General features: G+C 56.6%; 50 protein-coding genes and 5 pseudogenes. 15 read left to right on the forward strand and 40 right to left on the reverse strand.

The features are described 5' to 3' along the window. The 3 genes from E0501_RS20500 to E0501_RS20510 form a co-directional block, all read right to left on the reverse strand. On the reverse strand, window positions 1-939 hold a 939-nt coding region (locus tag E0501_RS20500; protein WP_137703282.1), incomplete at its 3' end, for a glutathione S-transferase family protein. Window positions 940-950: 11 nt separating this feature from the next. Beyond that, complete coding sequence (gene ygiD, locus E0501_RS20505; protein WP_137703283.1) at window positions 951-1,781, reverse strand: 4,5-DOPA-extradiol-dioxygenase; 831 nt, start codon at window positions 1,779-1,781, stop codon at window positions 951-953. A 76-nt stretch (window positions 1,782-1,857) separates the two neighbouring features. Next, window positions 1,858-2,436, reverse strand: a complete 579-nt coding sequence (locus E0501_RS20510) for an NADPH-dependent F420 reductase (RefSeq protein ID WP_137703284.1) — start codon at window positions 2,434-2,436, stop codon at window positions 1,858-1,860. Window positions 2,437-2,567: 131 nt separating this feature from the next. On the opposite strand from E0501_RS20510, the gene E0501_RS20515 reads away from it, so the two are divergent. Continuing rightward, window positions 2,568-3,464 carry a LysR family transcriptional regulator gene (locus tag E0501_RS20515; protein ID WP_137703285.1) on the forward strand — a complete coding sequence of 299 codons (897 nt, stop codon included), beginning with the start codon at window positions 2,568-2,570 and terminating at the stop codon, window positions 3,462-3,464. Window positions 3,465-3,656: 192 nt separating this feature from the next. Here the strand turns inward: E0501_RS20515 and E0501_RS20520 are convergent, their stop codons facing one another. After that, window positions 3,657-4,364: an IS6 family transposase gene (locus E0501_RS20520; RefSeq protein WP_137703286.1), complete on the reverse strand. Its 708-nt coding sequence runs from the start codon at window positions 4,362-4,364 to the stop codon at window positions 3,657-3,659. A 361-nt stretch (window positions 4,365-4,725) separates the two neighbouring features. Here E0501_RS20520 and E0501_RS20525 point away from each other — a divergent pair, with 361 nt between their 5' ends. Next, window positions 4,726-5,649, forward strand: a complete 924-nt coding sequence (locus E0501_RS20525; protein ID WP_137703287.1) for a ketopantoate reductase family protein — start codon at window positions 4,726-4,728, stop codon at window positions 5,647-5,649. Between the two features lie 611 nt (window positions 5,650-6,260). Here the strand turns inward: E0501_RS20525 and E0501_RS20530 are convergent. Next, entirely contained in the window at window positions 6,261-6,605 is a 345-nt protein-coding gene (locus tag E0501_RS20530; protein ID WP_205123531.1) for a hypothetical protein, read from the reverse strand. A gap of 131 nt (window positions 6,606-6,736) precedes the next feature. Next, window positions 6,737-7,621: a hypothetical protein gene (locus E0501_RS20535; protein WP_205123532.1), complete on the reverse strand. Its 885-nt coding sequence runs from the start codon at window positions 7,619-7,621 to the stop codon at window positions 6,737-6,739. Between the two features lie 362 nt (window positions 7,622-7,983). Between E0501_RS20535 and E0501_RS20540 the strand changes: the two genes are divergently transcribed. Then, the gene (locus E0501_RS20540) at window positions 7,984-8,706 is read left to right on the forward strand and encodes a hypothetical protein (RefSeq protein ID WP_137703289.1); all 723 of its coding nucleotides are present in this window, start codon (window positions 7,984-7,986) and stop codon (window positions 8,704-8,706) included. A 40-nt stretch (window positions 8,707-8,746) separates the two neighbouring features. On the opposite strand, the gene E0501_RS20545 is transcribed toward E0501_RS20540, so the two are convergent. Further along, a complete protein-coding gene (locus E0501_RS20545; protein ID WP_137703290.1) occupies window positions 8,747-8,998 on the reverse strand; it encodes a hypothetical protein in 252 nt (83 codons plus the stop codon). 625 nt (window positions 8,999-9,623) lie between these two features. Here E0501_RS20545 and E0501_RS20550 point away from each other — a divergent pair. The 3 genes from E0501_RS20550 to E0501_RS20560 all read left to right on the forward strand — a co-directional run bounded on the left by E0501_RS20550 (window position 9,624) and on the right by E0501_RS20560 (window position 11,811). Continuing rightward, window positions 9,624-10,190 (forward strand): tyrosine-type recombinase/integrase, encoded by a 567-nt coding sequence (locus E0501_RS20550; RefSeq protein WP_137703291.1) that lies wholly within the window; start codon window positions 9,624-9,626, stop codon window positions 10,188-10,190. A gap of 74 nt (window positions 10,191-10,264) precedes the next feature. Then, window positions 10,265-10,699, forward strand: coding sequence for a system killer suppression protein (locus E0501_RS20555; protein WP_161594679.1), 435 nt, complete (start codon window positions 10,265-10,267; stop codon window positions 10,697-10,699). 11 nt (window positions 10,700-10,710) lie between these two features. Then, complete coding sequence (locus tag E0501_RS20560) at window positions 10,711-11,811, forward strand: HigA family addiction module antitoxin (RefSeq protein ID WP_161594680.1); 1,101 nt, start codon at window positions 10,711-10,713, stop codon at window positions 11,809-11,811. A 50-nt stretch (window positions 11,812-11,861) separates the two neighbouring features. Here the strand turns inward: E0501_RS20560 and E0501_RS20565 are convergent, their stop codons facing one another. Next, window positions 11,862-13,121, reverse strand: a complete 1,260-nt coding sequence (locus tag E0501_RS20565; protein WP_137703294.1) for a tyrosine-type recombinase/integrase — start codon at window positions 13,119-13,121, stop codon at window positions 11,862-11,864. Window positions 13,122-13,462: 341 nt separating this feature from the next. Between E0501_RS20565 and E0501_RS20570 the strand changes: the two genes are divergently transcribed. The 3 genes from E0501_RS20570 to E0501_RS20580 all read left to right on the forward strand — a co-directional run bounded on the left by E0501_RS20570 (window position 13,463) and on the right by E0501_RS20580 (window position 15,503). Continuing rightward, complete coding sequence (locus E0501_RS20570; protein ID WP_137703295.1) at window positions 13,463-13,822, forward strand: hypothetical protein; 360 nt, start codon at window positions 13,463-13,465, stop codon at window positions 13,820-13,822. A gap of 54 nt (window positions 13,823-13,876) precedes the next feature. Next, window positions 13,877-14,629 carry a hypothetical protein gene (locus E0501_RS20575; protein ID WP_137703296.1) on the forward strand — a complete coding sequence of 251 codons (753 nt, stop codon included), beginning with the start codon at window positions 13,877-13,879 and terminating at the stop codon, window positions 14,627-14,629. A gap of 67 nt (window positions 14,630-14,696) precedes the next feature. After that, window positions 14,697-15,503, forward strand: coding sequence for a heparin lyase I family protein (locus E0501_RS20580; protein WP_137703297.1), 807 nt, complete (start codon window positions 14,697-14,699; stop codon window positions 15,501-15,503). 84 nt (window positions 15,504-15,587) lie between these two features. Here the strand turns inward: E0501_RS20580 and E0501_RS20585 are convergent, their stop codons facing one another. Continuing rightward, entirely contained in the window at window positions 15,588-16,472 is an 885-nt protein-coding gene (locus tag E0501_RS20585) for a glycerophosphodiester phosphodiesterase family protein (RefSeq protein WP_161594681.1), read from the reverse strand. A gap of 170 nt (window positions 16,473-16,642) precedes the next feature. Here E0501_RS20585 and E0501_RS20590 point away from each other — a divergent pair, with 170 nt between their 5' ends. Together E0501_RS20590 and E0501_RS20595 are read left to right on the forward strand one after the other, a co-directional pair. Beyond that, entirely contained in the window at window positions 16,643-17,062 is a 420-nt protein-coding gene (locus tag E0501_RS20590; RefSeq protein WP_137703299.1) for a rhodanese-like domain-containing protein, read from the forward strand. 718 nt (window positions 17,063-17,780) lie between these two features. Continuing rightward, window positions 17,781-18,101, forward strand: a complete 321-nt coding sequence (locus E0501_RS20595; RefSeq protein ID WP_137703300.1) for a cupin domain-containing protein — start codon at window positions 17,781-17,783, stop codon at window positions 18,099-18,101. 107 nt (window positions 18,102-18,208) lie between these two features. On the opposite strand, the gene E0501_RS20600 is transcribed toward E0501_RS20595, so the two are convergent. Further along, a complete protein-coding gene (locus tag E0501_RS20600; RefSeq protein ID WP_137703301.1) occupies window positions 18,209-19,840 on the reverse strand; it encodes a winged helix-turn-helix domain-containing protein in 1,632 nt (543 codons plus the stop codon). Between the two features lie 62 nt (window positions 19,841-19,902). On the opposite strand from E0501_RS20600, the gene E0501_RS20605 reads away from it, so the two are divergent. Continuing rightward, the gene (locus E0501_RS20605; protein ID WP_137703302.1) at window positions 19,903-20,811 is read left to right on the forward strand and encodes an alpha/beta fold hydrolase; all 909 of its coding nucleotides are present in this window, start codon (window positions 19,903-19,905) and stop codon (window positions 20,809-20,811) included. Here the strand turns inward: E0501_RS20605 and E0501_RS21640 are convergent. From E0501_RS21640 to E0501_RS20620, 3 genes and pseudogenes are all read right to left on the reverse strand, one after another. Beyond that, window positions 20,799-21,095, reverse strand: a pseudogene (locus E0501_RS21640) (IS6 family transposase); the annotation flags it as partial. The gene E0501_RS20605 and the pseudogene E0501_RS21640 overlap by 13 nt on opposite strands. A gap of 57 nt (window positions 21,096-21,152) precedes the next feature. Continuing rightward, window positions 21,153-21,443: pseudogene (locus E0501_RS20615) on the reverse strand (IS6 family transposase); the annotation flags it as partial. 317 nt (window positions 21,444-21,760) lie between these two features. Further along, window positions 21,761-21,985: a hypothetical protein gene (locus E0501_RS20620; RefSeq protein ID WP_137703303.1), complete on the reverse strand. Its 225-nt coding sequence runs from the start codon at window positions 21,983-21,985 to the stop codon at window positions 21,761-21,763. 270 nt (window positions 21,986-22,255) lie between these two features. Between E0501_RS20620 and E0501_RS20625 the strand changes: the two genes are divergently transcribed. Beyond that, the gene (locus tag E0501_RS20625) at window positions 22,256-22,615 is read left to right on the forward strand and encodes a hypothetical protein (RefSeq protein WP_137703304.1); all 360 of its coding nucleotides are present in this window, start codon (window positions 22,256-22,258) and stop codon (window positions 22,613-22,615) included. A gap of 23 nt (window positions 22,616-22,638) precedes the next feature. On the opposite strand, the gene E0501_RS20630 is transcribed toward E0501_RS20625, so the two are convergent. The 8 genes and pseudogenes from E0501_RS20630 to E0501_RS20670 all read right to left on the reverse strand — a co-directional run bounded on the left by E0501_RS20630 (window position 22,639) and on the right by E0501_RS20670 (window position 31,197). Next, window positions 22,639-24,129: a winged helix-turn-helix domain-containing protein gene (locus E0501_RS20630; protein WP_137703305.1), complete on the reverse strand. Its 1,491-nt coding sequence runs from the start codon at window positions 24,127-24,129 to the stop codon at window positions 22,639-22,641. 199 nt (window positions 24,130-24,328) lie between these two features. Beyond that, complete coding sequence (locus tag E0501_RS20635) at window positions 24,329-24,793, reverse strand: VOC family protein (protein ID WP_205123533.1); 465 nt, start codon at window positions 24,791-24,793, stop codon at window positions 24,329-24,331. A gap of 354 nt (window positions 24,794-25,147) precedes the next feature. Further along, window positions 25,148-26,365: pseudogene (locus E0501_RS20640) on the reverse strand (MFS transporter); the annotation flags it as partial. 98 nt (window positions 26,366-26,463) lie between these two features. Beyond that, window positions 26,464-27,172 (reverse strand): annotated as a pseudogene (locus E0501_RS20645) (IS6 family transposase). A gap of 278 nt (window positions 27,173-27,450) precedes the next feature. Continuing rightward, window positions 27,451-28,578, reverse strand: coding sequence for an alanine racemase (locus E0501_RS20650; RefSeq protein WP_137703307.1), 1,128 nt, complete (start codon window positions 28,576-28,578; stop codon window positions 27,451-27,453). After that, entirely contained in the window at window positions 28,575-29,828 is a 1,254-nt protein-coding gene (locus tag E0501_RS20655; RefSeq protein ID WP_161594682.1) for a D-arabinono-1,4-lactone oxidase, read from the reverse strand. Before E0501_RS20655 ends, E0501_RS20650 begins: the two co-directional genes overlap by 4 nt. A 282-nt stretch (window positions 29,829-30,110) precedes the next feature. Continuing rightward, window positions 30,111-30,260 (reverse strand): annotated as a pseudogene (locus tag E0501_RS20665) (IS6 family transposase); the annotation flags it as partial. A 64-nt stretch (window positions 30,261-30,324) separates the two neighbouring features. Beyond that, window positions 30,325-31,197 (reverse strand): LysR family transcriptional regulator, encoded by an 873-nt coding sequence (locus tag E0501_RS20670; protein WP_161594683.1) that lies wholly within the window; start codon window positions 31,195-31,197, stop codon window positions 30,325-30,327. Between the two features lie 158 nt (window positions 31,198-31,355). Here E0501_RS20670 and E0501_RS20675 point away from each other — a divergent pair, with 158 nt between their 5' ends. Beyond that, window positions 31,356-31,619 (forward strand): DUF4242 domain-containing protein, encoded by a 264-nt coding sequence (locus tag E0501_RS20675; RefSeq protein ID WP_137703310.1) that lies wholly within the window; start codon window positions 31,356-31,358, stop codon window positions 31,617-31,619. A gap of 198 nt (window positions 31,620-31,817) precedes the next feature. Here the strand turns inward: E0501_RS20675 and E0501_RS20680 are convergent, their stop codons facing one another. The 12 genes from E0501_RS20680 to E0501_RS20735 form a co-directional block, all read right to left on the reverse strand. Further along, window positions 31,818-32,525, reverse strand: a complete 708-nt coding sequence (locus E0501_RS20680) for an IS6 family transposase (RefSeq protein WP_137703311.1) — start codon at window positions 32,523-32,525, stop codon at window positions 31,818-31,820. A 365-nt stretch (window positions 32,526-32,890) separates the two neighbouring features. Further along, window positions 32,891-33,469: a hypothetical protein gene (locus tag E0501_RS20685; RefSeq protein ID WP_137703312.1), complete on the reverse strand. Its 579-nt coding sequence runs from the start codon at window positions 33,467-33,469 to the stop codon at window positions 32,891-32,893. A 110-nt stretch (window positions 33,470-33,579) separates the two neighbouring features. Beyond that, the gene (locus E0501_RS20690) at window positions 33,580-34,527 is read right to left on the reverse strand and encodes a sulfurtransferase (protein ID WP_137703313.1); all 948 of its coding nucleotides are present in this window, start codon (window positions 34,525-34,527) and stop codon (window positions 33,580-33,582) included. Between the two features lie 45 nt (window positions 34,528-34,572). Continuing rightward, window positions 34,573-34,761 (reverse strand): hypothetical protein, encoded by a 189-nt coding sequence (locus tag E0501_RS20695; protein ID WP_137703314.1) that lies wholly within the window; start codon window positions 34,759-34,761, stop codon window positions 34,573-34,575. Between the two features lie 16 nt (window positions 34,762-34,777). Continuing rightward, complete coding sequence (locus E0501_RS20700) at window positions 34,778-35,056, reverse strand: hypothetical protein (protein WP_137703315.1); 279 nt, start codon at window positions 35,054-35,056, stop codon at window positions 34,778-34,780. An 11-nt stretch (window positions 35,057-35,067) separates the two neighbouring features. Continuing rightward, complete coding sequence (locus E0501_RS20705; protein WP_137703316.1) at window positions 35,068-35,358, reverse strand: hypothetical protein; 291 nt, start codon at window positions 35,356-35,358, stop codon at window positions 35,068-35,070. A gap of 20 nt (window positions 35,359-35,378) precedes the next feature. Then, window positions 35,379-35,969 carry a rhodanese-like domain-containing protein gene (locus tag E0501_RS20710; RefSeq protein WP_137703317.1) on the reverse strand — a complete coding sequence of 197 codons (591 nt, stop codon included), beginning with the start codon at window positions 35,967-35,969 and terminating at the stop codon, window positions 35,379-35,381. A gap of 1 nt (window position 35,970) precedes the next feature. Continuing rightward, window positions 35,971-36,243: a hypothetical protein gene (locus E0501_RS20715; RefSeq protein WP_137703318.1), complete on the reverse strand. Its 273-nt coding sequence runs from the start codon at window positions 36,241-36,243 to the stop codon at window positions 35,971-35,973. A gap of 112 nt (window positions 36,244-36,355) precedes the next feature. Further along, window positions 36,356-36,565 carry a hypothetical protein gene (locus tag E0501_RS20720; protein WP_137703319.1) on the reverse strand — a complete coding sequence of 70 codons (210 nt, stop codon included), beginning with the start codon at window positions 36,563-36,565 and terminating at the stop codon, window positions 36,356-36,358. Window positions 36,566-36,569: 4 nt separating this feature from the next. After that, complete coding sequence (locus E0501_RS20725; protein ID WP_137703320.1) at window positions 36,570-36,878, reverse strand: sulfurtransferase TusA family protein; 309 nt, start codon at window positions 36,876-36,878, stop codon at window positions 36,570-36,572. Between the two features lie 28 nt (window positions 36,879-36,906). After that, complete coding sequence (locus E0501_RS20730; protein ID WP_137703321.1) at window positions 36,907-37,539, reverse strand: YeeE/YedE thiosulfate transporter family protein; 633 nt, start codon at window positions 37,537-37,539, stop codon at window positions 36,907-36,909. A 3-nt stretch (window positions 37,540-37,542) separates the two neighbouring features. Continuing rightward, entirely contained in the window at window positions 37,543-38,040 is a 498-nt protein-coding gene (locus tag E0501_RS20735; RefSeq protein ID WP_161594684.1) for a YeeE/YedE thiosulfate transporter family protein, read from the reverse strand. Between the two features lie 189 nt (window positions 38,041-38,229). Here E0501_RS20735 and E0501_RS20740 point away from each other — a divergent pair, with 189 nt between their 5' ends. Next, window positions 38,230-38,532, forward strand: a complete 303-nt coding sequence (locus E0501_RS20740) for a ribbon-helix-helix domain-containing protein (protein ID WP_137703323.1) — start codon at window positions 38,230-38,232, stop codon at window positions 38,530-38,532. Window positions 38,533-39,023: 491 nt separating this feature from the next. Here E0501_RS20740 and mnhG read toward each other — a convergent pair whose 3' ends face one another. From mnhG to E0501_RS20775, 7 genes are all read right to left on the reverse strand, one after another. Beyond that, complete coding sequence (gene mnhG, locus E0501_RS20745) at window positions 39,024-39,410, reverse strand: monovalent cation/H(+) antiporter subunit G (RefSeq protein WP_137703324.1); 387 nt, start codon at window positions 39,408-39,410, stop codon at window positions 39,024-39,026. After that, complete coding sequence (locus E0501_RS20750) at window positions 39,407-39,694, reverse strand: K+/H+ antiporter subunit F (RefSeq protein ID WP_137703325.1); 288 nt, start codon at window positions 39,692-39,694, stop codon at window positions 39,407-39,409. The genes mnhG and E0501_RS20750 overlap by 4 nt, the downstream gene beginning before the upstream one ends. After that, a complete protein-coding gene (locus E0501_RS20755; RefSeq protein ID WP_137703326.1) occupies window positions 39,691-40,191 on the reverse strand; it encodes a Na+/H+ antiporter subunit E in 501 nt (166 codons plus the stop codon). The genes E0501_RS20750 and E0501_RS20755 overlap by 4 nt, the downstream gene beginning before the upstream one ends. Before the next feature lies 1 nt (window position 40,192). Continuing rightward, a complete protein-coding gene (locus E0501_RS20760; protein ID WP_137703327.1) occupies window positions 40,193-41,758 on the reverse strand; it encodes a monovalent cation/H+ antiporter subunit D in 1,566 nt (521 codons plus the stop codon). Further along, window positions 41,755-42,111, reverse strand: a complete 357-nt coding sequence (locus tag E0501_RS20765) for a Na+/H+ antiporter subunit C (RefSeq protein WP_137703328.1) — start codon at window positions 42,109-42,111, stop codon at window positions 41,755-41,757. Before E0501_RS20765 ends, E0501_RS20760 begins: the two co-directional genes overlap by 4 nt. Window position 42,112: 1 nt before the next feature. Further along, the gene (locus E0501_RS20770; RefSeq protein WP_137703329.1) at window positions 42,113-44,992 is read right to left on the reverse strand and encodes a monovalent cation/H+ antiporter subunit A; all 2,880 of its coding nucleotides are present in this window, start codon (window positions 44,990-44,992) and stop codon (window positions 42,113-42,115) included. Window positions 44,993-45,252: 260 nt separating this feature from the next. Next, the coding region (locus tag E0501_RS20775; protein ID WP_137703330.1) for a DDE-type integrase/transposase/recombinase at window positions 45,253-45,640 on the reverse strand (388 nt) is incomplete at its 5' end.

Genomic DNA, 45,640 nt, shown 5'->3' on the forward strand with positions numbered 1-45,640 from the left:
GATATGGCTGGGGCCGACAGGCCTGATCCCGGTCGGGTTGAGCGCCTTGATCGAATAATAACCACGGGTGATGTGATCCATGTTCACTGTCTCCCGTACGCCTGGCCGACGCAGAATGCGCGCAATATAAGCCGAGAGCCGGGGGTAGTCGGCAATCTGGCGCCGGTTGGTCTTGAACAAACCGTGATACGCGACATCGAAGCGGATCAGGGTGACAAATGTGCGAATATCAACCTCGGTCAGATCCGCGCCCATCAGGTAATCGTCGGTGAGCCGCTCTTCCAGCATGTCAAGCGTCTCGAACACGCCTTCGACGGCTTCGTCATAAGCCTCCTGCGAGCTGGCGAAGCCCGCCTTGTAGACGCCGTTGTTGAGCCGGTCATAGATGTCCTTGCTCAGTGCATCGATCGCCGCGCCCTGCTCTTCGGGGTAGAGGCGGATGTCAGACGGAACAAGGTGTTCGAAAGCGGTATCAAACATGCGCAGAATGTCAGCGCTTTCGTTGTTGACCATGACGTTGCGCTTCATATCCCAAAGCACCGGAACCGTGGCCCGGCCGGTATAATACGGATCGGCGCGGGTGTAGATCTCGTGCAGGTATGTGGCGCCAAACAGCGGGTCTTCATCGGCGCCGGGATAGCCACCAAGCCGCCAGCCCTGGTCCGACATGACCGGATTGACCACGGTCACGTCGATCATCGTGTCCAGCCCCTTAAGCTTGCGTGCGATCAGCGTGCGCGAGGCCCAGGGGCAGATCAGCGCCACGTAAAGGCGGTAACGCCCCGGCCCGGCCTTGAAGCCGCCCTCGCCCGTGGGGCCCGCGCTGCCATCGGGCGTGATCCAGTTGCGAAAGCTCGAAACCTGCCGCACAAAGCGGCCTTTTTCGTCGGCCTTCTGAACCGGCTGCCAGTTCTCAACCCATTTTCCGTTCACAAGCATGACAATTCTCCTCAGGCGGTGTGGAACACGAAGGAACGCATCGAGATCGACGCAAGGTCGATTGCATCCGTCATGAAGGTCAGGTCGTCGCGCCCATCCGAAGCCCCGGCGATGGTAAGCGCGGGTAAGTAGTGATCGATAGAAGGATGTGCCTGCCTCAGCAGGCTACCCAGCGCCTTGCGGTCGGCCAGCGCCTTGAAATCGCGGACTTCGAGCTTGTCGGCGAAGAGCGCATCGAATTCCTGCGCGAAATCGTGCGGGCGCGCGCCCTTGTTCCACTTCACCGCGCCCAGATTGTGCACTACGTTTCCGGAACCCAGGATCAGCACTCCCCTGTCTCGCAGCTCTGACAGCGCCTTGCCGATCTCGAGTTGGTGATCCAGCCCGCGGGTCATATCGATCGAGACCTGGAACACCGGCACATCGGCCTTGGGGTAAAGGAACTTGAGCACCGTCCAGGCACCATGATCGAGGCCCCAGTGATCGTCCTCTTCGGCATGGTGGCTGGCCAGCAGCGTGACCACCTCGCGCGCCAGGTCGGGCGCGCCCTGTGCCGGGTAGTCCTGTTCGAACAGCGCATCGGGGAAGCCATAGAAATCATGGATCGTACGCGGCATCGCCGAAACATCCACGAGCGTCGTGCCACGGCTCATCCAATGGGCCGAGACCACGAGGATCGCTTGCGGGCGTGGCAGGTTGCGGCCCAGCTCACTCCAGGCGCGGCTGTATTCGGTGTCTTCGATGGCATTCATCGGGCTGCCGTGGCCCAGAAATACCAATGGCATCCGGGCCGAGGGTTTCAGCCGGTCATGCAGGGCGTTGAGGGAAGCGGCGGTGCTCATTGCAATCTCCTTTGTCGCAGGCAGGCGGCTCGGGCGGGGCGGCGCCACTCCGGACGCGCGCCCCTGTTTTCAGGCCTCACGCAGCGATCTGCCACTGCGGGGCGATGTCGGCCCCTTGCCCCAGAACATAGCCGAACTGGATGTTCATGAACCCAAGCGGCTCAAGGTAGCGCGCGTTTTTCAACGGCCCGGCATCAACAGCTGTAAGCCCGATATCGCGCGCCAGCCCCATGACCTTTTCGCGCGCCGCCGCGTCATCCGCGGCCACAAACGTTTGCAACGGCGTACCGTTGATGCTCAGCCCGCTGGCATAATGCCCGGCGAAGATGGTGTTGAACGCCTTCACCACCGTCGCGCCCGGCAGCGCCGCCGCCGTCGCTTCCGCGGCTGATCTGTCATGGCCCAGCTGAAGCCCCGAGAAATCGGCGGTCACCGGGTTCGACAGGTCGACCACCAGCTTGCCGGCGAAATCGGCCTGCCCCGCCAACTCGGGCGCCGCGCCAAAGGGCGTGGCAAGGATCACCACCTCGGCCCCGGCGATGGCGGCCGCCAGGTCGTATTCCCGGCCATAGGTGGCGGTGTCGTGCCCGGCCCGGGCCAGGGCGTCGTTCAGGCCAGCGCCGATATTGCCGTTTCCAATCACTGCGATTTTCATGTCTCTTTCCTTTCTCTTGCCGCGCTTTTGCGGCGTGTTTTGTCCTGCTGCCTATTTACGGGGTTGCGATAATCCACAAAATGGCGAACTCATGGAATGACTATCCTCAAAGCATTCCGAATGAGGACCGCATGGACATTACCGACGAACTCAAGGCATTCGTGGCCACCGCGCAGACCGGCTCGTTCACCGCTGCCGCGGGTCAGCTGGGCGTTTCGAACCGGCTCACCTCGAAATACGTGGCCGAGCTTGAGGCGCGGCTGGGGGTGCGGCTCTTACAGCGCACCACGCGACGGGTGGGCCTCACCCCGGCGGGAGAGGACCTGCTGGCCCGCGCCCCCGCGCTGCTTGACGATCTCGATGATCTTCTGGCCGAAGTCTCGGAGGGATCGCGCGGGTTCTCCGGTGTGATCCGTATTTCCGCCCCGGTCACCTTCGGCGAGCTTTACGTGAGCGGGATGCTGGCACGCTTCGCCACTGCTAACCCGGGGCTGAGCTTCGATCTGCGATTGAGTGACGACTTTGCCGATCTGGCCCGCGAAGGGATTGACCTGGCCTTTCGTGCTGGTCGGTCCGAGATGCTCTCGCTCAAGGCTAAAAAGCTGGGCGAAATCCGCTCGATCGCCGCCGCCAGCCCTGCCTATGTTGCCGCACATGGCCAGCCGTACACGCCGGACGAGCTGTCAGCGCACAGTTGTATCGTCGATACCAACCGGCGGGCGCCGCGCCGCTGGGTGTTTCGCCACGACGGGCAAGAGCATGTGGCCAACATCCAAGGCCGGTTCCATGTCAACTCCGCCCGCGCCGCTGCCGAGCTCGCAGCACAGGGTTTCGGCATCGTCAACGCGCCGCGCTTCGCCCTTTGCGAGTCGCTGGAAGCCGGCACTCTGGTGCCGGTTCTGCTGGATTACACAGGCGAGGCCAGCCCGCTCAGCGCGGTCTATCTCGAGGGGCGCGTGCTGCCGCGCAAGGTGCGCGCGCTGATCGATTTCGCGGTCGAGGATATTCGCTCGGCGGGGATTCTGTAGTCGCCCAATTAGGAACATATTGAAGACAGTGATTGAATAACATCAACATTTTCGGGTTAATAATCCGGGCCTATCTGTTGGTCATCGCATCGATGGGATGCCGCAAATGATCAAATGGAGAGACTGACATGACCAAGAAGGTGCTGTCAGACGAATTCGAACTCGTCTCTGCAAGGACAGTAGCGCTGTCCCTTATGCCGCGCAGAGACCGCGCCACTCGGCCAGAGCAGCAGTTCTGTTCTGCTTGAAATGGTCCCGTTTGGAGAGGCTGCGATCATGGTTGAAGTGATTGAAAATGGAGGAATGGACGGCGACGAATTTCTGCAGACTTCGCATCCGCCGGAAGCGCTGCATCGCCCTTTCTCGTCGTCGGAATGGCAGATGCGAGTTCTCGACTCTGTTGTTCAGCCAGCGGCCACACTCTTGCCGATCCTTACATCCTATCTCGCGAAGCGCGGCCTTGTATGAAGCAAACCGATCGGTGACCAGCACCTCAGGCTGACCATATCGCCGCATCAATTTCCTGAGCATTTTCAATGCAGCGCGTTTGTTTCTTCGCTTTGTGACGACGCTCTCAAGCACCTCGCCTACGTGATCGACAGCCCGCCAGAGATAGTGGCGCTCACCATTGATCTTCACGAAAACCTCGTCAACATGCCATTGCCATGGCGAGAATGCACGCAGCTGCTGCACACGCCGCCGACGGATCTCAGATGCAAACATCGGGCCAAACCGGTTCCACCAGAACCGGATGGTCTCGTGGCTGACGTCTATGCCGCGTTCGTGCAGCAGGTCCTCGACGTTGCGGAGTGACAGCGGGAACCGGATATAGAGCATCACTGCCAGGCGGATGATCTCTGGGCTGGTCTTGAAGTACTTGAATGGAGAGCGTTTGGTCATGGCCAGAGGCTATGCAAGCCCCCTGCCCGGCTCAAGCAAAGTTCCTCTGACAAGACGCCTGAAACCATCATCCCAATGGAAACCAGCCCAATCATGCACTAACAATTAACTTGGACCAATGAGATCGGGCTGCTCAGTTTGCGTTCGCGAACACTGTGGGGAAGAAGTGTTTTGCAGTTACTGTGGGCAAACAGTGTGTTGCGATGACAGATATTAGCTACACAAGAGCTTGCCACCTCTTGGTTTATGCACAGGCTGAGAGATCGGCAGAAACTATCGCGATCTGGATCAACAGAATAGATGGTATAAAGTCCGACTTGCAGACGTAGTTTCGTTTTCCATCTCAAGGACAGGTACGCCAATGAAGATAGCAATTATGGGTAGCGGCGGCATAGGTGGCTACTTCGGCGCACAGCTTGCTCAGAAGACGGATAGCGATGTTTGGTTTGTCGCTCGCGGCGACCATCTACGTGCCATCCGAGAGAACGGGCTGCAGATTAAGAGTGATGTGGGTGGTACAGTCGTTTTTCCTGCTCAAGCCACGGACGATCCCAAGGAGATCGGACCAGTAGACATCGTTGTGCTCGCTGTAAAGCTATACAGTGTGAACGAAGCGGTGGAGCAATGTCGCCCATTGGTTTCTGAAGAAACAGGCGTAATCTCCTTCCAGAATGGTATCGGTACTGAAGAAAGAATTGATGAAATTCTTGGGCTTGGCCATGCTATTGGTGGCATTGCTTATGCTCCACTTGCAATCGAAGCTCCCGGCATCATCCGCCATACGGGCAATCTAGCGCGTCTTACTGTGGGTGAGATGTCCGGAGCGCGTAGTGAAAGATTAGAGGCGTTCGTTTCAGCTTGCCGCAAAGCGGAAATCGAAACTGCTATGAGCGAGAGCATAACAAGAGAATTATGGGAAAAGTTTGTATTCTTGGCTAGCTTTTCTGGGATTACCTGTTTGACCAGGCAGCCAATCGGTTTCACCCAACAAGAGCAGTCCGCAAAAGAACTATTTGAGCAAGCTTTGAAGGAGGCGGTCGTTGTTGCCGATGCCGAGGCTGTAAAACTAGACGACGGTTTTGTAGGAAAAACAATGGCGTTTGCCATGAGCATGGGGGCAAGCGCGCAGTCTTCAATGCTGACAGATTTGCAAAATGGGAGACCTTTGGAAAACGCTTGGCTGTCCGGGAAGATCGTCGAACTGGCGAGAAAGCACAAAATATGCACACCCGCGCACAAAGCGTTTTACGCGGCTATGAAGCCTTTCGAGACTGGCACTGATTGAACCAACGCATCTATGGAGGGAGGAGGCGACTATAGATTGGGGTCCCGACCGTATCCTTCTTATTGGACGTGACGGAGGCTGGTGTGGGGGCGCTGGCGCAGAGGTGTGCTATGAAGCGCTGGTTTGGAGCAACGACAGGATTTTGACGGTTGGCCCTGAGCCCGAATGAAAAAGCTCTGTTGTTGACCGTGTTCCCAAACACTGTTGGGAAGAACCTTTTGCATAACACTGTGGGCAATCAGTGTGTTTCGAACACTGTGTCTAAAACGTTGATTCCAAACACTGTGTTCAACACAGCTTTTCAGCCCGCAAACCCACCCTGTAAAACATGAAAAACTGTGCGATGACTGTGCAACGCAGGAAGTAAAACTGTGCGATAGCTAATATGCTGTTTTTGCTTTGAAAAGTGATGCCCGGGGGCGGAATCGAACCACCGACACGAGGATTTTCAAGACTTGTTTTAATTTTAAGCGCTTGTTTTTAAATGTATATTTTGGCTAAATTTGAGGTGTGCGATAAACTGTGCGATGCGGTTGGGCTGCGGTAGTTTGGGCAAACACTGTGTTCAACACACTAACCTGAAACACTGTGCTTGAACACACTTTCAATGCTCATTCGACACCACGCACAACGTTGATCAACCTCCGAAACTCTTGGTCGTCAGCAGCCTGTTTCCAAAAGTTGATAAACCTGCAGACCAGCTGCAGGTTACCCTTTTCATAGTGCCCGTCACTGTCGATACGGTCCAGTGACGGCAACATATTCGGGTCGCTATGGGCACCCTGGTACTGAAACGGCAAACCTGTAATCGCGCAGCGCTCTTCTTGGACCGCGAGCAAGTGTCGGAGCAGACTGTCTAATTCGTACTCCGTCATACGCAGCTCTTTTTCTTTGACCTTTCTTTCGACAGTTTGTCCGTTTGAGTTGAAGACGGTCTTGCCAACCGAGTACTTCATGTCCGCTATCGACCGCTCTCTGGCTCCAAGTACACGGTCACTGGCTCCCTTGCCGCTGACTAGTTCGCCAGACGCCTCCTTTTTGATGAGTGTAGAGAACAACCAGACGAGTGAATGTGCATCGACGAGCCTTACGTTTTCGAGGCCGGTTTCAGCTTTGATGGAACGTCGGATACCTTGATACCCTGCGAGTACAGCTGCTGTTCCCGCTCGAAATGCGCACGGATCGTTTCGCGAATTTGGATGCGCCGCATATGCTCTTCGGAGATGTCTTGGGTGGCCTCACCAGCTCGCAGTTCAAAACCATTCGAGAACTCAACGGCGTCTTTGTTTGCGTCGATCTGTGAGATCGTGAAACCACTGTAGGCTTGAAGGCCATTCGATACAGTCAGCAGGTCACGGCCAAACTCCAAGCGCTTCAGCTGACGCTTGATCTCTCCCGTCGCAAGTTTGACCTCCATTTCCACCCTAGCGACTGGTGCCTTCTTCGACACCTCTATGCCTTCGAGATAAAGATACGGAGCTGTGCCAGCGAGGCCGCGTGTCTGAATGCCTCGCACCGCGATCTTCTTCACAAGCTTTTGGTTGAAAGCGTCCAGTGCATCCAAGCGATGCACCTTGTTGTGCTGCGTCTTATGGGTGGCCGAATAGCGCAGGATCATCAGAGGATTGAACTCTTCCAACGACTTGGTTGTCGCCTTCCCCTCCATCTTTTGTGGTTCGTCGAGGATCAGGATCGGCCGGTTTCGCGAAATCACGTCGATAGGGCGGCGCGACTGGAAGTCGTCCAGCTCCATGTAGATACGACGCTGATCCTTGCCTTTCGCAGCAAAGGCCTGGGTGTTGATCACCATGATGTTGATGCCAGCGTCGCTCGAAAAGCTCTCAAGCTCGTGCAGACGCTTGGAGTTGTAGACGAAGAAGCGTGCTTTCTTCTGGTAGGTCTCGGCAAAGTGCTCGGCGGTAATCTGCAAGGACTTATGGACACCCTCGCGGATCGCGATGCTCGGTACCATGACTATGAACTTCGACCAGCCGTACCGCTTACCCACCATTCCGACAACACAAGGTCTCATCTTCCTCTGACACGCGGGGAAGGAGCCTTTAGGCATCCCATCTCTGGGGTAGTGTGTTGAAGCGAACAACGAGCAGTTCGTTTGCGCACCGTCTCACATCAGAACGGGTTTGCAGCACTATTGCAGTCGGCGTGCCAGCCTTGATCTCGTTTGTTGGGCCTATCGTCAGCCTAGTTTTGCCTATATGTTTATTTATCAACGAGCGCGAAAACTGGGTCCAAAAACGGCTTGTTTAGCTTAGAGACGTTTGGGCGGAGGCACAGTGTGGTGGCGAGAAGCATTCAGCCGTGCCAAAATCCCCTATGATCGATTTCCGCCAGCTGCCTGACGACCACCCTGACTTGGCGTACTCGCCAATGCTACGAGCAGCTGTGCTGACCCTGCAGTATGCGCAAGATAATGGCGGTATCGGGCTGACACAGACCAAGGCGTTCAAGCGGACTTTTGTGAAATGGGCTGCAGAACGTTTTGATTGGCCAGGGATGAGTTCGGAAGAACTGTTTCGCTACAGCAAGGTTCTGAATGAATATGATTTCCCACCACTGCAGCTGCTGCACTTCCTGCTCGTCGAGCTCAAGCTGGGCAGGCATTATAAAAGCGAGTTTAAGCTGACCAAGCTGGGCAAAGAACTCGCTCAACATCCAGCGCAACTCTTCAATTTGTTAATCCCGTTCTACGTTTTCGACATCGATCACAGCAGTTATGGGAGGTTTGAGGAACGTCCTTTGGGCGACTGGGATGTTTGGTTGAATGTGATGAATGTAGAGATCGACCAAGGCACCACGGAACGGCACTTGTACAGTGTTTTCTATGGCAGCGAAGCAGGCGCTGACGACATTGGCTCACGTGAGCTTGCTGTGTTCGCGTCGTTTGTGCTCAAGCCGTTGGTTTGGTCAGGTTTGATCTTCGAACAAGCCGGCGAACGCGATGGAAAGAAGGAACGGCATTACTTCAAGACACCGCTTTGGCGCTCGGTACTAGAACTGGATTTGGATGAAGACTTACCGCCGATCCAGCAGCATTGACTGTCAAATTGGCCCAGGGAACGGCCCTTCAAGCGCTCTGTCAGACCGTATCTACTAGAGCATTAATTTCTGCTTTGGCATTTTCGAGCCAGTTCCGAGCGGCGCCTTCGGTACCGAGCCCAATACCAACAACGCCGAACAAGTGGATTTCAAAGAGTATGTCGCTTTTTTGTGCGAGCTCATTGTTCCAACACCCGCCATTTTGCGTGACTAGCTCACGCGCTGCAGCGGCAATATCGCGTGCGTGCTCCAACTCTTCTACGGCGTCTTGAAGAAAACTTTGCTCTCCCATTTTCCCCTCCGTGCAATCCGGCAGGGAGATGGTATCGACTGCAAATTACTGCAAGGTGACTGCATGCGTTTGAATGCATGTGATGTGTCAGCGTGCGCAAGCCTGCAGAGGCTGATTGCAAAAAAAAGGCGGCGCACAAAGGGAGGAGGGTGCGCCGCCTGAATTACGGTGATCCAAGGAAGGAGGAGTGGATCAACGTTACGGCTCATTTGGGGCCTCTTCCTGTCTTTTCAATACGTAAATGCTGCGGTGCAGCTAGAAATTTTACCACTTGGTTTAGGTGCTCATAAATTGAGCATTGCCTTGTGATTTGCGATCAGAACAGGCTTTAGATAAACGCGTACTTCACAGCGTTTATCCGTAGCGCTGTCAGGCTCCGCTGTCTCCGTGTTTTGGGAGGAGCGCGTCGCAGATGGTGGAGCCATCATTCCACGTGTGGAGCAACTCGGCCTATCCAGTTTGGCTGCGCAAAATAAAAACCTCATAGAACACACAATCTATGAGATTTTCGCTTAAATCATTGAAAAATATAGAGATCAGGCGCAACCTGATTTCGGTCGACGACCCAAAACCTCAGACTTTACAGTCGTTTATAGCAAAGGATTAGGTTTTTGGAGGTTCCGCCATGCGCCAAGCTCAAACGCTCAACGAAGCCCAACTGCGTCGCGTTTTACACTACTGCCGCAGCCGTCGTCATCCGACGAGAGACCAGACGATCATCATGGTCAGCTTCTACGCAGGGCTGCGAGCCAAGGAGATCGCAGCGCTGACGGTGGGCGACGTGTTTGAGGACGAGGGAACTGTACGTGAGCAGTTCATCTTGCAGGCAGCACAGAGCAAGGGCGGCAAGACCCGTACAGTGTATCTGAACCAGCGCCTGCGCCGGTCGCTCAGCGAATACGGCGACACGATCCGGCTGAACGATCCGGCTCGCCCTCTGTTTGAAAGCCAAAAGGGCGGTCACTTCTCAGCCAACACCATGTGTCAGCTGTTCCTCGACATCTACAAAGCTTGTGGGTTCAAGGACGCCAGCAGCCATAGTGGTCGCCGGACGTATATCACCCGGCTTGCAAATAAGGGCGTAGGAGTGCGCTTGTTGGCTGAGCTGGCTGGGCACAGCCATATTTCAACGACACAACGCTACATCGACGTTAACGCTGAGCAGCTGGCTGGCGCTGTCGAATTGCTGTGAACAGTCGATAAATAGATGGTCCAAAACTCGTAGGGGGCATTTCCTCTCCTGCTTGCACATTAGGAGCCAAACTGATGGTGCCGTTGGCAGTGCGGAAGGACACAGAAGCATGTTGCACTACCGGAGGAATTGGCCTAGATCGTTACCTATTGCGTAACGAAATGGTGCTTCTTTTGGAGATATCTTTCAAGAAAAGGCGGCTGCAGAAGACGCTCGAGTCGGAGTCGCAGCTAGTGCGCACCTTTGGGGATCGCATGGCTCGAACGATTATGATGCGGCTTAGTTTGCTTGAGGCTGCGCCGTGCTTAAACGATGTCCCAACAACGAAACCTGATCGCTGCCACCAATTAAAGGAAGACCGCGATGAGCAGTTTGCGGTCGATCTGGTTCATCCGCAGCGGCTCGTTTTTGAGGTGGATCACGACCCCATTCCGCGTCTCGCAGACGGCGGCATCAACAAGAAAGAAGTTACGTCGATAGTGATCATTGAAGTGATCGACTATCACTGATGGAGGAAGACATGGCAGCTACAGCGAAACAATTTAGCCCGGACTACGCTGTTCCACCCGGATGGATCCTGGAAGAAAGACTTGCAGCGAATGAGATATCGCATGCCGAATTTGCGCGCCGGTGTGGACGTTCAGCTAAGTTGATAAGTGAGATTATCTCTGGAAAAGCCTCTTTGGAGCCAGAGACAGCTTTGCAATTTGAAAAGGTACTCGGCGTTTCTGCAAATGTTTGGCTGGCTCTAGAGGCGAAATATCAACTGAAGCAGGCGCGTGATGCCGAAGCAGAGGCGGCGAACTCTAAAGAGGAATGGGCAAAGTCATTTCCGATCAATGATCTCGTCAAGAGAGGTTGTTTCCACAAACCGAAGTCTTTGTCAGATGCGGTGTCAAAGTTGCTGACGTTCTTCGGCGTAGCGTCGGTTGATGCTTGGAGCGCAAAATATAGCGACGCGAGCATAGCGTATCGCCACTCTGCAGCATTCGACAGCGATGTCGCAGCGCTTTCCACATGGTTTAGGCTTGGAGAACTAGCGGCTGAGCAGCAGTCTTGCGAGGAGTATAGTGCGTCTAAATTTCGGATGGCACTTTCAGAAATCAGACTGCTCACCAGAGAGCGTGTTGAAGAGTCTTTGCCTCGCGCCAAAGAGCTCTGCAACAGCTCGGGCGTTGCGCTTGTTTTAGTCAAACCGCTGCCCAAGACTGCTCTGAGTGGCGCTGCGTGGTGGAGATCTGCCAATTCAGCCGTTGTTCAACTGAGCGCACGTCACAAGACAGATGATCATCTTTGGTTCAGCTTCTTTCACGAGGCTGCGCATATTCTTCTGCACGGGAAGAAGCACAACAAAATGAAGAACGTATTTGTAGATGGCAAGGATGGTGACGGAGAAGATATTGAGATTGAAGCAAATGACTGGGCGTCAGACTTCCTAATCCCTAGAAAGGATTGGGAGACTTTTGTAGCGTCGCGACCGCGAAGCGCTGCCGATGTTCGCGAGTTCTCGGAACAACAGGGCATTGCTCCTGGGATAGTAGTGGGAAGGCTGCAGAAGGCCGGGGTAATCCCGTGGTCGAACTTAAACGGTTTAAAGACGAAGCTTGAATGGGTACAATAGTTACGCAGCTAGCCTCGGTACCAGTGTAGATCAAACCATGGCGAGCCAGATCATGTGCCATTTTGGAGCGCAGCTTCCCCAGCTTTTTGCTCGGCATACTCTTCCGCCGACAGTTCGTACCGCTTGCCGGTGAACATGTCTTTCTTCATGCGTGGGGTCAGGTGGCTGTAGTGCCGCTCTATCATCCCAATAGATGTTCCCATCTGCTTGGCTAGGGCGTGGATATCCATGCCGTCATTGACCAGCGCGAATGTCGCGTAGGTGTGACGCAAGCTGTAAAGCGTACGGTCCTGGCCAGTCTTCGGACACTTCAGCAGGCCAGCGTCCTTTAGAAACGCCTTAAAGGTCTGGCGTAGGTGCTCAGTTACTGTTCCATCCGGAAGGCAAAATACCGGCAGGTCCAGCTTCTGCTTGAGCATCTCGTAGAAGTCGATGTCTTTGATCGCTTCCGTGCGCGAATGGATGCGCTTGAGATAGTCGATGGTGCCAGCGCGACCGATGGCGTCGTGCGGCTTGGTTTTACCGTGCAGATAGAACTCCACATACTCCAAGCCGTTCTCCTTGAAGACAGTCACGTGCTTCCAGCGCAAGTTCTGAGCCTCTGTCCCATGCCGCATGCCGGTATTGGCCAAGATCAGCACATAGTCACGCAGTAGATAGCGCATGTCCCGTGACTTGCCGCCTTTGCCCTTGTCGATCCAGTGCGGCAGCTTGCGGATCATCTTGCGATAATCTTCCAAGCTGAAGTCAGGACGGCGTTTTGCACCTTCGCCCTTGTTGGCAAGGATTGGCACCTTGCCCTGCGTGATGAAGCCACGAGCAATGGCTTCCGCATACACCTTGTTCATGGCTGAGTTGTGCGTGTTCAGCGTCGATGCCTTGGGCTCGCGACCAATCTGCTCCACCCGCCAAGCGTTGAACGCGAGGATTTTGTCGTGATCGATGTTGGTGATGAAGGTCTTGCCAAAGAATGGGATGAAGTATTTGTTGAGGGCCTTGATGTAGTCTTTGAACACCTTGCGCCCTGCACCCGCGTCCAGCTGCTTCTGCATATCAGCAATTGCTAACTTCGCGACATCTTCAAAGCGTTTGGTGACAACGGGAAGGTCGTGCTTGGCGCGGAATTTGTAGTCGAGGTACTGATCACGGGCGACGGCCTTGGCTTCTTCCAGATCGCGTTTGCCGGTGCTGATGCGCACCCAGTGCTCGTCGATTTTGAACGTAGCCTGCCAGCGCTTGCTGTTGCCGCGCTTGTAGACCTTCACCTCCCCATCCAACAGCACATGCGTATCCGCGCCCAGCTTGGCCATTCCTGCTCCTCGATTGCCTCATCACACACTAAGTTCGTGTGTCCGTGATGTCAGCCAGAAATGCGATCTGTCACGCAATGGAAGACTGTTCAGCTGGTCGGCTATTGCTATGTTGATACGCTTTTTCTGCGGATTTCCTTTGGTTAGAGGAGGCTAGTCAGATAGGTCATATTGAGAGCTCGCGACTGGTCTGCGCCTTACAGTTCGGCTAAGAAATTTTCTTCAGTGCTTACGTTTATCCGTTTTTCCTGACCACGCTACAGCGCTCGCCGGCGGCTTGAAAAACTTCTTCAGATAGCTAACATCAAAATGCGCAGTACAACTTGAACGGAGCCGTTAGGATGTTGGACAGAATAATATTCTTGTCTGCCGCTATGCTGGTTGCAAGCTCTGCACTCGCTAGCGATGGGCGTATTGCGAACAAGCAAGCTTTTATTAACCAAATAGTTGGAAAGAAAATTTCATTTCCCAACGGCGCTCATTTCATATTTTCCAAAAATGGAAAATGGAGTGGAGGAAATAAAAACATATCTGGTAGCGGCAAATGGTACTGGGAAAATGGTCGGCTTTGTAGGACGGGCAAGTGGGCAGGAAAAGAACTGCCCCTTGATTGCCAAGAATACTATGTAGTTGGCAATGAAGTAGCCTACGTAAGAGATTATGGCAAAGGCAGTTTTGTCACTGGTCAATTTGCACAATAAATGAACTAATCAAGATTTCGTTGCGTAATATTTCTCTCTGAGGATTGGGGTGATATGAATTATCTATTGAGTATTTTGTCTATCTGTTTGCTTCTTATGGTTTCAAGTGGTGCGAAGGCGAAGGATTTCCACGATGCTGATTGGAACTGGAAAGCAGAGCCCAAGTGCGGTTTTCCTAAACGCGATTCAGTACGCTGGATGCGGCAGGGCGAAAGGAGATTTCTGCGGTTTCAAGTTCGTGACGGAGATATTGGCAAGTGTAATACTGATAATGATAAGGCTCATGGAAAAAAGTTTAAAAAGCCATGGTCTGAGCGCGCGGAGATAAAGGGCCCGGCTTTTAAAGAGGAAGGCATCTATAAGGTCAGCTTTGACGTAAGATTTGTTCAGGGCTTTGATCAAAACAGAACATCAACAACTTTCTTTCAGATTAAAGACTGTCCAGACAGCCGAGTGCCAGTTATGGCAATGTTAGGTGGCTGGAACAAACGCAACGGTGGTCCCGCTAAATTTGGTTTTAGTTTGGCAGTAAGCAGCCCTGGACATAAGTGGATCAGCAGGCCTATCTCCCCAGATCCTGTCGACAACAGATGGCGTAAAGTAGAGATAATTTTCGAAAATTACAGCACCCAGGCTCTGACAGTTTCAGTCGGCGGAAAAACTTGGCTTCCCAGAACCACGTTCCAAAACATCTTCTACTGCGGACGCCCCACGCTGGATTTAGGGATTTACCGGGCAGGCGACCCTGGGAAGAACGCTCATTCGATAGTCGACTACGATAAAGTAACTATTGAGAAGATAAAATGAGCAGAGTACGGATCCAGTTGGCACCAATTCGTGGGAAACAGGCGTTGAAGAAAGTTGAGGCGGCAAAATGACGACGTTTCTCCATGCGTCAACAAAGCGCTACTGCGCACTTCTCATTATGCTTGTTGCCTTTGGATCCGCAGTCATAATGCCACAAAATGCTTTAGCAAAGGGCAGATCTTACAAAGACAATGACTGGAACAAAACTGCCTATGATAACTGCGGGCTACCCGTAGTACGTGGGGAAAAGCGCTCGGTCGACTGGGTTCGAGTTGGCGGTGATAAAAAGATACGAATGACCCTCAGGGAGCGCGATGTGGGATTGTGCTTCACTGATGCTAAAGTAAGACACGGAGCTCCGTATTGGGAGCGGGCAGAGCTAAAACAATCGGATGATCTCCCGATAGGTAGGATCCACAGAGTCCAGTTTGAGACCATTTTCTTGGAAGGATTCACGGGCGAGCGCGAAACCTTTTTTCAATTTCATGGATGGAATGGTAATTGTCACGCATACCCGCCACTCATGCTGATGTTTAACCGCGGCTGGCTGGAAGTGCATGCACTACAGAATGTATCGGGCAGTGGCATTGTGGGGTCGTCCAGAGGTTTTCATCGGAATGTTGCTCGGAAACCAATAAATATCAGATCTGTCTTGGGAAAGACCCTGCAATTTTCAATTGACTTCGACACAAGGACCAGACCTGGACGGTTGTCTGTTTTGGTAAACGGCAGTCCCTTGGTCGAAGATGCTCCAATTGGTTACGCTAGATGCGCTAAGCCTCATTTTAAATTTGGTGTGTATCGGCCTGGCGGAAAAGGATCGAAAACTTCTACCGCCTTATTTGACGATTTCACGGTTAAGGTTCTGAAATAATAGGAAAATATCTAAAAAAATTTTTGTCTGGTTAAATGGACTCACTTCCAGCCTTCCGAGGCGGTGAAGCGCGCCCAGCTACCTCTATCTCCCGAGAAGCTTCAGTACTGCATCGGGGTATTTCGTTAGGAATGCCGCTGCTCCGCTGTCAAATGCTGCCAACCAGGGCCCAGAGTTACCATTGATAAGCGCATCATCCTCATCGTTGTAGGCTGCTCCGACAATGGCTATCGCCACCCTGTGGTGTTTCGCTTTGGCGATTAACGCGGGCGTGAGCTGGTCGCTCGTAACATAAATCATCCTGAGCAAAGAATTGAACCGCTCAAGGTCCTCTTCGAGCTGACCTTCAACGTTCGACACATTCAGGAACGTGGCTACACCTATACCCGTCGCTTCGGCTGCTTCTTGCAGCGCTCTCTGATTGCCATACCTGGTGAAGAGCAGGATTTCGCTGGGGTTGTAGCGCTTTAACAATGGCACCAAAGTCGCGTTATCCCATCGCTGTAATGCGAGGAGGACAAAAACCTGCCCTTGGGCAAGATCAAGTGCCTCACCTAAATCTGGAACTGGGTGATCGCCACCTTGAGGGTCCTTCAAGCGTAACTGCGCAATTTCTTCGAGTGTGTAGTCGTTAGTCAAACCGCGGCGTGAAAGGGCGCTACCAGCAAGGGAAGGTGCCCCGTCTGGAAAGATATCCGTGACATTAGTACCGTCCGTCAGCCTCATGTCGCGCATCAGGATATATTTTCCATCGCGGGTCGGCTGGATATGGACTTCCACCATATCGACGCCACGGTCGATCGCATATTGAATCCCAGCCAACGAATTGTCCGGGGCTCCGCCACCTCTGGCGCGGCTTGAAATAACTACTGGTGGTTGGCCAGGCGCAAGTCGATCCTCGATACTTGTTTGGCCCTCGGAAACGCCTGGCAGAGAAACCAATGCCAGCGCCGCGATTCCAAACAGCATGCGTATCATCATTTTCACTTTCGAAACTCTTGTGCTTCCACACATGTTCTTGAAAACCAATTAGCCTAAGATCTCAACAGCCTTAGACTTCTGGCCGCTAAGCAATCAATTAGACTTGAACTAAATAAATAGCCTCATACGTCCGCTTCAAAGTTCATGAGGAAAACGAAATGCGTCGACGTTCATTTCTTGTTGCGGGTGCTATCTGCGCCGTTGCGGGGGGCTGGGTTTATCTTAACGCAAATGCAACGCCGTCGAATGTGCGCTTACATGCAGCGACAGGTACAGAGCTGGCAAATGATGACACTACCGTGCTGGTAGATATTCGTCGCCCCGAAGAGTGGAAACAAACCGGTGTGGTGGAGGGGGCTTTGCTGGTTACGTACAAGGATGCGGACAGTTTCTTGGAAGCTGTGGGCCCGCACCTCAAACCCGGGCAATCATTGTCACTGATCTGCCGTTCGGGCAACCGAACCTCACGGGCTGCAAGGCAAGTAGCCGCAGCCATTCCAGATATTGAAGTCATAGATATTGCAGGTGGAATGCTACGCGTCATGCAAGAGGGCTATCAGCCAGTGCGGCCACAGTGAAAGGCCGCTTGCGCAGCAGATGATCCGCTCTAATCAGCGTGCACAGCATCAGAATGAGCGGTCCGGTACTCTAGCTGCGGGCCGGGCACAGGAGGGCGCTGTAGGTCCTATTTGAAAAACGTATTGGGGTACATTCGCTATGCAGATAGCTTGAGCTTTGCTGCTTCTGGCCTCTAAACCCCTGTGACAGTGCTTCTGAAGCACAAGTTGTCTTGCACTATGTCCGCAAACACTGTGGGAAAGAACTGTGTTGCAGTCGTTGTGGGCAAACAGTGTGTTGCGAACAGTGTGTCTAACACATTGATTCCAAACACTGTGTTCAACACAGCTTTTCAGCCCGCAAACCCACCCAGCAACGCACGAAAAACTGTGCAATGACTGTGCAACGCAGGAAGTGAAAACTGTGCGATGCTGAAGTGCCTTATTTTTATGGCTAAAGTGGTGCCCGGGGGCGGAATCGAACCACCGACACGAGGATTTTCAATCCCTGATGTGTTGAGAGCGTGGGCAGTCTTCACCATGAGCGGAGGTTCGTCAAATCTGCAGCAACGACTGTTACGCGGGACAAAGCGCACGCCTGTGAGTTGGCCTTACGGGAGTTCAACACAGCCCGGTCGAGACATTCTGAGTCAGGCGAACTAAAATGGTGCCACTTGTCTTGAGGGGAGCGGTGATAAAATACTTCCGATTGACTGCGACGGATGACGGAAAATCTCGAATGGAAGAGGTCGAAGCTCATGTCGCACCCGTCAACTTCATTCCGGATCAACCATCATTGGATTTGTCGCATCCAAAGGATGCAAAAAGCGTAACGTTTATACGCACTCCGGCTGGATGGAACGGCGGTTGGCATCCTACACCACGGCGCCAGTTCGTCGTAGGCGTGCACGGTGTTCTGGAATTCCGGACCACCGATGGACACATCTGCGCTGTCCATCCGGGAACGATTGTTTTGCTCGAAGACACAACCGGTCAGGGGCACCATACCCAAGTCATGGATGGAATGGATTGGTGGGGCGTGCTGGTTGGATTGGAGTAGTCCTGTCCGTCAACGTCTCTTACGGGCTCGGAGCAGCCGTTCGCTGCAATCCGGTCCAATGACCGCAATGCGGACAAAGCAGGCTCTACGTACAAAAGTAACAGATTTCAGACGCTCACTGGGCTGGGAATATCGCCATCATAAACCCTTCTGATTGGTTCGGTTAGCGATGGCCACAAAGTTCCTTCGGGACGTGGCCGAAAAATATTCTTGATCGCGTCCCCGGATCCGAAATCAATAATTCTCTTCAATTGGAGCTGAGCATCTTCGGTGCGGCCTTCTTTTTCAAAGATCGCGGCAAGAAACATTCGGGGAAACATAAGATCGGGCTTTAGCCGAAGAGAATGTTCAAGAGCACGTTGGGCGGCGCGTTGGTCGTCTGCGAAGAAGAGCGCAGAGCCTTCATAGAGATGAAACATGTATTCCACCGGATCTCTCGGGCTCAAAAGGAAAGCCTTTCGAGTCAACTCGATGCCCTCATCCTGTCGGCCAACGATTGCCAGAACGTGGCCGCAGACAGAACAGTTGAATGCCGAGTTCGGATTGAGCTCTACCGCGCGTTCGGCGATGGGTTCAGCTTTCAGAAATAGACCCAACCAGATGTAGGCAAATGCCGCGTCGGTCAGAACGGTCGGATTGTCTGCTCCCAGTTCCAGTGCCCTCCTTGCACATTTATGCGCCTCTCTACCTGTGGCGAGCCAATCATCAGTCCATCCGTTATATGATCTCCACGCGAGAATTTGCCCTAATATGGCGTGGCCCTGTGCATAGTCCGGCTGGATCTCAAGGGCGCGCCGAGCGAAAGGTTCGGCCTGATCGATATCTTCCGGGCGATATGCAAACATCCTGGTGCGCGCCTTCACGACATTTCCCCAGGCATCCAGTTTTTCAGGAGGTTGCCGACCGACATACACCGACTCAGCGACTAAGAGCCGTGACTGGAGTGCGCCGACGATCCCTTGCGATACTTCGTCCTGGACTTTGAAAATATCCTCAAGCTCGTTGTCGAAACGCCCCGCCCAGATCTGGCTGCCAGTCAGGGCATCCACGAATTGGGCCGTGACCCTCAGGCGCGTGCCCGCCTTCTGGACACTGCCGTTGAGGACATAACGAACGTCCAGCTCTTCGGCGATCTTTCGTATGTCGAAAGACTGCTCTCGATAGATCGAGGTCGAGTTTCTGGCGATGACGAAAATCTCGGGAACTGTGGCGAGCAGCGTCGTGATGTCCTCGACCATGCCATCGGCAATATAGTCCTGATCGGCTTCGGCGGTAATCATCTTGAAGGGTAAGACCGCAATTGAGGGCCTACCAAATTGAGATCCCCCCGGTTTGGAGGATGGCAAGGATTCTGCTACTGCTGGTTTTCCTTCCATGACATCCAAGACAAACCTGAAGCCCTTGCGTGGCACCGTTCGGATGATAGCCTGCTCACTTCCGGAGTCCCCCAAGGCCCGCCGAAGCGCGTTGACGCCCGTGTTCAACGCCGCGTCCGAGACAACTCGGCCGTCCCATACCATGGAAATCAGTTCATCCTTGCCGACGACCCGATCCCGGTTTGCAATCAGGCAGACGAGCAAACTGAACACTTTGGGCTCCATCTGCTGCAACTCTCCGGCGCGTGTCAGCTCGACCAGATCCGTATCCAGCTCGAAGTCTCCAAAGCGATACAACACTTTCCTGATGCCTCCCCACGGCAACCAAAGCAAACCCAAAGCTTTTCCTGAACTGACCCTCAAGTCTTACATTTCGATCGAGCCTAGCATGGTTTCCATCAAATTCGAAGGAATGGAGACGCACCATGCAAACCGCAGAAAACCTTGTAACTTCGCAAGATGATCACAGCATCATTGGCTATAATGAAACGGGGGACGGCCAACCCATTCTGTTCGTGCCCGGGTCCTTCAGCACTGCACAAGCTTGGCGTGGGTTCCACAACCACCTGGGTGAAAGGTTTCACTGTGTAAGCACCTGTCTGCGCGGCTACGGAGAAACGCCAGAAACGCGAAGCCGCGATGATTTCGGGATTGAGCATGAAATTTCGATCATCCGGGACGCTGCAGAACGGATCGGCAAACCTGTGCATCTGGTCGGCCATTCCTTCGGCGCCACCGTGGCCCTTGCGGCGGCGCTTGAAGGCGCGGTCGATGCATTAAGCATCACAACCTTCGAGGCCAACCCAATCACGCTCCTCGGGGCTGTCGGGCGCCAAGACTTGCAGGATACTGCGATCTGGCTGACTGCCCAACTGGAAGCCGCGCATGACCGCGGAGATGCAGAAGCATGCAGCCTTGTGATCGATTTTTGGGGACAAAGTGGCACATTCGCCTCGATGCCGGAGCCGTTTCGCGCCTACTGCCGCGAAAAAACATTCACAAATATCCTTGATTGGCGCTCGGCCAGAAGCTTAGAGGCATCCGCTCTCGATTACTCCCGCCTGAACACTCCTGTGCTGCTGGTGCGGGGTGAACATGCGAACCCGGTTATGATGGGGGTTACCTCGGCGTTGGAAAAAAGCTTGCCAAATGCGCGGACAGAAGTGGTTGCAGATGCGGGGCACTTTCTAATCTCGACGCACGTGAACGACTGCATTCATCTGCTTGAATGCTTTTTAAGCGAATTTGCAGATAAGGACGTGGAACGGGAAGCTACCTGTGGCGAGCTGTCGATCACGAAGGCGAGGTTCGCCCGCTCTCGTCGCCACAGGTAATGCCGCTCACCATTGATTTTCACAAAGACCTCGTCGACATGCCATTGCCATCGCGAAAAAGCGCGTAGCTGCTGAACACGCCGGCGCCTGATCTCGGACGCAAACATCGGGCCAAACCGGTTCCACCAGAACCGGATGGTCTCGTGGCTGACGTCGATGCCTCGCTCGTGCAGCAGGTCCTCGACATTGCGGAGTGACAACGGGAAACGCACATAGAGCATCACTGCCAGGCGGATGATCTCGGGGCTGGTTTTGAAGTACTTGAAAGGCGAGCGTTTGGTCATGGCAGGAAGCTACGCAAGCCCCCTGCCCGGCTCAAGCAAAGTTCCTCTGACATGACCAAGGTAGTGCCGCTCGCCATTGATCTTCACAAAGACTTCGTCGACATGCGATTGCCATCGGGAAAAGGCGCGTAGCTGCTGAACACGCCGGCGCCTGATCTCCGACGCAAACATCGGACCGAACCTGTTCCACCAGAACCGAATGGTTTCATGGCTGACGTCGATCCCGCGCTCGTGCAGCAGGTCCTCGACGTTGCGGAGTGATAGCGGAAACCGAACATACATCATCACCGCCAGGCGGATGATTTCGGGATCGGTTTTGAAGTACTTGAATGGCGAGCGTTTGATCATCGTCAAAGGCTACGAAAGCCCCCTGCCCGCCTCAAGCCAAGTTCCTTTGACAAGACCCGAGTGATTATGAATGCCGCTAGAGCTCAGCTAATTCTTAGAAATTGCATAATCGTAAGCTCTAGTCGCAAATGGAGGTTCGCTTGCCCAGATTCAGATTTCACAGTGGCAATGCGGAAGGCTAGCAGTAGCTCAGACTGCACTGCTTCCGGAGGTCACTCAGCAACCGTGACCGGAACTTGCGACTCTTCGGTGTTTTGACCGCCCAGAACGAACGCATGATCTCGCTCCTCATAGCGCCATCAAGGCACTGCTTTAGATCACTCCACAGCCAGAATTTGATCGATCGGTTTCTTCAAAATCTTCGCAAGGCGGTCCATGGCGTCATACGCCGGGTATGGCCTTACCTCAGTTAGCGAGATTTCACGGATTTCGCGCCCATCATCAGGAACAATGTAATATCTGCTGTGACTGCCATCGCGCAAATGGACAAGCCGCCCTTCCGGCTTGCCCTCATGTATCATCGTTTTGATCGGTGGCCCCATGGTGCAGCTCCACAGAGTATGTTGGTCAGCGCCGTTAATTGTGCACTTCGGAATCGTCTTTTCCACACATTGTGAGGTGATTCCACGGATGTAGATTTTCGCATCCGGAAATCCGGGCCCCTGCGCGCCCGCTCAATGTCCTTTCACGGTCGAATTCAGAATCTTTCGGGCAATTTTCGTCCAGATTTCCTGCGTGGTTTGATCTGATGTCCCAGACTTGTCTCAGGGTGCTGCAGATAGCACCGGAGCCAAAACCGAAAGGGAAATCAGATGAAACTCAAAAACATCACCCAAGCCGCTATCGCTTTGACCATCATGGCAGCCGGCACTGCGCAGGCCGACCAGTTTGCAATCAAGACATCTGAAGCCGAAACTGGTGCGTCTCAAAGACTTCTAACATCACTCCAGGTTCGAGAGATTGACGCCGTGAAGATTAACGGGGTGCATTTCACAGTGATTGAAGCTCGGGATGAAGGATACGCCGAAGCCTATATTTATGGGCAAAATATCTCTGCAGAAGGCTTGTACCGGCTTGAAGCTGACTGGAACGGGACCGGCCTGTCATCGCTGCCGGTCGAAGCGCGCGAACCCTTCCTTCAGGAAATCGCGTGCGAGTTCTGCGCGAGCTGACCGAAACAGTGCTGGAGGCCCGATCAGGAGGAGTGGGGGTACCCGATGAGGGTCAGCCGCTCCTCCAGCCTGTCGACATCCCGAACATCAAAAAAGGGCATGTCGCGGAAATGGGTGAAGGGAAGATCTATGCTGGCAACCATGCGCTGGAACCCCTCCGTTTTTGTAATTTCTTCGCGGTCCGCCGCCATCAGCGCAAATATCAGCTTGCCCCAGGGATCGGAGGGTGCGCGTTCGTGGCCTTCATGCGCACTTTTCAGGGCATCGCTTTCCTCGCCGGCGAGGAATTGGCACAGAGCCAGAAGGCTAAGGTAAAGCGGGTAGAGAGCGTCTGCCGAGGTGGCCAGCTTCATCACCTTCTTGAAGCGCGCCATGCTTGCCTCGTATTCCTGGCAAAACATCTCGCTGGTTGCCAGCGCCAAGAGTGCCAAGTGAAATGCCGGATTGATTTCCAGAGCGCGATGAAAATCTGCACGCGCCCCTTCGTGATCCGCCTTCAGCCACATCCTGAGATTTCCCCGCGTGCGGATCACGAAGTCGATTTCAGGCGCTATTCCGACAGCGCGTTCGGACAGGTCGATACAATATTCGAGATCATCCGGAATGCGCGAGAAGGCGACTTGCGGTGTCATTTGCGTGGCAATATGAGCGCGCATCGCAAGGGCAATTGGATCTTCCGGATCGCGTTTGACAGCAAGTGAAAGCGCATCCCTAGCGGCATCCCAGTGATGGATTTCAAAGCGCGACAGGTGGAATGCTGCTTTCGCAAGAAGTTCCTGGGTGTTTAATTCATGATTATCGATCGTGATGTAATCTTCACCCCCATACGTGATCATGTGAATTCGAAGGAAATTGCTGATCCGGTCGGTAATTTGACGTGACAGCGACGCCGCATCCGAAAATGGTGCGCTCCATGTCTCGGCACATACGACATCCCCAGGCTGACCTTTGACCACCTGCAGGAACACCCGGACGTTTTCGCCCGACTTGCTTGCGCGTCCGCTGATCGAGTAGAGCGCCGCAGTGCGCTGCTCTTCGTCGGTTGTGACCCTGATCCCGGCCCGAGGCGACAGGGCCATCACCAATTCCTCTCTTATGACCTCGGCCAAGTCCACAATTTCCGGGTCGTCGCCATGGACCCGCGGCGCATATATCAGAAGCGTGGGGCGGGACTGCGGGCTCGAAGGTATTTCGCGCAAGCCATGCAAGCTGTAGCCGCGTCCTACTGCGGTGCGCAGAATTTGTCGGTCACTGTCGCCCAAGGCCGCACGAATGTCCTTGATACACTGTACTAGGCTGTCATCCGAGACTGAAACGCCCTTCCAAACCGCGTTGACCAGATCATCCCTTTCAACCGTCTCACCATTGTGGGCCGCCAACTCTTTCAAAACGCGCAAGGATTGTTCGCGGAGCGCCACAGGCTCACGGTGTTGACCGGCCAAGCGACCAGTAGTCGGGTCGAAGACGAACTTGCCTAGACGTAGTCGATTTCCGTTATCCTCTGGGGCGTTCATCGCGCAAATCCCACACGGTTGAATGCCTCAATGGTGCCAGCGACACCAAATTACGGCAACACTTGATGTACGAAAAGTCCGCGAACCCGCCGGTCGATGTAGCTCAGATCTACGGCTGCTCTTGGTGGCAGCGGACCTTCAGCACCATCGCAGCGCTCGACCGCTACGAGCCCTGGGTGGCAGCGACGGAATTGTAGCCTCACGTTTCTCCCGGCATTGGTGCTGCGTTCACTTCGATCGTGTTGAGATCGGGGTCCAACAGATAGAGTTGTGGGAAGCCTGCGAGGCCTTCTCGGAGCATGAGAACTCTTTTCCTGTCACCTTCCGGTAGATCTTCTCGAAAACCAGCCGCCTCCAAACGTTCGACCAACCCTTCGAAGTCGTCGGTGCAGAATGCAAAGTGCACGTCGGCGATGTCGGGAGATGGAGAGCTTCGATAGGTTCCTGCTTCATTCAGCACGAGATGGATTTGCCGATCGCCACATCCCAACCACACGCCTAGAATCGGAAATGGCGGGCGAGGCAAGCGCTTCAGCTTGAAAAGGTCTTCGTAGAAAGAAGCCGACACCTCAACATCTCTGACTGGATACGAAATGTGATGGAGTAACATTTCTGGCATGGCATCTATTTCCCCAAGACCTTCGACGTCGACAATACCATACATTGATCCGAAAGGCAGCTTCGTCCGCAGAGCTGACCTAAAGGGCTGTTACAGCGAACGGCGGCTCCGAGCCGATAGTGTTGAAAAACTCCGTCGCTGGAAAATCAGGGCAAAAAGTCAGAATGACTTTCCGTAAAGCCGCATTTTTCCAGACATGGTTCTCAGTTATGCGCCTCAGCGGGAGAAAATTCTGCGAAAATGCAGTCTTCCGCCCGAGCAATGAGTTTTTCAACACAATCAGCCCATAGCGGAAGCGCAGATGTCCGGTCTTTCCGATGACATGACTGTCCAACATTCGGTCAGCGGTTAGTTGGAGTTCCACCCAAGGAACGCCAAACAATGCTTAGTGATACCATTTCAGGCGCTTGCTGCTTCTGCTGCTCCAGGTCCTTTGACCATCCAGAACAGGACGGCTACAACGACCAGGTTCAGGGCACCGGCCAACGCAGCCATCCCATAGGCGACGGCGTAGTCAGCGGTCATATCATAAAGGTATCCGCCCAGGTATCCGCCATTGGCGTGGCCAAACCATCCGAACATGGTAATCACACCCAGAGCAAAACCACGCCGCTCGGGCGGAGTGTAGGCGGCGGTGGTGGTCAGAACGCCGGTCATCACGCCGGCATATCCAAATCCATATATCGGAGCATAGAGATAAAAGCTTGAAAGGTCGTTGATCAGGATGAAGCCGTAAATGAGCAATGTCATCCAAGCCGTTGCTGTCATGTAAGCTGGAATAGAACCGATAATGTCAGCGAGCTTCCCGAAGGCGATACGTCCGAGTATTCCCACCATCAGCATCAAGAAGATGACCGAGCCAGCTTCATCGGCACTGTATCCGCAGCCTTGAATATGCGGAACAAGATGCATGAGGGGCACTGACATGCTTGTGCAACACAAGAAAATCGCGAGGCACATCATCGGAACGACCAGTTTGATTGGCGGATAGTCACGGCTCTGCACCGCTGACACTTGCGCGGAATAGCCAAGTTCGATCGGCCTGAGCAGTGCCGCCAACGGAATAAGAACAACGAGCATCAGGCCGCCTGTGATTGCCAAGGCTCCCGACACCCCGAATGATTTGATCAGCAGCGCCGATCCGAACGGTACTCCCCCTTGGCCTAAGGCTTGACCGGCCGAGGCGATACCAATCGCAAGACCCGCGCCTACGGGGAACCATTTTCCAACCAGTGACATGACCGGCGCAAAGATTGCAGCTCCGCCAAAGAGGCCCGCAATGAACATAAGCGTATAATACTGCCAAAGCTGGCTCGCTGCTGCGGAAGTGAGATAGGCAAGGCCCATCACAATGCTGCCCATCAGAACAACGGTACGGGTTCCGAACTTGTCGGCCATAGCGCCCATTATGAGCCCACCGAATGCCATGCCTACGATGCCGGATACGTTAATCAAGGAAATATCCGCACGATCCCAACCATGGAGTTCTTCCAAAGGTACGACATAGGCGGACATGCCGTTGACGATTGCGCCCATTGACATGGCCAATATCAACGCGGCCGCTCCGACAATTACCCATCGAAAAGGTGGCAGATGCTCGACGGTGGTCATGGCACTCTCCTGAAAATTCCAAACACTATAACATACTAATGTTGTTCCAAGGGTGCTGTCAGACTAATTCGAACTCGTCTCTGGCAGGACAGTGACGCTGTCCCTTATGCCGCGCAGAGACCACGCCACTCGGCAAGAGCGGCGGTGCGGTTCTGTTTGAAATGATCTCGGCTTGAGAGGCTGCGGTCCTGGTTGAGGTGGTTGAAAACAGATGAGTGGACGGCCGCGAATTTCTGCAAACTTCGCATCAGCCTAAATCGCTGCATGGCCCGTTCTCGTCGTCGGAATGGCAGGTGCGAATTCTCGACTCTGTTGTTGAGCCAGCGCCCACACGATTGCAGATTGCCGCAGCCCATTTCGCGAAGCGCGGCCTTGTATGAAGCAAATCGATCTGTGACCAACACCTCTGGCTGACCATATCTCCGCATCAATTTTCTCAGCATTTTCAATGCGGCGCGTTTGTTTCTTCGCTTCGTGACGACGCTCTCAAGAACCTCGCCTTTCGTGATCGACAGCACGCCAGAGATAGTGCCGCTCGCCGTTGATTTTCACAAAGACCTCGTCGACATGCCATTGCCATCGGGAAAAGGCACGTAGCTGCTGAACACGCCGCCGCCGGATCTCAGAGGCAAACATCGGCCCAAACCTGTTCCACCAGAAACGAATGGTTTCGTGGCTCACGTCGATGCCGCGCTCGTGCAGCAGGTCCTCGACATTTCGAAGTGACAACGGGAACCGGACATAGAGCATTACCGCCAGGCGGATGATCTCTGGGCTGGTCTTGAAGTACTTGAAGGGGGAACGCTTGGTCATCTTGAGAGGCTAAGAGAGACCCCTGCCCGGCTCAAGGCAAGTTACTCTGACATGACCCTCGCGGCTGCCCTTTGATTTCGCTTTGCCGCTAAGCGACGGCCACCCGCCGAAGGGCAGCTTTGTCCCGCTCAGCGGTCACTCGAACAGGCTGCAGCGAACGACAGCTTCGAGCCCGGAGCGGTCATACTCGTTGACACGCTCTTGCCGTTCCGCCGATGATGGCGAGTTCCCTTGGTCAGGGTCCTCTACGTTCGGGCTGAGGGCGTCGCTCTGGTATCTCAGGGCCGGAGTGTAGGCCACCTGTCCACCAGTTCACCGCCGCTGATCACGAGGATTTCCCCGAAGGTTTGGATGATCGCCTCGGATTCAGTTGGCCGCATGAAAGCGCATGTGTCGACCAAAGAGGTGGAAAGGGCCGGGCCGCTCCAGATTTCTTGATTGGAGGACCGCCCGAAGACGCGTGAGTAACCGTATCCTTCGGGAAAGACCGGAACCGCTTTCCAATAGCCGCCCGAAATCGCGATGTCAGCGCGATTTTTCCTGAGCGCTCTTCCCAGTATGCCCAGCCCGGGGATGGGGTTCGACGGAAGGTATTTCAGGATTGGCGTGGCGATGAACAGCGCGGGTTCGATGCCAGCCAGCGCGGTCGCGTCGAAATCGATTGGTTTCACGAGTAGGGAGCCAAGGGAGACTTCGGTCACGCCATCGCTTTGGTGGTAGGTTCCGAATGAGGTGCTGCCGCCGGTGTTCACGAAACCATTGGGAGAGAGAGGAAGGAGCGCATCGTGCGCCCGGCGAAGGATGTTCCTTACGCTTCGCGCTTCGCGCCTCCTGAGACCGACCGGCAGTTTGGCGAGGTGCGCGTCGTAGCCCATAACGCCTTCGAGGTGGAAATGAGGGTATCCGGCGAGCGCGGCCAGTTCGGACTTCAGCCGGTCGGGAGACACGCCCCCGCGATGAAGGCCGACGTCGACCTCTAATGCCACGCGCAGGCGTTGGCCGCTCTGATGCGCGAGATCGAGGTATTGGGCTGCGCGCTCTGGTGTGTCGATAAGCCAGATCACCCTATCCGCTGCATTTGGGTGTGTCGCGAGCACCTTTGCGGCCCCCACGACCGGAAATGGCTTGCCCAGCAGATGCTCGTTCTCTGGCCGTTTGGAAAGCAGAGTATCGAGATGGCCGGATGAGAATGTCATGAAGCCGACGGCCTCCAGCCCCGCCACGGCTTTGTCGAGCAACGGCAGGCTGGCTAGTGATTTTGCGGCCACGCGAGTGCGGATGCCAGGCTGGACGTGCGCCTTCACAATCTCGAGGTTGCGGTGGAGCCGGTCGAGGTCGAGGACCAAGGCCGGACCGTCCGTTCCTCGCAAGGTCCCGTCGAGCGATGTAAAATAGGAGGATGTCATGCGCCGAAATAGGGCTGGAGCACGGGGGAAAGGAATCTGTCTTCCGGGTCGAAGCGGGCCCGCAGCCTTCGGAAGGCATCGGCGTTGGGATAGAGGCTGTCGACCTCGTCGCGCGTCATGGTGTGGAGCTTACCCCAGTGCGGTCTTCCGCCCGCCGCGCGGAAGACCGCCTCGCAGTCGCGGAAGGCGGCTTCATAGGGGCGCGTTGCCTGAACGTGTACGGCGACTGAGACGCTTGGGCCAGCGTGAAACGGGGACAGCCATGCGCTGTCCTGCGCGGTTTTTCGGACTTCGATGGGAAAGATCACCTCGGGATGCCGTGTCTCCATTATTTCGATGACCTCGCATATGGCGTCTTCAGCCACTCTTGCGTCGAGGTTGTATTCCATCTCGTTGAACCGCGTGTGGCGCGTGGTGCAGAGGACCTTCCAGCTTTCGTCAACGAAATCTTCTGCCGACATGGCGGCCATAAGCAGACGAACGGCGGCGCGGCGCAGGGCGGGGGAGATGTGGCGCAGGCCCTTCGTGCCATTTAGATAGGAGAGCCCGAATTCATCGAGGTCGAGCGGCGGCTTGGTCGGTGCATCCTCCGTGATGTCGTGTGTGATGCTGACGCCCTTACCACTGTGTGGGAGGACAAAGCATTCGGCATGGCGGTGGTTGCGCCAAAGCTCGGGCATCTGCGAGATGATCTCATCTTTAGGCGCCGGTTTGCTCGCTCGTTTGCGGAGCCGGTAGGATGGTCGAGTATTGATCTGCACCTCGGAAATCATGCCCAGAAGCCCAAGCGCGACGCGCGCACCGGGCAGATCGGCCTCTGGAACCTCGACCAGCGTTCCAGTTCCATCGATAAGGCGCAGGCCAGTGACTTCGGCAGATAGGCAGGGCAGTTCTTGCCCGGTGCCGTGGGTCGCGGTGGAGATCGCGCCGGCTAGCGTCTGTGCGTTGATATCACCCAAGTTGCGGAAGGCGCGGTCATCGACATGCAAAGCCTGGGAAATGTCACGCAGCGTGGCGTTTGCATCGATCCAGACCCGGTCGCCGTCCGACGAGAGGACCGGAGAACCGCGGCGCGGCGCGATTTGGCACAAGTGCACGGCGCCGCGTATTAGCGGCCAGAACGAATGGCCCGAACCGACAGTCCGAATGACCCCTGTCGTGTCGCGAATCAGCCGCGCGGCATCTTCGGCACCGACGATCCGATGCACACGGCCATCATCAACCTGATTGCCCGACCAGTTGGACCACATCGGGTTCTCCTCCATCGCGCATCCGGGCGCCTATGGGCCATCAAAGCATATCTTTGGCTGTCACGCTATTGTCAGGGTGACATTTCAGCGAGCAGCCACAGCGCTCAGGGCCAATATACGGTCGCCTACCCGCCGGAGGCCACCGGAATGGTGCTGGCGGCTCGGCGCTTCGGGCTTCCGGCGGTGATCGCCTTCACGGTCGAGACCGATGGCCGCCTTCCCACGGGAGAGGCGCTCGGCGATGCGATTGCCGAGGTGGATGCGGCGACGGACGGCTAACCGGATGGTTTCATGGTTCACATCAATGCCCCGCTCGTGCAGCAGGTCCTCGACATTGAGAAGTGAAAGCGGGAACCGAACATACAGCATCACCGCCAGGCGGATGATCTCAGGGCTGGTTTTGAAGTATTTGAATGGGGAGCGTTTGGTCATGACCAGAAGCAAAGCAAGGCCCCTGCCCGGCTCAAGCCAAGGTCCTCTGACAAGACCTTTGCAACTATCCAGGCCAGCTAAAATTTTTCACCGAGCGCATCAGCGCCTCCATTGCCGGTGAAAACTTTCGACCCGGCATGGTCACCAGCGCAATCTTTCGTTCAACTGTCGGATCTATCAGCGGGCGTTGGATCAAACCTGGCAAGGTAACAGAGTATTCCGGCATGAAGGCAAAACCGATACCTGCAAGAACCATTGCCTGCACCCAGCCTTCTCTTTCAGACCGGAAGCGCGCGTAAAGTTCGACACCTTTTGACGCGCAAACCTGCATCACCATCTCGCGCATTTCGCAAGATAGCCGATCCACGTAATTTTCTCCCGACAGCTCTTGCAGACTGACAACATTCAATTGCCCGAGACGATGTTCGGGCGGGAAGACCACAACATATCTTTCTGCATAGAGAGGATGAGCGCGAAAGTTTTCTTGCAGCTCTTCCGTCAGCGTCATGACCGCGGCGTCCAGTTCGCCGTTCGATAGCTTGTCCTTAAGTTCCGTGGTCGAGCGTTCGCTGACGGACAATTCCACGCCGGAATTGGTTTTTTCGAACTGGGCCAGGAATCGAGCCAGTCTGATATGTCCAATCGTCGACATAACGCCCAACCTGATCGGCACCTTTTCGAGCAGACGGAAATTTTGGGCCAGCAACTGCGCTGCGTCGGCCTCGCTAACGATTTGCTGCAAGTGCGGCAGCATGGACCGACCAAAATCGCTGAGCAGGATACGCCGACCTTCCCGGTGAAAGACAGGCGCTCCAAGCTCCACCTCAAGAGCCTTCACGCCTTTGGTCAAGGCGGGCTGGGTGACATTGCAATCAGACGCGGCCTTGGTGAAATTCAGATGCTTGGCGGCCGCGAGAACGTAACGTATCTGGGACATCTCCATTGAACACCCCCTTGTCCAAAAGCGCGCAATTCCGTCCAATATACCGTAAAACATTCAAACCGTGGGTTATTGAACAATAGCGCATTGCGTTTTCCCAAGACACAGTTTTTGCGTTTTCATGAAAGGGCAAGAACAGCAAAGGGAGATTGGAAATGTCGGTATTCATGGTTGAACGCGACTTGAAAGGCATCAGCATGGATGACCTGGCAGGCGCACAAAAAGCAGCGATTGCAACCGCCGAAAAGATGTCAGACGCGGGCGAAAAAATCAGCTATATCCGCTCTACTTTCGCACCCGAAGACGGCCGCTGCATGTGCCTTTTCGAAGGCGAAAGTGCAGAGCAGGTCCAGCGATTGAACGATACCGCCGGCTTGCCATATAGCCGCGTGGTAGAAGCACTCGACCTGACCCCGTAGGCGCGGAGCAATCTTCTAACAGCCGGTTTTTGCCAAAAAGGCAAAGGCCGGCCACGCCGCCTCAGGAATGCGAACCATGCATGATCAACCTTTCGTCACCGCAGAACGCTTCCAGTGCTCAGCCCTTGATGCAAAGCCTCAAAGCAGTGCTGTCAGACGAATTCGAACTCGTCTCTGCAAGGTCAGTAGCGCTGTCCCTTATGCCGCGCAGAGACCGCGCCACTCGGCCAGAGCAGCGGTTCTGTTCTGCTTGAAGTGATCTCGTTTGGAGAGGCTGCGATCCTGGTTGAAGTGATTGAAAATGGAGGAATGGACGGAAACGAATTTCTGCAAACTTCGCATTCTCCGAAAGCGTTGCATTGCCCTTTCTCGCCGTCGGAATGGTAAGTGCGAGTTCTCAACGCGGTTGTTCAGCCAGCGTCCACATGATTGGAGATGATCGCAACCCAAGTCGCGTAAAGCCGCTTTGTATGAAACGAACCGATCGGTGACCAGCACCTCAGGCTGACCGTAGCGCCGCATCAATTTTCTAAGCATTTTCAATGCGGCGCGTTTGTTTCGCCGCTTCGTGACAACGCTCTCAAGCACTTCGCCTTCGTGATCGACGGCCCGCCAAAGGTAGTGCCGCTCGCCATTGATCTTCACGAAAACCTCGTCGACATGCCATTGCCATCGCGAGAACGCACGCAGCTGCTGCACACGCCGCCGACGGATCTCAGACGCAAACATCGGGCCAAACCGGTTCCACCAGAACCGGATGGTCTCGTGGCTGACGTCGATGCCTCGTTCGTGCAGCAGGTCCTCGACATTGCGGAGTGACAGCGGGAACCGGACATAGAGCATCACCGCCAGGCGGATGACCTCGGGGCTGGTTTTGAAGTACTTGAACGGAGAGCGTTTGGTCATGGCCAGAGGCTACGCAAGCCCCCTGCCCGCCTCAAGCCAAGTTCCTCTGACATGACCGTCGGATGATCTGCAAGCCGCCTTAAGCGGTCATCCATGGCAAGCCCGCGCCGCGGCAACGTCCGCTTTTGCGCCGCAGCGACCGCTCTTACCAGAAGCGCGCATTCGCCATAAAACTGGCTACGGCAGAGTTGCGGACGAAACGGACATTCAACATGCCCGAACCACGAACTGAGAGCAAAGCTCTGCCATACAATTTTGTGTTATGATGTTAAGATACAGTCCAAAAAAACCTGTCGGTGTTCACCTTCTCGGTGTTCTAGCGCCAAGTACATATTCAATACGGCCAATGCTAGTGATCTACTTCTTCAGTCCATCGGGCTTTCATGAAGATAGAGCATCCAGAGAGCATACAACTGACTGTCCGTAAGGGGATTGCGAAACCCGATCGTTTCGTCCCCCTTGATGCCCGTTATCAACCGCCCAAGAAACGTGACGTCAGCCTCTTGCCGGGCCATCAAGAACAAATCCCGGGCGGGCAATTCCAGGTCGGGGTCGCCGTTTTCGGCCTGGTCGTGGCACCCAGCGCAATAGGTTTCGTGAATGGCGCGGGCCTCGCGGGCTGTGGCTGCGGTTCTTTTCAGATCAAGGCCAACCGTGTCCAACCCGTGCCGCTCGGTAAGCTTTGAAAGCAAAGCCACAAGCGCATGTTCGGCCTTGGCATCCGTCAACGGGATTTCCAGCCAACCGGAAAGCTCCGACGCGCCCTCCACGTCTCCGGCCTTGCGCAACATCCAGGGCAGCACGCCCATTGATCCCGCAAGCCGGGCCTGCAACCCGCGCCGGTTTGCCGTAGACAGCGTCGGGTCGGCCAAACGGGCAAGATCGCCCTGGGCGATCAGAAGCTCGCTGGCCAGAAGGCGTTGACCGTCATCTGCCGCCCGCAACTCAGCAGTTGGAAGAACGCAAAGAAGAGCCGCAATGCAAAACACTGCGGCCCGTTCCTTCAGATCACCGAATATGTGGCGCGTCTGCGCCATGGGTCACCTCGTTTCGGTCAGTTGGTCGAGATCGAGGCTTCCATCGGCTTGCCCTCGGCCGTCCACGCGGTCATCGACCCATCATAGAGCATCGCGTCCTTGTTGCCGAGCAGTTCGGACGACACGAACCAGCCGATTGACGCCCAATGCCCCGTGTTGCAGAAATTGACCTGGGCCCCTTCGGTGGGCACGCCTGCCGCGGCATAGAGTTTCTTGAGCGTGTCCGCATTGCGGAAGTTGCCGCCGCCGTTTTCGGTCATCCAGCTTTGAGGCAGGTTCACCGAACCGGGGATCGTGCCCGAAGCCTTGGATGCCGGGTGCCGGTTGACGCCCAGGAACTGATCATGGGTCCGGTTGTCGACCGGCATGGCGCCGGCGTCAATCGCGGCCTGCACGGCGGCCCCATCAACAAGCATCGCCTCGCGCAGCGCTACGTTAAAGGTTTTTGCCGTGGGTTTTGCCGCGCCCTTCTCAAGCGGATTGACTGGTTTCTTCTGGTCGTCCACCTCGCTGAGATAGGCTTTCATGCCGCCATTGAGGACCGAAACATTGTCGTGGCCCAACACCTTGAAAGTCCAATACATCCGCGTGGCAATGCCCATGTCTGACGAACTGCTGCCAGGGGCCACAAGCACGACATGAGTGGCATTGTTGATCCCCAGCCCGCCGATCAGCTCGGCCAACTTGCCGGTATCCTTGGGGAACACGCCGGGCACACCGTTGTCCTTCACGCGCCAGCCATCCTTGCCGTAATTGGTGTTGACCGCGCCGGGGATGTGGCCGCGCAGATAGTCGGTCGAAGGGCGCGCGTCGATGATGACGACACCATCGGCCCCGGCGTTCTGCTTGACCCAGCCCACGTCGACCAGAGGCTCGGCCGCCCAGGCGGGCAGCGCGACCAGCGTGGCGGCGGCGAAGGCCGCCGCGGCAACCAGTGACCTTATTCCTTGAGTAAATCTTGTCATTTCACTTCCTCCCAGTTGTAAAGCAGTCCGGGTGATCGACCCAGCCTACTTGGTTATGACGCTGTCAGCCGCACGGATCGCTCCGACCACATCCGCCCATGCGTCCTCATCCTCCGGCGCAAGGCCGGAGATATCTCTTCGTTCAATCCGGTGCGCCTCTTCCAGCGTCCCGAGCGCGGCTTCGACACGCGCGCGGTCGGGGAACAGGCCGGTATCCAGTTCAAGAAGTTTCATGTCCTTTCCTCCGGTCTCACAGGCTTATGACGCGGTCCGCGTCGGTCATGGCCCGGCCCAGGGCGGCGGCCTCCAGCAGGTCCAGGTCCTCGGCCATTTCCGGCACCGTGGTTTCCGGTTCGACCTCGGCCAGTTCCAGCAACTCGGCCCGTTCGGCGTTTTCCTCGGTTTCGGCAACCGGACCGGTCATAAAGACCAGTCGAACCGCGTGGCCGAAAATCGTCAGGCCTGCCGCCACACGCATGGCCTCGGTATGATCGCGCCGGGCCAGGACCAGGATCTGTTTTTCCTCCATGACCAACCTCCTCACAGGCTCACGATGCGGGCCGCTTCGCCCATCATCAGAGAATTGACGGTTTGGCTGCCACGTTCGACCGGGCAATCCCGACCAGCCATGTGCAGGTCCCATGAATGCTCGCATACCGCGAGGCGCGCGGCCCCGGCGCCGACCTGGGCAAACGTCGCATCAGACAAGAGTTTCACGCCGTCATTGGTCAGAAAGCAGCCCCAGCTGAGCCCTTGGGCAGTTAGCGCTCGTCCCAGCCCGGTTGCGATCCGGGCGGCGTCAGGGGTCGAGATGAGCAGCATTACGTCCATGTGCATATCCTCTCGGGCCATCAGAGTTTCGCGGGGAAGACAACGCGCCCACCCTTCGTGGCATAGGTGATCATTCGGGTTATCATTGGCGCGGCAGTCTGGCCCGGGATCAGCGCCGCATCGCGTATCGGGGCGGTGTAAACGACCTCGCGGCTGAAACTGCGCGCCGCGCCGCCGGGGCCGTTGCCCATATCGGTGCCGGCAAGAACGAATACCTCGGCTTGCCCCGCGAGATGGGCCAGACCGGCAACGGCCTTTGCCGTCTGACCTGCCGCAGGCGGTCCAGCGACAACCAGTGTTTCGTCGCCGCTCAGGCCGATCGTGCCCAAGAGCCAACGCAACACGTGGAACGTAACCAGAAGCTCTCCGGTGTCATCGAACAGCCACTCTGCGGGCAGGCAGCGTGCCCGTTCGGGCGCGTCTTTCAGGCATTCCGGCTCGGGCCGCGTGTCAATCAGCGTATAGCCTTGTGCAAGCGCGGGGTCCGACAGATCCGACACCGTGCCCACCGGTCCGGCCTGTGCTTGCGTGCAGACCAGAGCCAGCACTGCGGCACCGGTCGTCACCCGGACATGTCGGATCGCATTGGGATGGCGGGCCCGGAACCGCATCTCAGCAGCCGCCGAACTTGATTTCGGGGGCCGGTGCGGCCCCCGCTGCGACGGGCGCAGGGGGGTTTTCCACATAGTAGCCCATCAACTCCATCACCGGCAGCTCGCCAAACCCGTTGCCGACCTCCACATCCGGCATCATCTCGGCGGGTTGGGGCACCTGTGCGGCGGAAATCGTTTCGCTGTCCAGCGCGGCATAGGGGAATGCGACCCAGGCCACCGCAAGGCTTACCACGATACTCCCGACGCAAAAGACAATACTGCTTGTGTTCATCTTCCCGCCCTCCCTTTACATCGTGTCCCGCAGGAAACAGACATACATGACGACAAAGGCGACGATCCCAACGCCCAGGTGCGCGGTTGTTTCAAAATCCATCTCAATCTCCTCAGTCGCCACGATAATGCTTGATCAGGGTGTTAACGCTGACCGCGTCGCCGGTGATCGGGTGCTCCACGTCGGGCGTGAAATGCGCGACCCCGTCACGGTCGGTGCGCAGGCTGGTTGGCGGAAAGACGAACACCCAGGCCACACCGGCAATCACGATGACCAGCGACCCCCAGCCATAGGCATGCATGAACAGTTTTGCGGGTGTCATATCCTCAATCCTTGCGAATATAGACTTTCCAGCAGCGCGGTTCCTGCTTGGTGTCAAGATGCACCGCATCCAGCTCGTCGCACATCGGCGGCAGCGCCTCGACCGACGACGGATTGTCCAGCAACACCTCGATCACGTCGCCCGATCCGACCTGCCCGACGGCTTTCTTGGTCAGCAATTGCGGCCGCGGGCAACTATCGCCGATGCAATCGACGGTTTGCGCAATCGAGACCGTGTCGCCATTGCTGAGCGTCGCCTCACCAACGGGGCCGCTGGCGCCAGCATCTTTTTTCTTCTTGCCGAATAGTCCCATGTTATCCTCCCATCTCTTTTCGTTCTATTCACTCCGCCGCCGTGGCGACGGCACGCGCCGCCTGCGATTGGCGATGCCGTTCTGCCTGGGCAGCTTCCTTGCGCAGGATTGCGCGGTAGATCAGCACCAGAACCCCGACCTGCACCAAGCCGAACACGATGGCCGGGATGCCGAATTTCTCTTGCAGGGTGGCCGCGTTGGAATAGCCAAGTTGCAGCGCCTCCAGGTTCGGCTCTCCGGTCATCGATGCGGGCGCCGGGGGCCAGTAATTCGCCGACCACGCCAGCGAGAACAGGAACATGCCGACAAAGGTGAAGAGCAGCGCCCAAAGCGCACCGACATTGCCTTCGCCGGTCTTGACCCAGGTCGACACCGTGCAGGCCCCGGCAAGAACCATGCCGACGCCGAAAATGAACAGCCCGGCAAAGGTGTTCAGACCGACATCGAACCGCATCGGGTTGCCTTCGCCAAAGGTCAGGAACAGGGTGAAGCCGAAGGTCAGGATGATCATCGCCACCAAAAGCGCCTTGGTATTGCGATAGGTCTTGAACAGGATCGCATCCCGCAAGGCCGCCGTGTTGCAGAAGCGCGAACGCTGCACCAATATCCCCACGACCGAGCCGAAGACAAAGGCGATCAGGCATTGTCCGATAGCACTCATCGTTCAGCCCTCCAGAATTTTCTTGTAGATCAACGAGCCAACCCAGGCCCCGGCCAGGATGCCGCTGATGGCAAGGTAGCCGCCCATGTTCATCTCGGGTGTCATGCCGAAAAACGTCGATACGTTGCAGACAAAGGCCAGCCGGATGCCAATCCCCATCAGAAGCCCGCCGATGGTGATCAGCACCCATTCGGACAGCCGCCGCGGCATCCGGATGTAGAACTCCTTGCTCAGAACCGCGCTGACAAAGGCGCCGAACAGCATGCCGAGGCTGATATAGATCTTCCAGTAGGTCGGGTCCGGTTCGAACACCAGGTTCCAGAACGGCAGACGTTGCAGGTCATCCCCCATTGCGGCCTCGGCGATAAGGCCGGTCATCATGGTCTCCCCGCCACCGACGGTAAAGGCCCCGATCATCAGAAACAGGAAAATATCCAGCACCGCAATCGCGGCCAGCGCAATCACAGGATCAAGGGTTTTCTTGAAAAACTCGCTCGGCAAAACATCCTCCCAGTGCGTTACCTTGGTTTCACTGCTTGCGTTCAGCTTAGCCTTAGGGGCAACATGAGGTGGTAGTAATTATTGGAAACACCACCGTTACACGGTCTAACCTCCAAAATTGCGATCGGCTGTCGTTGGGGTAATTCCCTGATATTGTTGAAAAATTTACATCCGAGGGGAAGGGAGAGCATGTCGATTTACGTTGAGATTGAACCCAATGACTTCCTTGGTCACATGTTCAATGCCTGCTCTTTGGACCAGGTCAGCGAGTTCGCCCCCGAGCGTCGCGGGTTCCGCATTCACGGCCACAGCACCACGATTCGACTGGAACGAGTATTCTGGTCAGTGCTTGAAGATATGTCCACCCGAATGGGCATAACGCTACCGCAACTCATTGCCCGTATTCATGATCAATGCCTCGTGGCGAACGACAAGAACATCTCATCCTGTCTGCGGGTGATCTGCATGAAGTACATGAACATTTACTCGTGAAGTCGATTGGTTTTCTGTCAGGCGCTAGCTTTGCCTCAACTTGTGAGAAATCCACTTATCGCAAGCGGCCATGTACAACTTACGCTTTTCTAGCCTCAAGTAGTGTCAGACGCTTAGCCAGGAAGGATTACTCGAACTTAGAAGTTGCTACTGTATGCATCCCATGAACATACGGGGCTTTGGTAAATGGCTCGGTGCGCGCACCCAGTGCCGTCTTTTACAAAATGTTAAGATTCCGCAGCCGCAGCCTAGTCTGCTAAGGGCTCCTTCCGGTCATTCTCTGCGTAAAGCACCAATGGCCGGCCTGGGAGTTCCTGCCGTTCGCTGCCCGGCGCGGCGTCGGATCACCGGGGCCGCGGCAAGCGGCCGCTTCGTGCCCGGCGGGACCTGGAGGGCCGATGCCCAGCCGACAAGCTGCGGGCCGATTATGCAATATCCGAAAGGCGACGTCCGCTCAGGGCACCGGGCCCGTCACCCGCGCTGTTCGCGTGTCACTGGTTTGCCGGGTCGGGATCGGGATCGCTGTCGGGAACATTGAGTGTCGACCAGGTTTCATCGCGTGGGGGGTCGGGCGGGGTTTCGCATGCTTTCTGGTGGATGTTGACCTTGGCGATGAAGTTCGCGGAAATCGGTGCGGTTACGAACAGGAACGCCATGATCAGGAGTTCATGAATCGACGTTTCGCCAAGCAGTGACGAGTGGACGATCGAGGCCAGCAGCAGCATTCCGATCCCGGCCGTGCCCACCTTGGTGGGCGCATGCATGCGCGACATCGAGTCGTTGAATTTCAACAGCCCGATCGCGCCGACCAGTGCAAAGCCCGATCCGATCAGCAAGAATAGCGAAGTGGCATAGGTTCCGACGATCTCAGCGGTCATTCGATGATGTCCCCCCGCAAGATGAAGCGCGCCAACGCAACGGTCGAGACGAAGCCCAGCATGGCGATCAGAAGCGAGACTTCGAAATAGATCTGCACGCCGTGCCTGATGCCCATCACCACCACCAGGCCGAGCGCGTTGATCACCATCGTATCCAGCGCCAGGATCCGGTCGCCCGAGGTTGGCCCCAGCACGAGCCGTACGATCGACAGGATCTGGCCAAGCGCCAGGGTGGCAAAAGCCACGATCAATGCGATCTCCATGAATCCCGAAGCTGCGGTCATGAGAAGATCTCCTTCAGATAGGCCTCGTATCGGGTCTTGATTTCGTCACGAACGGCGTCGGGGTCATCGGTGTGAAGCACATGCACCAGCAGGCTGTGCCCCTCGTCCGACAAGTCAGCCGAGACGGTTCCGGGGGTCAGGGTGATGGTCCCGGCAAGCACGGTGATCGCTTCGGGCTGGCGGAGTTCCAGCGGAATGACGATCCACGCAGGCTTGAGCTTGTTATTAGGGACGGTCAGGACGATCCAGGCCACCTGTACGTTGGCGACGAGGATATCCCACATTACCATGAAGCTGTAGAGGATCATCTTGCGCAGCTTGAAGGCCTTGGGCGTGTCCGGCCACCAGACCGAGGTGGCCCAGGGGATGATGATCCCGAGGATGATGCCGAAAACGACCATCCCGGCGGAAATCTCGTTTTGAAGCAGTGTCCAGACGACGGCCAGAATCAGGGTTAGAAACGGGTGCGGTATCAACCAGTGGAAGGCACGGGCCATGTCAGTGCTCCTCTTTCGGCGTGCTGAGCTTTCCGGGGGTGTCGAGCACGGTGGCGATATAGGAATCTGGCGCGTAGAGTTGTTCGGCGATGGTGGTGGTATAGCGATGCACCTGTCCGGCAAAGACGGTATGGGCCACCAGCAGGGACAGGAGCCCGCCCACGGCCACATAGGACAGGGTTGCCGGGCGCGGCAATGCGGGGGCATCGGCTGGCGTATCGGCGGGTGTATCGGCGGGTGGCGCAAAGCCATGGGCCTTCCAGAACATAACGCTGCCGGCGCGGGCAAAGCCCACGATGTTGATCAGGCTGGAGCCAAGCACCACCGCCCAGATCCAAACGACAAGATCGGTTTCGAACGCCGCATCGAGCACCAGCAGCTTACCGAGGAACCCCGACAAAGGCGGAAGGCCCGCCATGGCGATGGCGCCCGCGAAGAACAGCCCCGCGGTCAGAGCGGTACCCGCCATGGGCGCCTGCGCGGTCAGGTTCAGGTCAGCGCGACCGGTGCGCACCAGGTCTGAGATCAGGAACAGCGCCGCGCCGGCCAGTGTCGAATGCACGATATAGTAAAGCGCGGCCGCGGTGCCCGCCGGCGTGAAAAGCGAGATCGCCACCATCACCATGCCCATCGACCCGATGACGGAGAAGGCGACAAGCCGATCCAGCTTTCGGGCGGCCAGCACGCCGACCATGCCGATGAACAGCGAAACGAGTGCGGCGGGCAGGAGCCACGTGTCATGCAGGCCTGCGGTCGCCTCGAGATCGGGCGGGAAGATCATCGTATAGACCCGGATGATCGCATACGCGCCTACCTTGGTCATGATCGCAAACAGCGCGGCAACGGGCGCGGGGGCCTCGGCATAGCTTGAGGGAAGCCAGAAATGCAGCGGCAGGAGGGCCGCCTTGATCGCAAAGACCAAGATCAGGAGCACCGCCGCGACGCGGATCCCCACCGTTTCTTCGGCGCCGATCAACGAGGCGCGCTGGGCTAGGTCGGCCATGTTGAGCGTGCCGGTTTCGGCATAGATCGAGCCCAGGGCAAACAGGAAGAGGGTGGAGCCGATCAGGTTGAACAGCACGTATTGCACGCCCGCGCGAAGCCGGGTGTTGCCGCCCGCATGGATCATCAGCCCGTACGAGGCGATCAGGAGGACCTCGAAGAAGACGAAGAGGTTGAACAGGTCGCCCGTCAGAAAGGCGCCCATGATGCCCATGAGCTGGAACTGGAAAAGCGCATGGAAATGCCGCCCCCGGTCGTCCCAGCCGGAGCCTATGGAATAAAGCAGGACGAAGAGTGCCAGAGCCGACGTCAGCAGGACCATCAGCGTCGACAGCCGGTCACCGACGATGACGATGCCGAACGGGGCTGCCCAGTCACTCAGTTGATAGAGCAGAACGCTGCCGTCCGACACCTGCCAGGACAGGCTTGCGGCGATGGCGATCAGGGCCAGCACGCCGGCGACGGAAAAGGCCCGCTGAATCCCGATATGGTAGCGCGCCGCCAGCACGATGAACGGCGCAAGCAGGGCGGGCAGGACGACAGGAGCGATAATCCAGTGGGTCATGCTGTGCCCTCCGTCACGTCGTCTTCGCCTTCGGGCCGGTCATCCACGTGGTCATCGTTCGAGCCCAGGAACGCGCCAAGGCCGATCATCACCACAACCGCCGTCATGCCGAACGAAATCACGATTGCGGTCAGCACCAGAGCCTGCGGCAACGGATCGGAATAGGTGGTCATGCCTTCGCGCAGGACCGGCGGCGCGCCGGTCGTCAGCCGGCCCGAAGCGAACAGGAAGACGTTCACGGCATAGGTCAGAAGCGACATGCCCAAGATCACCGGGAAGGTCCGCAGGCGCAGTACGAGGTATAGCCCGCCGGCTGTCAGGATGCCGATGGCCGAGGCGACAAGCAGTTCCATGTCACGCGCCCTCCCTTGCTGGTCCGGTTTCCAGGTGCGGCGGATCGTCCCTGGAGGGGTCAATGTCCATGGGGTGCTCGCTCTCGGGCATGTGCGCCCGCCGCGCCAGGCGCGAGAAGCTTTCCAGCGACAGCATCACGGCGCCGACCACGGCAAGGAACACGCCAAGATCGAACAGGGCCGCGGTGGCCAGTTCGAACTTTTCAAAGGGCGGGATTCGGACATAGGTGAAGTCGGAGGTCAGGAACGGTTTGCCAACGAACCACGATCCGATGCCGGTCAGCCCGGCAATCAGCACGCCGGCGCCGATGACACCGTGATACGGGTATTTCAGCCGCGCGGAGGCCCAGGCAAACCCACTGGCCATATACTGCATCACGACCGCGATCGACACGATGAGACCCGCGATGAAGCCGCCCCCCGGTTCATTGTGGCCGCGCAGGAAGATGTAGAAACCGACCATCAGAACCAGCGGCATGATCACGCGCGTCAGAACCACCATCATCATCGGGTGCATCTCGCCCGCGCGCTGCTGGTCCGGCTTTCGGTTCAGCAGCCGGGCCCGCACCCGACCGCCGAGCAGCGTTTCGGTCAACGCGTAGATCAGCAGTGCCGCGATCCCCAGGACAATGATTTCGCCATAGGTGTCGAAGCCCCGGAAATCGACAAGGATCACGTTGACCACGTTGGTGCCGCCGCCGCCCTTGTAGGAGTTGGCGAGGTGGAATTCCGAGATCGGCGTGCCGACCGCGTCGCGCAGCAGGTAGTGGTATGCCAGCGTGAATGTCGCCAGTCCGCCAATCGCGGCAACGCCCGCATCACGCACCCGGCGCAGGACAGAACTTTCCATCGGGGTACGCTTGGGCAGGAAATTCAGCGCAAGCAGCAGCAGAATGATCGTTACCACTTCGACGGTGAACTGTGTCATCGCCAGGTCAGGCGCGCTGAAGAAGATGAAACCGATGGAGACCATCAGGCCGACAATCCCGATCAGGATCAGGGAAAAGAAGCGGTTGCGGTGCATGAAAACCAATCCGCCGGTCGCTGCCACCAGCATCAGCCATCCGGCGACCAGGACCGGGCCCGCCGCCTGCACCTCGCGCGTTGGGGGGGCCACTGTTCCGGTTTTCCAGGCGTGGAACCCCGCCGCCACGATGGTGATCGCCCCGATCGCGGCATAGCGGGTGAACGCGCCGTTATGCAGCGGCAGGATCAGTCCGCGCGCCAGCCGGACGGCCGTTGCGACCAAGGCGTCGAAAATCGCCTTGGCCTCGGGACGCGGCGTGGTTTCCCACAGGCGCAACAGCGGCGTGAACACGACCATCACCAACAGGCCGCCCACGACGGCCGCAACAGACATGAACAGCGCCGGGACCAGCCCGTGCCAGATCTTGAAATAGGCCTTGGGCAACTCTGCCGCGTTGCCCAGCACGGAGGCCGTAACCAGTTTCACGAAGGGCTCCGCCAGGAAAGGCGCCATGCCGATGACGACGACAAGCGTCACCAGGATCGACGGCGGCAACCACAGGCCGGGGCCCGGATCGTGCGGGTTCGACGGGTAATCGTCGCGCACGGGGCCAAAGAACGTATGCCCGATCAGGCGGAAGCAGTAGGCGGCCGAAAATAGCGATCCGGAAATCGCCAGTGCCGGCACGAGCCAGGGCGTGCCGAACAGCACCGTGTGGGTGGCCTCTTCCAGCATCATTTCCTTGGACAGGAAGCCGTTCAGGAAGGGGATGCCCGCCATCGACAGCGCCGCCAGCGTGGCGATCACGAAGGTCACCGGCATCAGCCGGCGCAGTCCGCCCAGCCGGCGAATGTCGCGGGTATGGGTTTCGTGATCGATGATCCCCGCCGACATGAAGAGCGCGGCCTTGAAGGTTGCGTGGTTGAGGATGTGGAACATCGCCGCCATGGCGCCAAACGCGGTGCCGGTGCCCAGAAGCATGGTGATCAGGCCAAGGTGGCTGACCGTGGAAAAGGCCAGCAGCGCCTTGAGGTCATGTTTGAAGAGCGCGATCACCGCGCCCAACACCATGGTCACGAGCCCGGCCGTGGTGACGATCACGAACCATTCCGGCGTGCCCGACAGCACGGGCCACATACGCGCCATGAGGAAGATACCCGCCTTCACCATCGTGGCCGAGTGCAGGTAGGCCGAGACGGGCGTGGGGGCGGCCATCGCGTGCGGCAGCCAGAAATGGAAGGGGAACTGCGCGGACTTGGTGAAACAGCCCAGCAGGATCAGGACGAGCGCTGGCGTATAGAGCGGATCGGTCTGGATAAGCGCGCGGTTCTCGAGGATCACGCTGAGATCATAGCTGCCCGCGATCTGGCCCAGCATCAGCATCCCGGCGATCATGGCCAGCCCGCCCATGCCCGTCACGGCCAGCGCCATTCGCGCGCCCTGCCGGCCTTCCGGCAGATGTTTCCAATAGCCGATCAAAAGGAACGAGGAGAGCGACGTCAGCTCCCAGAAGACCAGCAGAAGCAGGATGTTGTCGCTCAGGACGATGCCCACCATCGCGCCCTGGAAGAGCAGCAGATACGTGAAGAACTCGCCCATGTTGTCATCACGGCTGAGGTAGTGGCGCGCATAGGCGATGATCAGAAGGCCGATGCCGAGGATCAGGAAGGCAAAGAAGAACCCCAGCCCGTCGAGCATCAGCGTGAAGTTCAGGCCGAGCGATGGCATCCAGTCGATCCGCGCGGTCAATACGTCGCCGGCCAGGACGGAAGGCAGGTTGGTCAGCAAGCCGATGAAGGCCGCCAGCGACACGGTAAACGTGACCCCGGCGCAGGCGGATCTGCCGGCTGCATTCATCAATCCGGGCAGAAGCGCCCCGAAGAACGGCAGAGCAACGATGAAAAAGAGTGACACGAGAACTCCTTGGTCCTGTTGCAGACTTGCTTGAGCAACATCTTGTTCTGGGCCGCTCGACGCAAGGGTCTTCGGGAAAAATTAGTCGTGCACGCGGTCCCCGGTCGGGGACCGCGTGCAGTGGGGCAGTTGCCCGCCGCGATCGCGCGGCGGCCCGTTTCCTAGCTTCCAGCCATAATCAAAGTCTCGCCTATCAATTGTTTCAAGGGTGCTGTCAGACGAATTCGAACTCCTCTCTACTGGGACAGTAGCACTGTCCCTTATGCCGCGCAGAGACCGCGCCACTCGGCCAGAGCAGCGGTTCGATTTTGCTTGAAGTGATCTCGTTTAGAGAGGCTTCGGTCCTGGTTGAAGTGGTTGAAGACAGAGGCGTGAACGGCAACGAATTTCTGCAGACTTCGCATCCGCCGGAAGCGCTGCATCGCCCGCTCTCGTCGTCGGAAGGGTAAGTGCGAGTTCTCAACGCGGTTGTTCAGCCAGCGACCACATGATTGGAGATGGTCGCAACCCATCTCGCGAAGCGCGGCTTTGTATGAAACGAACCGATCCGTGACCAGCACCTCAGGCTGACCATACCTCCTCATCAATTTTCTGAGCATTTTCAATGCGGCGCGTTTGTTTCGCCGCTTCGTGACAACGCTCTCAAGC

Origin of the sequence: Marimonas lutisalis (assembly GCF_005434965.1) — a bacterium.
Lineage (GTDB): Bacteria > Pseudomonadota > Alphaproteobacteria > Rhodobacterales > Rhodobacteraceae > Marimonas_A > Marimonas_A lutisalis.

Excerpts from the sequence above, each read along its gene's own strand:
- E0501_RS20620 (WP_137703303.1), bottom strand. The coding sequence starts at position 21,985 with ATGGGGCCACCGATCAAAACGATGATACATGAGGGCAAGCCGGAAGGG.
- E0501_RS20650 (WP_137703307.1), bottom strand. The coding sequence starts at position 28,578 with ATGACATCCTCCTATTTTACATCGCTCGACGGGACCTTGCGAGGAACG.
- E0501_RS20690 (WP_137703313.1), bottom strand. The coding sequence starts at position 34,527 with ATGACAAGATTTACTCAAGGAATAAGGTCACTGGTTGCCGCGGCGGCC.
- E0501_RS20560 (WP_161594680.1), top strand. The coding sequence starts at position 10,711 with ATGGCAGCTACAGCGAAACAATTTAGCCCGGACTACGCTGTTCCACCC.
- ygiD (WP_137703283.1), bottom strand. The coding sequence starts at position 1,781 with ATGAGCACCGCCGCTTCCCTCAACGCCCTGCATGACCGGCTGAAACCC.
- E0501_RS20705 (WP_137703316.1), bottom strand. The coding sequence starts at position 35,358 with ATGGACGTAATGCTGCTCATCTCGACCCCTGACGCCGCCCGGATCGCA.
- E0501_RS20635 (WP_205123533.1), bottom strand. The coding sequence starts at position 24,793 with ATGTATGGTATTGTCGACGTCGAAGGTCTTGGGGAAATAGATGCCATG.
- E0501_RS20655 (WP_161594682.1), bottom strand. The coding sequence starts at position 29,828 with ATGTGGTCCAACTGGTCGGGCAATCAGGTTGATGATGGCCGTGTGCAT.
- E0501_RS20535 (WP_205123532.1), bottom strand. The coding sequence starts at position 7,621 with ATGGTACCGAGCATCGCGATCCGCGAGGGTGTCCATAAGTCCTTGCAG.
- E0501_RS20565 (WP_137703294.1), bottom strand. The coding sequence starts at position 13,121 with ATGGCCAAGCTGGGCGCGGATACGCATGTGCTGTTGGATGGGGAGGTG.
- mnhG (WP_137703324.1), bottom strand. The coding sequence starts at position 39,410 with ATGACCGCTGAGATCGTCGGAACCTATGCCACTTCGCTATTCTTGCTG.
- E0501_RS20530 (WP_205123531.1), bottom strand. The coding sequence starts at position 6,605 with ATGAAGTACTCGGTTGGCAAGACCGTCTTCAACTCAAACGGACAAACT.
- E0501_RS20540 (WP_137703289.1), top strand. The coding sequence starts at position 7,984 with ATGATCGATTTCCGCCAGCTGCCTGACGACCACCCTGACTTGGCGTAC.
- E0501_RS20580 (WP_137703297.1), top strand. The coding sequence starts at position 14,697 with ATGACGACGTTTCTCCATGCGTCAACAAAGCGCTACTGCGCACTTCTC.
- E0501_RS20510 (WP_137703284.1), bottom strand. The coding sequence starts at position 2,436 with ATGAAAATCGCAGTGATTGGAAACGGCAATATCGGCGCTGGCCTGAAC.
- E0501_RS20585 (WP_161594681.1), bottom strand. The coding sequence starts at position 16,472 with ATGCTGTTTGGAATCGCGGCGCTGGCATTGGTTTCTCTGCCAGGCGTT.
- E0501_RS20575 (WP_137703296.1), top strand. The coding sequence starts at position 13,877 with ATGAATTATCTATTGAGTATTTTGTCTATCTGTTTGCTTCTTATGGTT.
- E0501_RS20520 (WP_137703286.1), bottom strand. The coding sequence starts at position 4,364 with ATGACCAAACGCTCTCCATTCAAGTACTTCAAGACCAGCCCAGAGATC.
- E0501_RS20570 (WP_137703295.1), top strand. The coding sequence starts at position 13,463 with ATGTTGGACAGAATAATATTCTTGTCTGCCGCTATGCTGGTTGCAAGC.
- E0501_RS20680 (WP_137703311.1), bottom strand. The coding sequence starts at position 32,525 with ATGACCAAACGCTCTCCGTTCAAGTACTTCAAAACCAGCCCCGAGGTC.
- E0501_RS20595 (WP_137703300.1), top strand. The coding sequence starts at position 17,781 with ATGGAAGAGGTCGAAGCTCATGTCGCACCCGTCAACTTCATTCCGGAT.
- E0501_RS20725 (WP_137703320.1), bottom strand. The coding sequence starts at position 36,878 with ATGGGACTATTCGGCAAGAAGAAAAAAGATGCTGGCGCCAGCGGCCCC.
- E0501_RS20630 (WP_137703305.1), bottom strand. The coding sequence starts at position 24,129 with ATGAACGCCCCAGAGGATAACGGAAATCGACTACGTCTAGGCAAGTTC.
- E0501_RS20760 (WP_137703327.1), bottom strand. The coding sequence starts at position 41,758 with ATGACCCACTGGATTATCGCTCCTGTCGTCCTGCCCGCCCTGCTTGCG.
- E0501_RS20715 (WP_137703318.1), bottom strand. The coding sequence starts at position 36,243 with ATGAACACAAGCAGTATTGTCTTTTGCGTCGGGAGTATCGTGGTAAGC.
- E0501_RS20525 (WP_137703287.1), top strand. The coding sequence starts at position 4,726 with ATGAAGATAGCAATTATGGGTAGCGGCGGCATAGGTGGCTACTTCGGC.
- E0501_RS20515 (WP_137703285.1), top strand. The coding sequence starts at position 2,568 with ATGGACATTACCGACGAACTCAAGGCATTCGTGGCCACCGCGCAGACC.
- E0501_RS20730 (WP_137703321.1), bottom strand. The coding sequence starts at position 37,539 with ATGAGTGCTATCGGACAATGCCTGATCGCCTTTGTCTTCGGCTCGGTC.
- E0501_RS20670 (WP_161594683.1), bottom strand. The coding sequence starts at position 31,197 with ATGTCCCAGATACGTTACGTTCTCGCGGCCGCCAAGCATCTGAATTTC.
- E0501_RS20695 (WP_137703314.1), bottom strand. The coding sequence starts at position 34,761 with ATGAAACTTCTTGAACTGGATACCGGCCTGTTCCCCGACCGCGCGCGT.
- E0501_RS20545 (WP_137703290.1), bottom strand. The coding sequence starts at position 8,998 with ATGGGAGAGCAAAGTTTTCTTCAAGACGCCGTAGAAGAGTTGGAGCAC.
- E0501_RS20710 (WP_137703317.1), bottom strand. The coding sequence starts at position 35,969 with ATGCGGTTCCGGGCCCGCCATCCCAATGCGATCCGACATGTCCGGGTG.
- E0501_RS20605 (WP_137703302.1), top strand. The coding sequence starts at position 19,903 with ATGCAAACCGCAGAAAACCTTGTAACTTCGCAAGATGATCACAGCATC.
- E0501_RS20700 (WP_137703315.1), bottom strand. The coding sequence starts at position 35,056 with ATGGAGGAAAAACAGATCCTGGTCCTGGCCCGGCGCGATCATACCGAG.
- E0501_RS20675 (WP_137703310.1), top strand. The coding sequence starts at position 31,356 with ATGTCGGTATTCATGGTTGAACGCGACTTGAAAGGCATCAGCATGGAT.
- E0501_RS20765 (WP_137703328.1), bottom strand. The coding sequence starts at position 42,111 with ATGGAACTGCTTGTCGCCTCGGCCATCGGCATCCTGACAGCCGGCGGG.
- E0501_RS20555 (WP_161594679.1), top strand. The coding sequence starts at position 10,265 with ATGGTGCCGTTGGCAGTGCGGAAGGACACAGAAGCATGTTGCACTACC.
- E0501_RS20755 (WP_137703326.1), bottom strand. The coding sequence starts at position 40,191 with ATGGCCCGTGCCTTCCACTGGTTGATACCGCACCCGTTTCTAACCCTG.
- E0501_RS20750 (WP_137703325.1), bottom strand. The coding sequence starts at position 39,694 with ATGACCGCAGCTTCGGGATTCATGGAGATCGCATTGATCGTGGCTTTT.
- E0501_RS20740 (WP_137703323.1), top strand. The coding sequence starts at position 38,230 with ATGTCGATTTACGTTGAGATTGAACCCAATGACTTCCTTGGTCACATG.
- E0501_RS20550 (WP_137703291.1), top strand. The coding sequence starts at position 9,624 with ATGCGCCAAGCTCAAACGCTCAACGAAGCCCAACTGCGTCGCGTTTTA.
- E0501_RS20590 (WP_137703299.1), top strand. The coding sequence starts at position 16,643 with ATGCGTCGACGTTCATTTCTTGTTGCGGGTGCTATCTGCGCCGTTGCG.
- E0501_RS20720 (WP_137703319.1), bottom strand. The coding sequence starts at position 36,565 with ATGACACCCGCAAAACTGTTCATGCATGCCTATGGCTGGGGGTCGCTG.
- E0501_RS20625 (WP_137703304.1), top strand. The coding sequence starts at position 22,256 with ATGAAACTCAAAAACATCACCCAAGCCGCTATCGCTTTGACCATCATG.